Here is a 57,671-nt window from a genome sequence, read left to right as displayed (position 1 = left end):
CCCGGGCCTGCTCGGCGCCCAGGACCCGCACGGCCGCGTTGGCCACCCGCGATGCCCGGTCTGCCTCGCCGTTCAGCACCGCGGACAGCGCCTGCTGCACCTCGGCGTCGTGGGCCCAGTGCTCGGCCAGGGCATCGGCGGCCCAGTGCGGGACATCGCTGTCGTGCAACTCCTTGAGCAGCGCGGACCGCAGCACCGGACCCTGGTCCAGGGTGACGAGGGACGGGAGCTCGAAGTCCAGGAAGGCCCGTGGATCCTGTTGTAGGAGTTTCTCGGCCGCGGCGGCCACGGCCGTATGGCCGGGGTAGGCGCGGGCCAGCGGCCCGATGCCAAGGAACCGGATCTGGTGCGGGTCGTTCACCAGCGTGGTGCAGACGTAGTCGATGACGGCCGCATCCTGGGCCCAGGCCTTCAGCAGCACACTCCAGGCCACGGCTCGGTCACCCTGTCCGGGGCGCTGGCCGGACACGATGGACAGGCAGGTGTCGCGCACCTGCTCGGCCTTGCCGGGAGCCTCACGCAGGGCGGCTGCGATCGCGTCGGCGAGCACAGGCTTCCACACGTCGTCGGTGAAATCCTCGGTGTCGAGCCGGCTGACCAACCAGGCGCGCTCTTCGGCAGTCACGCCCTGCGGCTGCGCCCCGCGGTCCATACGACCGGTGGTCTCCTGGCCGGGCAACACATCCAGGACGGCGGCCAGGGCCGTCAGCCGCAGCCCCAGCACCTGCTGCCGCCGGGCGGCTGCGGCCGCGGCCGTAACCCGGTCATCATCGGGCCAGCCCAGCAGCAGACCGTGCAAGATCACGGCGGCGTGATCGGCACTGGCAGCGTGGCGCAGCGCCGTCAGCATCGTCTCAACCACGTGCTCCTGCCCGTCCCGCGTCCCGTAGCGGGCCGCGAGCGCGCGGGCGGCCGCCCAGGCGACGTGCACGTCCTCCGACCTCAACGCGGCCACCAGCAGCGGCCAGACGGGTTCAGCCAGCTGCCGGTCGTCGGCCACCTGCCCGAGTCGGTAAAACACCTGCCACGGCAGCGGCTGACCGGCCACAACCCAGCGCGACAGGTACGGCACCAGATCACCGCTCACTGCCGGATCGTCCAGCCCGGCCACACACGCCGACAACATCCGCTGTCGGTGCCCGACGAGGGGGTGGCTGTCGACCGCTTCCAGGATCGTGGCGGCGTGACGCCGGGCCTGGGGGAGAGTCAGCCGGATCCCGCCGAACACTGCCTGCGCCACCAGCTCGCGCACCGCCAGTGCTTCCGGTTCCGGCCCGCGGGCCTTCTCGGCGAGCTCCTGGAGCAGCCGACTGCTCTCCTCGGTGGGCTGCAGCTGCCACAGGATGGCCAACAGCACCTCATGCCAGCGTGGGTCCTGGGCGCGCTGGGCGAACAGGCAGCGCAATTCCTCGAAAGACAGCTGCTGCGCGGCCTGTTCGGCGGCCAGCTGTTCCAGCAGGACCCGGTGCAGGAAGCCGATCTCGCGCGGGCCTTGCCGGACCAGCACGCCGAGCTGCCCCTCAGCTATGTCGACAAACCCCCTCGCCTGAGCGGCGGCCCCCGCTGCATCCAGGGCGAGGTGCCGTGGATCGCGAAGCGCGTCGATGATGTCCGCGCGGACCGTCTGTTCGGGCACGGCCTGGACGTCGCCGCGCTGCTGGTGTGCCAGCGCAACGTGGGCCAGGATCTGACGGATGTCGTCCGGGTGGAGTGCGGTGGGCTCCGCGGTGATGCCTGCCGCCGTCCCGCGCCGGGCGGGATGTTCACCCAGCAGATGGTCAACGGCGCCCGCATACACCTCGAACCGCCTGGTCGGCAGCACCGCCCCGGCCAGGCGCATACCGGTGAGCAGGAGAAGGAACAGCGGAATCCGCGCCAGCTGGCGAAGGTCCCGCACGCCGGACAGTTCCTTCACGAACGCCTCGGCCTGCGTGCTGCCCTGCACCTCAGCAGTGCCGAGCCAGTGAGCGGCCAACTCCCGCTGCTGGCGCGGCAAGAGCGGGGCCAGCGAGGCGTACTGCCACGCTCCCGTCGGTTGCAGTCGTGACAGGCCGTAGGGGCGGGTGGCAGCCACCGCAGGCAGCTGGCGCTGGTCCAGGAAGGTCTCCAGCGCGGTGAGAGCCCTGCGCGCAGCACTCTCGCTCACCCATTCGTCCAGGCCGTCGATGACCAGCAGCAGCCGGTCATCGGCCAGTGCTTTCTCCACCAGCGGCCACAGATGCCCGACGTCGTATTGCTCCAGCCAGGCCCGTAGCGTCGCCGCCAGCGAGGCCTCGGCGCCGTCGTAGCGGGCCAGCCGGCGGGTGAAGAACGGGAAGGGAACCCACAGGGGCAGCCGGTCGCCGAACCGTTCGGTCCAGCGCGGCAGGGCAGGGGAGTCGGCGAACAGGTCCAACAGCGCGAAACGCAGCAGACTGCTCTTACCCGAGCCCGGTTCCCCGATCAGGACATGGCGTCGGGTCCCGGCCAGCCAGGCGTCCGCGCTGGTGCGGATCCCGGTGGCTTCCCCGGTCACTGCCGGGGACGCGGTGCTGACGGCCACCATCTGCTCCCCGACCTCGGAGGCAGGCACGGTGAGGGCCTTCCCCAGCTCGTCGGGATGGTGGCCGTAGGCGGACGCCCGCGCCTTGCGGTACCAGGCCGTGGGGGACATGCCGGGGGAGACCGCGTCGGGTGATGACAGCTGGGCAGGCCAGCGGCCCAGCTGGTGCACCGGGAGCACGTCGGGAAGAACGAACCGCTGTCGCAAATCCGGCCGGGCGGGAGCGTGCTGCAGGGCGATCGCACCGGAGTCGGTGTGGGCGAAGAAGGTGGCGTAGAAGGAACCGAGCTGTGCACGCAGATCGGCGACCTGCACGGCATCGAGCCGGGTCGCCAAAGCGGTCACCTGCTCGGACCCGAACAGTTCCTCCACCCACGCGCGGCCGAAGAAGTCGTGGACGACTTGCGGGCGTTGCTTCAGCCAGGCCGACAGATACTCCGCATCCCACACCTCGAAGGTGATGCCCGCACGCGCCAGCCGTTTGCGCTGCGTCACCACCTCGTCGGCGGTCTTTTGCGGGACGGCCGACAGACTGGTGGCGTAGACGAAGACCCGGCTGACCGCAGCCCACGTGCCGTCCAGGAAGTCAGTGACGGCCTCCTCGAGCCGACCGGCGGTCAGCGACTTCACCCGCCGCGACTGCAGACTCAGGTAGACGCGCTCGGGATCCGATTCGCTCTCGGTTGAGCCGTCCGGCAGACGGACATACAGATCGATGCCCTGCTGCTCCTGTCCCCGAGTGCCGTACAGGCTTCCCTGCGCCTGGGCGTCGTAGGTACTCAAGCGCCCGGTGACACTGTCGCCCCCGGCGTGATCGGCGGAGTCCTCGACCGTCCCACGCTCCACCGCCCGCTTCAGGCACAGCCGCTCGAAGTTCTCCCAGGCCAGATGCTCCAGCGGCAGGAGTTGCTCGCTCGTATGGACGGGCAGCGGAACCGCCTGCGGCGATACCAGCGTGTGCAGCCGGGCCGGTGCCTTGGCGTACTGGGACGGGCTCATCGAGAGTGTGTGCCGCATGCACCCCATCATCAATCACAACTCGCGAGCTCACCGCTGGTCGCTGGGCGGCGGGCAGCACGAGGTCGGCGATACGAGGTTTGCGGTGCATGGTCTGCCCAGGGAGAACCGGGCTGTCGTCTCGTCGGCCCTCTGAGGGCAGGCCTGCACCAGGCGGGTTTATGGCCCGCGCAGTGCTTCGCTCTACTGCGCGGCGAGTCTTTCGACGATGCGCCGTTGGTGCTGGATGTCGTAGGCCTGGTCAGGGGTGACTTCGTAGTGATCGAGGCTGTCGAGTTCGGCACGGGCGGCGGCGATGTCTCCGAGGTAGGCCAGTACGACGGCGCGCTGGGAACGCAGCCCGATCATGTCCTCAGGCAGGTTGTAGTCCTCAGCCACGGGGATGAGCTGACGGTTTATCAGGTCCAGGGCTGCTCGGGTTTCGTCGGCTCGCATCAGGGACTCGACGACGTCCTGGCCCAGGTCGATGGCGGAGCGCCAGGCGGCGGTGAACAGATACAGCTTCATCGCGGGGAAGGCCATCGGGCCGTAGTCGAGGCCGAGTCGGCGGCAGGACTTGACGAACAGGGCGAAGCAGTCGGCCAGACGCTTGTAGTCGTCGGGGTTTTCGCTGGTCTCGCAGGCCTCTTGCAACGCCTCGGTGTTGCCGAGGATGTGGGTGACCTCCAGGCCGAGGTGGCGGCGGTAGATATCGGCGAGCGCCATCGCGGCGCTTCCCGCGTCCTGGTAGGCGTCGGCGAGAAACAGGCTCTGCGCGTAGGCGTAGCGCAGGGCTCGTTCGTGGGGCGAGGGAACAGGGATCCCGGCGAGCGCGGTGTGGAAGGCTGAGTCGAGTGCGTCGACGTCGCATGCCTGTCCGTACAGGATGAATTGCCGGGTGGCCAGCAGGACTTTCTCCCGAGGGCCGATCTGGTTGCTGGTCTCGGCGAGGGTCTCCATGGCGTGCACGTGCCGTGCGCAGGTGTCCCAATCGTCATCCCCGTAGGCCCAGGTGGCCAGTGCGTTGTGGGCTTCCAGGCGGCTGATGGCGTCGCGGTCGGTGTCTTGGGCCACCTCGGCGATCACGGCGCTCAGTTCACGGGGGTAGCCACCCTGGAAGAAGCCTTCCTGGCCGGTGAGTTCGAGCAGGATCTCGATCTGTCCGGTGTCGGCCAGCAGGCGCATCCACCGGGCCAGCCGTGCGAGCCCCCGGTGTCCCTCCAGTAGGCCAACCAGGGCTTGCCTGACGGCGTCGGTGGTCTTCGCGGGCAGGTCTTCGGCTGCTTGGGCAGCCAGGGGGCGGATTGCGTCGTGGAGTTGGCAGTGGCCCTCGGCGAAGGCCTGCGTTAGGCCGCGGCCGGCGAGTTCACGTACGGCCCGGGCTGCGGCTGGTCCTGTGCTCCCGGCGGCCGCGGCCAGCTGCTGGAGCTCGGCGGCGGTCAGGGGGACCTCGGCGATCGACAGTAGCCCGGCGGTGATGCGTGCCGGTGCGGAAAGCTGCTTGAAGATCTGCGCCAGGATGACTTCCTGGGTGGTGGGGGTGAGATGGGTCTGTGCCTGTACGGCGTTGCAGAAGGCGGCCCCGTCGCCCGCGTGCGCGGTGCGGGCCAGGTGCGCGGAGTTGAGCACGTACAGGGGCAGGCCGGCCGTCAAGGCCAGGATGCGCTGTGCGGTGGGGTAGTCCAGGGTGCAGTCTTCTGCGGCGAAGACGGCGGCCACGGTGTCGGAGTCCCAGCCGGGCAAGGACTCGGCGGGGACACCCAGATGCGCGGCGAGCGCGGTCTGCTCCGGGTGGGGGTGGCCCAGCAGCGTGATCCGGGCCGTCGGCAGCGCCTGGACAAGCAGTCGTACGTCGTCGGATGGGAGGTCGTGCACGTTGTCGATGACGACCGCGATGGCTGTGCCGTCGTGGGCCAGTCGGCCGTGCACGGCCCGCAGGACGTCGATGCCAGCCCCGCTCGGCAGGCGGAGGGCATCGGGCCCGCTCAGGTGCCGGGCAGCAACCTCCCGGGCCAGCGCACCGGGCACCACCGCGGGCGGCATCTGGCCGGCATCGAAGTAGGTCACCGGGAGTGGGCACCGGGCGGTGGCGTGCGCCGCCCAGGTCGTCTTCCCGGCCCCGGAGAAGCCCGTCACCAGCCGCACACGCTGCTCGCCCATCAACTCCGGTTCGCTGCCATGCGGCCAGTAGACGTCAGGAACCTGGGGAAAGGCCTGCAGCTCCTCGACGAACTGCTCGTACAGGGCGGGCAGTTCACTGGCATGAAAGGCTCGCCCATGGGCTCCGGCACTCGCGTACTGGACACGGGCAGCCAGCTTCCACACCAGCGTCTGCGCTCCCAGGGACCGGAACGGCACCTGGGCGGCCTGCTCGGTGCACCACTGCAGGACACCGGTGAGATCCGCAGCAGCGGGCGGCAGCCACGTCTCCTGCGGATCGGGATGGCCCGGCCACACCAGCGACACGCCCGCCGGCCAGCCCGGCTGCTGGGTCCGTCGCAGCAGATCCGGACCCGGTGCGGTATTGCTGACCACAACCAGCTTGGGCGTGCCGAGGCGCCGCCCTGCCGTGTGCTCCGCGCGTAGCTCGGCGAACTGCTCGACCGACCCCCTGATGTCGCTCCACATCAGATTGCCCTGCCGGGTCTTGACCTGCAGGTAGAGATACCGATCCGGGAGCACGACCTCCAGGTCCTCGTCCAGCTCCATCAGCAGCGTTTGCGCACCGGCCTGACGCAGCCGCAGCAGGCAGCCCACGGCGTACAGGTTCTGGTAGGTGAATCCGCGGTGCAGGAACGTGATCCGCCGCAGCTGTGCCGCATTGAGCGGGGCGGCCGGCCCTGTGGCGGTGTCGCTGGCCGGTGGCGGTTCCTTGTCGTGCACGCCGCCAGGGTAGCGGCCCGCCCGCAACAGCCGTACGTCCCGCATCGCGGTGTCCGGGCCCGCCGCCTCCCGCAACGCGATGCCGGCGGCCGTCAGAGCGCTGGAGCAGGCAATCTCGCCGTCGCCGAGACCGAATTGGTGCGCAGGGCGCTGGTCAGCGCTAGGTCCAAGGGGCCCAAGGGGCCGGGACCCGGAAAAAGCTCGCGGACGTAAACGGCATGCCCTCCCAGGACCCCCCGGCCCGGGGAGCCTTCCAGGCCGCACCCGCCGTGACGCATGTTCGTCTGCCGAGACGGTCGTGGACCGGCCAGGCCGGGCGATGAGAAAGGGCCGAGCCTGCCAGGGCACATGGGGCGTCGAGCAGGACCCACCCCGCAGCGCCGCCGGATTCCTCACTACGGCCTGCAGCGGCCGATCTTGGTGCACGGCATGCCAGGTCAGGCCGCAAAGCAAGCGATGACACAGCACGTGGGTCACACCCTCGTGATGGTCACCCGGCGCCGCCCCTGCTCGCGAAGAGGCCGCGTGCCGGCCGTATCCGGGGCGGGCAAGGACCCCTGACATTGGCCCTGTTGACGCATGAAATGCCTGATGAGGCCGTGTTGTCAGTGGCGCATGGTAGATGTGAAGACAGGGAGAACTTGTGCGGGTTTCCCGTTAGTTGATCAAAGTCGAGTGAAGAGGCAGGACATGGTCGAGACGGAACTTCCCGAGCGTGGGGTGGTGTTCTGGCCGGTCGGCACGGGCGACTCCACCACGATCGTGCTCGGCGGCGACCTGGTCCTCCAGGTCGATCTGCGGGACATGAAGGCCGCCGACGAGAAGGGGGCGGTGGTCGCCGCCGTCATCGACCGGCTGGCGGATACCCTGCCGCGCCCCGACTGGCTGGACGGGGAGACCCCCTACCTCGCGGTGTTCGCCCTGACCCACGCCGACCTGGACCACTGCTGCGGGTTCGGTGACCTGCTGGACAGCGGCATCCTGATCGGGGAGATCTGGGCAACGCCCCGGCTGTGGCGGGAGATCTCCGAGGACACGACCATGTGCCAGGACGCCCAACTCTTCCAGGACGAGGTCGAGCGCCGCGTCGCCGCCACCCTGGAGGCCCTCGAGAACGGTGAGGAGCCAGCCAGCGGCGATCGTGTACGGATCATCGGCTACGACGACGACCGCGACCAGCACTCCTACAACGAGCTGCCCGACGAGTACTTCACCTTCCCCGGCAAGACGATCACGATGATCGACGGCAACGACCTGTCGGAGACGTTCGAGGCGTTCGTCCACGCCCCGTTCAAGGGCGATTGCGCCGGCGAGCGCAACGAGACCTCCCTCGCCCTGCAGATCCGCATGCACACCGGCGACGGCACGACGGGCCGGCTGCTCCTCCTCGGCGACCTCGCCTACCCCACGATCAAGAAGATCTTCGACAACAGCGAGTACTTCGGCAACACCGACCGGGTGGAGTGGGACCTGCTGCTCTCCCCGCACCACTGCTCCAAGAAGGTCATGTACGCCAAAGGCGAGGACGGCGAGGAGGAGCGCAAGCAGGACATCCTCGACCAGTTCGAGACCTACGCCAGTGCGGACGCGCGGGTGATCGCCAGTTCGCGGCCCTTCCGGGACCAGGACGAGAAGGGACACAACCCGCCCCATCTGCTGGCCCGTGACGCCTACGAGGAGATCACCGTGCTGCCGGTGCTGTGCACGGGGGAGTACCCCACCCAGGACGAGCCCCGGCCGGTGGTGTTCGCCCTGGACACCTTCTTCGGGTTCGAACTCGTCGACGTCGCCGAGCTGGAGAGCAAGTCCCTGGTGATGAAGGCCGCCGGCGGTGGCCGCCGGATGCTGGCCGCGCTGGGCACCACCCGCTTCCCGGCTGCCGCCTTCACCGCCACCGCCGCGCTTCCCTCCCCGCGGGCGGCCGCCGCCGCGCGCAGCGCCGTCGAGCAGGCCCGCGGAGACAAGGCCGCACCCGCCACGCCCCTGGGATTCGGTGACGCGTGAGCGACCGCACCACTACGGCAGTCACGGCCGGCCAGCACCTCGCCCTCGACCAGCTCCGGCAGATCACCGGCTCAGCTCGCGGCGGGGTCTTCCTCGCCCATGTGGACACGGCACCCACGGCCCCTAAGGGCTTCGTGGAAGCGCGCATCAGCGTGGGCTGCGCCGGTCTGCCCCGCGCCGAGGGCGGGCTGCGGCTGCGCAGCGAGGAGCCCGTCACGCTCTACATCCCGCCGGACTTCCCCTTCGAGACCCCGATGGTGTACACCCGGCACAGCCGCTTCGCCGGGGCCCCGCACGTCGTCTGGGCCCATTTCCCGTGCCTGTACCGCTCCACGGCGACCGAGTGGAACCCGGCCGACGGCATGTACGGGTTCATCACCCGCCTGCTGGACTGGTTCAGGGCCGGCGCGGCCGGGGAACTGGATGCGCCCGGCGAGCCCCGGCACCCACCCCACGCGGTGGGCGACTACGCGGACGGCCTGCTCGTCGTCCGTCGCAACGCGCCCGCCGCCGAGGACGACGAGCCATGGCTGGGCGCGGCCCTCCTGCACCGCATCAGTGAGGAGCGCAGTGACGTGGTCGGCTGGCTCCCCTTCGGCCAACCGTGGCCCGACACCCTCGCCGATGCCCGCGCCGCAGCCCAACTCCCCAACGACGCCGAGGTGTTCCTCGCCCCGGCCGTGATCACCGCAGACCACCTGACCTTCGAATACCCCGACACCGCACGGGCGCTCATCACCGCCCTCGCCCGCGGCCGCATCACCGCACGCATGGTCCTCGGCCTGGTCGGCGTGGCAGCCGACCACAACCGCCGCCTGCGCACTGCCGCCGAGCAGACCGGACCGGACGGCAAGCCGCACCAGGCCGCCCCGATCCACCTGCTGCTGGGCACCCCCTCCCGGGGGACCAGCGGACACGGCCCCCGCCGGACCCACCTGGTGGCCTGGCACCTGCCCGACTTCGCCGACAAACTCACCCGCCTCGCCGTCACCGCCTACGTCGACCGCCAACTGCCCGAACTCGGCGACGAGATCATGCAGATCGGCGAGGAATGGCTCGACACCCTGACCACCCGGTGGCTCCGCCTGTACGAGGCCCGCCCCGAGGTCACCGTCCGCCGCGACCACCACACCCCGGCGGCCTGGCTGCACGGCAAACGCATCCTCGTCCTGGGCGCCGGGGCACTCGGCGCGCCCGCCGCCGATATCTGCGCCCGAGCCGGCGCCGCCCACATCACCGTCGTCGACCAGTCACTCGTGCATCCCGGCATCCACGCCCGCCAGCCCTACGCCGACGCCGACATCGGCTATCCCAAGGCCGACATCCTGGCCGCCCGCCTCAATGAGATCGACCCGCACACCACCCGCATCGAGCCCGTCGTCGCCGACATCACCCGCCGTTTCTCCGCCCTTGACGTGCACTCCTTCGACCTGATCCTGGACTGCACCGCCAACCGTGTCGTACGGGCCTACCTCGAACGCGCCCGCCGCACCGACCCGACCGCCTGGCCGCACCTGGCCACCGTGATGATCGGCCACCAGGCCACCCGCGGAATCGCCGCGCTCTCACCGCGCTCGGCCAGTGGCGCAGGCACCGACGTGCTGCGCCGTACCGCTCTGACCGCCCGCACGGATCCCACCCGGGCCCTGGTCGACATGGTCGAGGACTTCTTCCCTACCGAGCCCCGCACCGAGCTCTTCCAGCCCGAACCCGGCTGCTCGGACGCCACCTTCACCGGCTCCGCCGCCGACGTCACCGCCCTGGCCGGACAGCTCATGACCGGCATCCTCCACGCCCTCAGCGCCCCCGACGACCGGCACACCATGGCCGCGCTCACCGTCCGCACCCCGAGCGGCCCCACCGACCACCAGCCCGCCGGACCGCGCTGGCTGACATGGCGCAACGACACGATCGTCACCGACGACGCCACCGGCTACGACATCCGCATCGCCCCCGCCGCCTTCGCCGAGATGCGGGCCGAAGCCCGCCGCGGCGCCCGCGTCCGCAGCCCCCGCGTCGAAACCGGCGGCATGCTGCTGGGCGCCATCGACGACTCCACCGGCATCATCTACGTCGACGAGGCCACCGGCCCGCCCCCGGACTCCCTGCTGAGCGAGGCTTACTTCCAGCACGGCCTGGAAGGCGTCACCCGCCACCTCGCCGCCCGCCGCACCGCGACCGGCAACACCAGCCGCTTCCTCGGCCTGTGGCACACCCACCCCCACACCCCGGCACAGCCCAGCGCCACCGACCGCACCGCCATGGAACTGCTGACCCTGCCCCTGGACGACGCCCCCGCCCGCGCCCTCGTCCTCATCGCAGGTGGACCGCAACCCGTCTGGGACAAATGGCTCGCCACCGGCGACGGACCAGACCTCTACGCCCGCCTCGCCACCCGCACCACCGCAGCCACCACCCCACCAGCAGAGACGCTGCCACCCGGCCGCCCCCGCTCGGCCCTCTGGTGGCCCGGCGGCTACGCCACCCGCCCCACCACCGCCGATAGCACCGTGCCCGCCCCTCGCCGATCGGACGACCCCCGCCCATGACCCGAACCCTTGGCCTTGCCCTGTCCGGCGGAGGCTCCCGCGCGGCCGCCTTCCACCTCGGCTGCCTGCGCGCCCTGCACGACCGCGATCTCCTCGACCGCATCCGCGTCGTCTCCGGCATCTCCGGCGGATCCCTGCTCGCCGCCCTATGGGCCTACGGCCCGCCCGACTTCGCCGACTTCGACGCCCGCACCACCGACTTGCTGCGCTCCGGCCTGCAACTCGACATCGCACGACAGGCGTTTGCGCCCTCTGCCGTCATCCGCAACCTCACCGCCGCCGCCCGTGCCGGCACCCGCCAACTGTTCACCCGCGCTACAGACGTCAGCGTCGCCCGTCCCGCCAACCGCACCGACGCGCTCGCCGCCGTCCTGGCCCGCACGGCCTTCGCCACCGCCACCATGGCCGACGTCACCCATCCCGGCCTCGACGTCGTCCTCACCGCCACCGACCTGGCCACCACCAACGCGGTCCGCTTCGGCAGCGCCCGCAGCGGCTGCTCCCGCTACGGCACCATCACCGAGCCCGTCCACGTCGCCACCGCCGTGGCCGCCTCCGCCGCCTATCCCGCCTTCCTGCCGGCTCTGGAGCGCACCTTCACCTTCCAACACCCCGGCGGACACCACGAACAGCACACTGTGCTGCTCACCGACGGCGGCGTCTACGACAACCTTGGCCTGTCCGTCCTGGAACCCGGACGCTCACCGCACCACACCCAGCACGTCTACGACGTGCCCTTCCTCATCGCCTGCGACGCCGGCGTGGGCGAACTCCCCCTGCAAACACCGCACTTCATGACCGGCCGCCTCAGCCGCTCCTTCGTCACCGTCCATCGCAAAGCCCAGGACTCCGCCCGCTCCCGCCTGCACGAATGGGCCGCCAGCGGGCGCATCGACGGCTTCGCCCTGGCCTACCTAGGCATGAAGGACCACCGCCTGCCCGCACCGCCCGCCGACCTCGTCCCGCGCAGCGCGGTCGCCACCTACCCCACCAACTTCCGTGCCATGAACCGCACTCACTTCGACGCCATCACCACCCGCGGCGAACAACTCATGCGCACCGTCCTGCCGATGTACGTGCCCTCCTCCCAGTACTGACACGCGGCAGCACGTCACCCTGGCAACACCTGTCCGGGCCGGCCGACCATCACGTGCGGCACTCGGTACGCTCCAGGCGCCAGGCCGGTCACCTGTCGCCGGAGCATGTAAAAGAAAGCAGAGAAACAGCCCGAGCCCGCAGCCTGCGGCGCTAGCCTGTTACACAGGCCGAGCGCATCGGCCCAAGCCGGGGCCGGCCCATGAACGGCCCCACACGGCAAAGGTGCCCGGGCATCCGGAGCGATCAGCCGCATCAACTGCGCGTACCATCACAGCTGTTCATCAGCCTGACCAACAGGTTTCCGCATGCGCCCGATCCCGCGCACCGGATCATGGGGCCGGAGCGCAGACTCGAGGCCATCGCCATGACCAAAGAACATGCGCGCAAAGACCGGGCCCGGCGCACCGCCCGCCGCACCGGCACCTCCTACACCTCCGCCCGCTCCGGCACCTTGCACACGCACCCGGCTCCCATCCTGCCCCCGGTCAGCGGCAAACCCTTCGGTATCTCCGTCACGGCCGACATGACCGCAGCCGCATCAGCCATCGGCGCCCGGCTCGCCGACTGCGACCCCTGCCTGACCTCTGCGATGGACCGGATGACGGGGGGACTGCCGCTCGTCCCGGCGGCCCTGGCCGCGTCGCTACCGGTCGAACTCGGCGACGGCTTCACCCCCACCACCCTCGCCTTCTGCCAGACCGTCCCCCGGTACGGCCACCACGAGGCGTATCAGTTCGTGATCTATCTCGAGGAGGACGAGCTCCGCGACTTCATCACCGACCTGGTCGACATCTGGGCGTACGCCATCCCGCAACTGATCCACATGCAGACGGCCGGGCCGCTCCATTCCCTGGTCATCGACCTGGCCCCGCCGCGGCCGCCCTTCTACGTGGCTGCCTATACCGGCTTCGTCCCCGTCCCCGGAGGATCCTTCCCGGCGCTCACCCTCAGCTCGCCGGACCTCACCGGAACGATCGACGACCTCGCCGAACGCTGTGGCTTCCCGCTCTACACCTGGAAGACCCTGCCCGGCATCACACCGTGGATCCTGCAACAGCACCCGGACACCCACCGTCCCTGGGGAGTGCGCTGGAACGGCACGGACACCCCCGCTGTCACCATCGGGTCCCCCGAGTATTCAGCCGAAGCTGGCGCTCAGTGGATTCAGGCGGCACGCCGCGCGGGCTCGGTACTGGTCCTGGGGCTGTGGCACCGGGAAGTCTCCTCCACCAGAGGGTCGGCGGAAGACCACGAGATCTTCGCGGTGCGGGCACAGGTACAGCCTTGATCACTGCTCCTGCCACAGGCCCCGGCCTGCGGCAGGAGGCCCTCTGCCGCAGGCCGGCGCGGACAGGCGCCACCGGTGAGCGGGCCGTGCAGCGCCGCACCGATGCGTTCGCCCGGCTCGCGGCCCGCGCCGAGATAGTGCTGCGCCTCGTTGAGCCACAAGACCGTGCGCGGATCCACTCGCCTTCGCCGCGACCCTCACCCTGGCCGCGACGATCACCAGCGCTCTGGCCAACGCCTTCGCCTGACCGATGGCACGCATGCCGTCGGCAGATATGACCTGTTGCACCGCACCCTTGACATAGGATTAGCGATTAGCGAATCATGAATTATGTCTCAAGAGGCCTTGGAACGGTTGCGTGAGGCGTCCGTGCGGGTCTTCGGCAACCGCTACCGGGCGGAGCTGATGGAGGCGCTGGCGGCAGCGGACGAGCAGGGTGTGTGCCTGGGAGACCTTGCCGCCGCCCGCAACGCACCGGCCAGTGTCTACCAGGCGCCGATCCGGGCCCTGGTGGAGGCCGGGCTGGCCGAGCGGCTGCCGCGGACGCCGGGGGAGCGGCGCCGCTGGTACCGGCGCAGCGACAACGACGCGCTCTGGCAGTGTCTCGAAGGCCTGTTGAGCTGTTTGGCAGAACAGTCCGTACCCATGCGGGTTGGATAGTCGGCGGGGCCGCCGCGTGCGGCCGGAGCCCGGTGAGGCAGGGTGGAGGCCATGGTGACCTTGGCGAACTCCGTGATCGGCCGTTCCGTGCGGACGGCGTCTGCCGCCCTGCTGGAGGCTGGCACCCAGACCAAGGTCGCCTCCCTGCAGGGCGCTGAGGCCCTGTTCTTCCACCGGTTGGATGCCGCCGAGCACGCCCGGCGCCAGGACGCCGTCGCAGGACGGCTGGATCGGATGGCGGCGCTGGAGACCCTCCTGACGCTGCCGGTGGGCATCCCCGTTCCCCTCGCCTCGTTCGAGGCCAGCCAGCGGCGGGCCGTACGCGCCCTGCCTGCGGGCGCCGCGGACCGTGACCGCACGACGGTGACCCGGCGCGCGGTCCGGCCGGTGCGCGTGGACCTGGCCGTGGTGCGCGCCGCCGGGTGGCGCCAGGGACTGCGGGACGCGGGCCGGTTCGCGCCGTTCTGCCGCCGCGCCATGCTGCTCACCCGCCGCCCCTCACACCTGGAAGAGCTGCTGGCCGAGGCCGACTTCTACGGCATCGGCGTGTTCCTCGCCGCCGAGCACGGTGTGGAGATGCTGCTCGCGCCGGAGGAGTACCGGCCGCAGCGGCACACCGCCGCCGCGTGGTGCTTCGTCGAGGAGCTGTATCAGCTCCTGCGCTGATGGTTGGCCGCCGCCTGCCCGTTCGCTCCGTCCCCCTCCGACGCCGGGGCGGCCAGCGCCCACCGCTTCAGCTGCTGGGGCACCTTGAAGGCGTCCGGCTGCCGCAGTTGCGCGTTGACCAGTGGATACCGCTCTACCGCCGTGCGGCAGTGCTCGTGCCACCACTGTTGGCGCGCCAGCCCGGGAGTGATCGCGGTCAGCGTGCGCAGCCACTCCATCAGCACGGCCACATTGTGTGCGGCGGCCCGTGCCGGCCGTTCGTCGGCATTGCTGGCGAATTCGTCCAGTGCCCACACCCCCTCGCACACTGCGCAGCCGCAGATGGGGGCCGGGGCACCGGCGAAGCGGTCGGCCAGGGTCTTGCCGAGGAAGAAGTCCATCAGCTCGGCGAACAGCACGTGCGGCGACGTCGAAAAGCCCTTGCTGGTCTTGGCCTTCTCGCCCGGAGCGACAATGTGCCGCAGCCGGCTGCCGACACCGAACGCTGTGAAAGAGGCTCCCGCGGCCAGCGCGCCGAAGGCCGCCAGATCGGTGCGCAGCAACGCCGCTCCCGGCACTTCCTCGATCACTCGCCGCAGGTGGTCGACGGCTCGTGCATGACGCGCGAGAGGGTCCATCTGACCGCCCAGCATGATCGCCTTGGGCCCCTTCACCAGCCGCAGACAGGCGATCAGCTGCCGCACCGCGTCCTCTTCCCGCAGCCAGCCCACGTCGACCGGCGCCGCGAAGACGACCTGCGCATCGTCCAGGTCGGCCACCCGCCGCACCGCCGCCTTGAGGGCGTCGGAGTCCTCGGCGTGGATGTAGCCGGTCGGGGTCAACGGCGCGGTAACGCCGACCGCCCGCTGCTCCGCCAGCGACACCTCGAGCGGATCGTCGAAGGCGAAGGTGTCCTCCGACGCGGGCGGGAATGGCTCCTCCTCGCTGGCCGCCCGCACCTCGTACACGGCCGGATCGACCAGCAGCGGCCCGCTGAACTGTTCCTCCTTGCGCAGTCTTTTCGCCTTCCGCAGCGCGTTCTTCCCGCACAGCACCAGCCCGCTGCGACCCGCATCAAGCTGTCCGCGCAGATAACCGACACGGGCAGGAGACACCTGCAGCAGCATGCGCCCCTGCAGAACGCTCAGCGCACCGGGCAGGGCCTGCGGCACGTCGGGAGGCTCGGTGAGATCGGAGCGCGGACGCGGCAGCGGAGCAGACGGGTCGATCATGGCCTCACCTTCGAAGCGGCTCAGGGGATAACGAGCGGTCGCCTGCCACATACAGGCGCTTGAAGTCCTCGGGAAGAAGGCGGGCGCACGCGGCCGCCTCGTCGATCGCCAGGCCCCGGTCGGACAACAGGACGTCCACCAGCGCCGGCACGCGCATGGGCCGCTCCGGCTCCACCTCGACCGGTTCGGCCGTGCGGTAGCCGAGCGCCGACATCTCCACCATCACCGTGCGGTACTGCCATTCGGTGATGGCGTTCAGGGTGAGCGCGCGCCGCAGCAGCGCGCTCATCGACACCCGCCAGACGCGCTTGAGCTCCGCCAGCCGCGCCAAGTCCACACCGTCGGCGAACGCCCGCCGTATGTCGGCCGCCGGCATCAGGAACTCCGCGGCGAACGCGTCGGCCTGCTTCTCCTGCTCGCTCGACGTGCCGGGCGCGGGATGCATCACCAGATGGCCCAGCTCGTGCGCGACACTGAAGCGGCAACGATCGCCCGGCGCATGGTCGTTGACCAGGACCAGCGGGACCTGGAGGTCGTCCCACTGACTGACCGCGTCCAGCAGCTCACTGCCGAGACTCCGCATCACGACCAAGCCGCCGGCCTCCTCGATCGCGGCGATCACATCCGCCACCGGCCCCCTGGGCAGGCCCCAGGCGCGGCGCACCTGGCGGGCCGCATCCTTGGCCGTCGTGAAGTCGTCCAGGAGCATGCGGGAGAAGCGGTGCGGCACGTCCGCTGCCGCGGCGGCCTGCACGAGGCCTGTCACCTGCAGCCGCACCAGGGCGAGTTGGGCGTGGATGCGGCGCAGCGCCGAGGACGACAGAGAGGCTCTCTTGCGGTGATGGATCAGTCCCACCCCCACCCCGCTCACCCGGGGATCCAGGCACAGCAGATCTACCGGGTAGCCCAGGGCGGCGGCATACAGCTGGAGACGGTCGTCGGCGACCACAAGGCGCCCCGATTCCGCGCGGCTGACGTATCCCTGGGACACCACCGTGGCACCGGCAGGCGCGGCCTTGGTCATGGCGGCGGCCACGTCGACCTGCGTCATGCCCCGCGACTCGCGCGCGAGCGCGAGCATGCCGGGATGCGCCTGCAGGTCAACGGACGCCACCACACCCCACCGCCTCAGATCAGACCTCAAAACATTAACACGGAATATTCCGGGGCTGATTCGGCTTCCTGGTGGGCTCCGTCACAGCCAACAGCCCTCTGCTGACAGGGCCATGCGGCAGACCGGGGACCGCGCAGCCGCCCCCGCCGTCACCCGGTGATCCGGTCAAGGCAGGACTCAGCAGGACCGGACGGGATCCGGGCCGGTCAGTGACGGCGTCGTCTGCGCAGCCGACCTGCATGCAGCAGGCCGACACGTGCAGGATGGTCCCGGACCAACGGCATGATGTGAAGGCCCCGACGGCGCAGGGGAGTTGCGCACCACATCATGTCCAGGGCCACGGACGGGCGCGCGGTGCGACGCAAACGAGAAGAGGAATGTGCAAGTGAACACGGTACGAGCCCGGGTGTGGCAGTTCCAGGTGCAGGAGCCGGTGGTGACCGTCACGGAGGTTGGGCAGGGCGAGCTGCCGGTCGGGCTGGCCCGGCTCATCCACATCAACGCGCTCGCCTGCGACCACAACCGCGTCCTCGACTACCGGACCAAGCAGCTCGAGGTCCGTCTCCTTGCCAGCTACCTCCATACCGCTGGGGCCGGCGGCCCCCTTCGGGTCGATCACCGCGCGTTCACGGCGAGCTCGCGGCACATCCGCGGCTTCGTCGCCGAAAGCTCAGGCCTGGGCATGCTGACGGCGGCCGGCGAAGCGCTCTTCGCCTGGGACAACACGGCGCATCCGCTGCACAGCTTCGACGCACTGCCGGGCAGCATGACGGACTATCAGAAGGGCGGAATCCGGCCCGATTTGCTGTTCCACCTGCCCGGCGGCCGGGTTGCGGGAGAGGCCCGCGGCCGACACCGCCGCACCAAGACACTCGTGCCGAAACGACCCCTTGCCGAGCAGAAGAACCGGCTGCAGGACCTGGCGCGCTGGTCCGCCGCCCACCGGGACCACGCCTACTTCATGAGCTGGGTCTGGATCGGCCGCTCCGGCGTCGCCGTGGACGTCTTCCTCCCCCAGGACGAACGCTGGGACGGTGCACTCGACGTCCGCTGGAAGCGGCAGAGCGAAGGCCACCAGTGGCGCTTTCCCGTGCACGAGCGACGGCGCAGACCACCAGAGGGCCCCTTCGGGCAGATGCCGACTGATGAACCTGAACCGCCGCTCGACCCGCCATCCGCCACGGACACACTGCGGACCATGTTGCCGGTGCCTGCTGCTGCTCGCACACAGCCCACGGCCGACCCGCTCTCACGGACCGGCCGCCTGGTGCAGCGGCTGTACGACACCGCCCCCGAACTCGATGCGGAACTCGCCGGCAATCCCGTCCGCGGCACCTGGGTGCCCGCCGACGCGCTGGGACCTGCCCAGCACGAGGTGCTGCTGGCTGTCCTGGCCGAACAGCCCCCACCCCAGGCCGGCGTCCGAGAGCGCCTCGCACGGGCCGAAGGCCGTTTCGACGCCTGCCTCGACGGACGTCTGCTGACTGTCGTGCGTTCTGCAGCCGAGCCGCCGCCAAGCTGGCAAGACCTGGAAGAGGTGCTGCTGAGCCCGGCGTGACACACCGACACCCAAGCCTGCCTAGTAACCGGTAGGGGTGCCCGATGGCCGAGGCGTCCAACGGGCGCTTGCCTGAGGCCCGCTGGACGCCGGGCAGCCTTCCCGCCGGGTGTCGGAGCCCTGTCCTCGGTCATGCCGATCCGGGCAGCTCACCCAGCAGAGCGTTCACGGTCTGCTGCCACCTGCGGGCTTCCTTCCGCAACAGGAACCATGCCTGGGCAGTCTCCCGGTCCAGATCAGTGAACTCCTGCAACTTCGCTGCCAGTTCAGCGCCGCCGGTGCTGTTGTTGCGGGCTGTTGCGGAATGCACCTGGTGGGTGAGGCTGTGCAGCCGGTGTGCGGCACGGTAGTAGGCGACCTGGTCCTGGCTGAGACGGCGGACGGCGTACCCGCCGCACTTGCTGCACGGGTCGAAGCCCTTGTTGCCCAGCAACTCCTTGATGGTCACCAGGTCATCGTCGCGGCTGACTCCGCGCTCCGGACGCCGGTGCTTGCAATCGGGGGAGTGGGCCCGGCCCTGATACCGACCGTCCGCGTCCGAGGTGTAGGCCTGTACTCCGGCGAGTATGCCCAACGGCAGCTCGGAGCCACTCTGCCATCCGGTATCGGTGACGGGTTCGAAGGGTTCCAGGTCCAGTTGCTCCATGGCCAGCAGACCGTGCCAGACCGCCGACGCGAAGGGACGGTGCGGAAAATCCCGGTCGTTGTACCCGACAGCCTCCAACTGGCGCAGGTCGGCTACGCCGCGGGCCAGGGCCAGGGAACGCAGTGCATGATCGGTGTCGCGTCGCCCCTCGCACAGCCGTACCAGCACCCGTTCGCCCTCCGCCGTGCTCAGATGGCTGCCGAACGCCTCGTGATGCGGATCGTGGATACGCGCGGGCCAGACGGATTCCTCCTGGTCGGGAGACGGCCGGCGGGGCGCGAAGAGGGCATCAGGCAGGTCACTTGCACCGGCGATGATGGAACCCTGCCATCCTGCAGCGCACCGTTCTTCCAGGACGCTCAGCGCCACGACCTCAAGCCCGCTGCCAACGGAGAACACCACGTACAGCTGCTCGGCATCCCGCGTAGCGGCGCGCAGCGCGCGCAGGTGCTCGCCGGTGACCAGACGCCTGCTGTGGACCGGCGTGTCGTCGAACACCCCCGGCCCGACACCCGATCCGGCCGCGGGCCGGGGGTCCGCCGGGGATTGTGCCGCCAGCTGTTCGGCCTCGGCGGTCTCCGGCTCGCTGTAGGACAGAGTGTGATGCTGTGTCAGCAGCCGCACGGCCACCGGCTCCGGCACCCGCACGGTGATGACGGACTGCGGCTCCCAGACAGCGTCGGCCGTGTACGAGGCGAGCACCCCCAGCTCCCACTCACCCAGCCGGTCAACAAGCGACCTGCCAGAGCCGCGCTCCGCCGCATCACGGGGAAGACGAGCGACCACAATCCGCTCGTCGTGCTTTTCTCCGGCCGCTGCTCGGACGTCGGCCTCCCAGCCTGCCACCACCGCCCGGGCCCGCTCCAGCATCTGGTCGCGCCCCTTGCGGCGGCTGCCCATCGTGTCGGTCAGATGATGCACCACGTAGGTCTGCTGCTGCGGGTCGTCCCAGCTGTCCTCGACCGCGCTGCGCCACCGCCGCCACAGCGACAGCAGCTGCCGGCGAGCCTCGCCGGGGTCGCCCAGCGGTGCGAAGGCTGGCTCGTCGGCGGGAACATCAGGCTCCGTCATGGCGGCCGCCGCGGTCGCCGCCAACAGCGCCCTTTCGGCGACCAACAGCTGGGCCTGCTCCTGCAGGACGTGCAGATACCCGGCCTTCGCTTCGAGCGCCGCCCCGGCCCAGGCCCGCAGCCAGGGGAACAGCGCCAACTGCCGGTGCGTGCGGTGCATGCTCGCCAGCGCGCCGCCCCACTGCCGCAGCACCGACTCACGTACACGCTGGGCCTCTTGCCGCTCCTCCCACGTGTCGTCCTCGTCGTGCTCCGCGTTGTCCTGTTCGGCAGGGACCGCCGGATTGTCGGCCACGGGTTTGTACAGCACGGCGGCCGCGTGCCGGACCTCTTCGTCCTCGAAGGCGTCCTCGTCCGGATCGCGGAAGCTGTCCAGTTCGTACAGCAGACCCAGCCCGGTCAACGTGTCCAGGAACACCGCCAGACCCGTACCCGGACGTGCCCAGGACCCGTAGGTGCCGCACTGTGGGCACATCCGCCCGACCACGGCGGCATTCAGATATACCGTCCGTTCGACACCGCGAGCCGAGCGCAGATACGAGCACGACGGTGTGGCATGCAGTTTCGCCTGCTTGCCCTGACCCGACCATACGGTGATCGTCGTGCCCTCGAACGGGCCGAGTGGCACGTCCGACGTCAGCTGACCGTACATCCCGCAGACTCCCCCTGTGAATGAAATCCGTCACCGCCTCAAACCGCTGCGACCAGGCGGAAGTTGACCCTAACGCGCGGCAGGCCGACGATGGGCCGGTTGATCTCATAAGGCCCTAAGCGGACAGACCCGTCCACGGGCGGTGGCCTCGTGCCGGCGCTGATGCCGACAGCGTGGGCACGCCGAGCAGCAGGCTGCCGCGAGGCTCGTGGTGTCTGCCCCCGGCGGTGTGCGGGGACAGACAACACGAAGGGTCATGCGACGCGGACCGGTACCTGCCGCTCGGTCAGCAGCCGGGCCAGCTGGTCGCTCTCCTCGTCGGGCAGGGCGACGGCGGCCAGGCGGCGGGCGCGGGTGACGGCGACATACCAGACACGCAGGACCTCGTCGGTGGCCGGGTCTGCGGTGGCCCAGCGCTGGACGCTTCCGGCATCGGGCAGCAACAGCAGGACGCCGTCTGCTTCATCGCCCTTGAGCTGGTGGACGATGTTGGTGCGGATACCGGTGGCCGCCTGGAGGCGCGACACGGTGGGTCTTCCGGCGGGGCGGCCTTTGCCGCCTTGCGGAGCAGCCCCGGGCAGAGCGGGCCAGGCCTTCATGGCCTGCCAGACCTGCGGCCCCCATTCCCGGTGGGGCGCAGGCAGGCTGTGCAGGAAGGCGAACGCCGTGCGGTTGACCTGTCCGGCCGAGAGACGGTGGTCGGCCATGATGCGGTCGGGGCCGCCGGTCTCGCCCGGGTACCAGTAGCCGAACAGGACGCGCACGGCGACCGCGCAGGCCCGGGCGAGGTCATCGCCGCTGGCGCCCGGGGTGTGGGTGACGGTGCGGGCCCAGGCCAGGCTGGTGATGGCTTTGGTGTTGGGCTTCTCCCGGGTGATGCCCGGCAAGGTGGCGTACTTGTAGGCGGTCACCAGGCAGTCCTTGGCCGGGACGGCGTACTCCTGGGCCAGCGTGCGGAAGGCGTCGACGATGCCGGCACCGGTCGGGGCGTGCAGGTGCCGGCTGCCGGAGTCGGCGAACCGGGTGGGCAGCACGAGGACGGGGATGTCGTCGTCGCGCACCACGGAGGTGTCCGGTGGGCGCTGCCCCGTGCGCAGGGTGGACGCGAGCCGGCAGATGACGGGGGAGCTGCGCCAGTTGCCGGTCAAGCGGTGCGGGGCGGGGGAGAGCTGAGCGGCGAAGGACTGGAGAGCTTGGGGTTCGGCGCCGCGCCAGGCGTAGATGGCCTGGTCCGGGTCGCCGACGAGGACCAGCGGCAGGCCGGCGTCGTGCAGCAGCTGAAGGATCGCCAGGTCGGCGGCGGAGCAGTCCTGTGCCTCATCGACGACGACTTCCGCGAACCGGGAGAGCAGAGGGGGCAGCAGAGCGGCGGCGGTCTTGGCGTGGCGCAGGTTCCACAGGGCCAGGACCCGCGCCTCGTGCCCGGTCAAATAGCCTTCGTCGCACCACGCCTTGCGGGTCTCGAAGATCTTCTTCTCCCACTGCGCGCGGCTGTAGGAGGTGTCCTTGAGGAGCTGGCGGGTGTCGTAGTCGAGCTTGTCCCAGGCAACCGCCTCGCGCGCCTCGCTGTAGGAGGGATCTACCGTCATGGGGAAGCGGTGCAGGTTGATCTCCCGGTCCGTGCCCTCCACCGGGGCCTTGATGCTCGCCCAGGATTCCAGCAGACGGGGCGCCGGCCGGGCCGCCCGCCGCGGCTTGACCAGGAACTCCCACAGGAACGAGTCGAGCGTGCCGATGAAGTGCGGCGCCTGGACCAGATCGGCGCGGCCCGCCGAGCGGCAGCGCCGGGCCATCTGGTCCCGCGCCACCCGCGTGAACGAGATCAGTGCCCGCCCCTTCCGCAGCCGCTGCCAGGGCGACTGCAGATGCCGGTTGGTGATCACATGCGTCTTGCCCGCACCTGGGCAAGCGGCCACATAGGCAGGCGCGGCCACGGCCATGGCGGCCTGCTGCTGCTTCTCGGCGTCGGCCCGCACCGGATCCGTCTGCTGAGGCGTCGTCATGGCGCGCCCACTGCAGGCGTGCTCGTGTCCTGGGCGGTGATGAAACGGATGGCACCCGCCAGGTACTCGGGCACCGTGAACGGCACCACCCGGTCGGCCAGCACGTCGGCGAGTTCCTGCGCGAACCGGCCCTTGGAGATCTCGGTGCCCTTCAGGATTTCTCCGTCCGTGCCTGTGACGGTCCGGCTGGTCTTCGGGACGAACAGCTCCCCGAACGCCAGGGCGGGATCCGTCGCCTCAACGACCTGCCCCCAGCGGTCCTGCGAGTGCGGCGCACAGAGCAGGAACGCCGCCCGCAAGGCGGTGATGTTGTTCTGCGACCACAGGGCCGGCTCCAGCGTCCTCGGCGCCGCGGCCAGGTGCAGCTCGCCAGGAGAATGCCAGCCGCGCGGCAGCTTCCGCAGCGACTGCAGCCGGGGTGGTTCCGGCTGATCGGGCGCCACGTCCGTGTCGGTGATCAAGGCAACCCGCCGGCCCAGACAGATGCCGTCAACGGGCGCCAGCAGCACCCGCAGATAGACCTCGAACCCGACCCCGTCCACGATCACCCGGGTGGTGCCGAAGAACCGTTCCACCGCCTCGAACGCCTCCCGCTTCGCCGACGCATCGGCGCCCTCGTCTGCGGCGAGGACCCGCTCGGCCAGAGCCGGCAGCAGCAGAAGCTCGGAAATACCCTCCACGAGGATCGCCCGCGACGCGAACAGCAGAGCACTCTTGGTGGCATCGAGATAGCGGTCCAGATGCCGCACCCGCTCCGGGCTCAACCCCAGTCGGGGAATGGGCAAAGGCCGCGCCTGCCAGCCGTCCGACAACTCACCCGGGCAGCGCGCCATAACCACCAGGTCCTGAACGCTCGCCGCTGCCGACAGGATGGGGGAGTGAGTGGTGACCACCACCTGCAGATGCCCGGCCGGCTCAGCCGGGTCTCCCGACGGCTGCCGGCGCGAGGCGCGCGCCCGCCGCTGCAGGTAACGCAGCAGCAGGGTCTGCAGCTGCGGATGCAGGTGCGCCTCGGGCTCCTCGACCAGCAGCACGGTCAGATCCGCCTCCGCCGCCGCGTCCAGCTCGGCCATCACCGTGGCGATGAACAGAGTGTTGGCGTAACCCAGCCCCGAGGCCGACAACGGGAACGGCTCGGCGGAGACATCACCCAGCAGCATGCGCAGCGACCGGGCGATCGACGCGAACGTCGGCTCGGCCAGAGCCAGTTCACTCGCCTGGGGATGCGCGCCGACCGTCAGATCCCGCAGCGGCTCGTTGATCTTCTCGCTGACCTGGACCACGTCCGGGTCAGCAGCCACCGTCTTCAGCTCGGTGCCGATCCGTTCCACGAAGGCATCGACCTGCTCGTCATCGCCCAGCAGCCCGCGAAGGATCATCCGCACCCGATCCCCGCCCGCCGAGGCCAGTTCCCGCTCGGCATCGCGCAGCGCCGGCAGATAGACATGCCGCACACCGCCCCGCGCCGGAGGGTCCCCCGTGACCGGAAGGCCCGCGCCCTGCGCCCAGACGGTGCTTCCACGCCGCCCGCCCGTTTGCGGCGGCGTCCAGGACACCTGCCACCGGCCGGTACGGCTGTCAGGAGCGCCCTGGGGCAGCAGCGCCTCCAGATACGCGCCGCTTTCCCGCGGGCCGATGCCGGCCACGTCCAGCTGCAGGCTGGGGCCGCCCTGCGTGGCCGTGGTGGTGAGGACATCGGACTCCTCGAAATATCGCACGCGCCGCCCGTCCAGGGGGTCCGTGAGCAGCCGGAGCGCGTCGATCACGGACGACTTGCCCGCGTTGTTCTCCCCGACCAACACCGTCACTTCCGGCCGCAGCGGAATCCGTACCCGCTCGCACGACCGGAACCGCTCCACCAGCACCTCGGCCACGTACACCGCCCGCCCCCATCCCCCGAACGTCACTGTGAGTAATAGCGATCATCGGATAATAGTGGGCATTGTCTGGCGCGGCGTTCAGAACTCGTCGTAAACCAAAGCGGTCAGCGCAGATGACGGCCCGCGCCACAGGAGCGCCGGCTGTCGGGGCCCAGTTCCACGTGAGCCGCGAATCGGGCATTCAGGGAGGAACGTCACGTACAGCACCAGGCGCTGCAGGTAGTCGTCCCCGAAGTTCATCCGCAACAGCGCTGGGCCTGGTGATGCCCGTCGGCAAGACCGCCCTCGCTTGCGGCAGTGGGGAAGGGCCCGGCCCGGTAGCTGCCCGAGACAGCGGTCAGGGGTGCCGTGGGTGTCCTGTGCGGTCAGAACTCGTCATCGTCGGGATCGGTGAGGAGCCCGAGTTCTGGATCGTAGTGCAGCGGGGACCGCACATAGCCGTTGTGGAACTGCCAGCCCTGGCGCAGCACCGCCCTGACCGGTGCGAACGCGAGGTTGCCGACCCTCCTTCCGGCGCCGAGCGTGGGAACCGCGGTCTGCCCGGGCTCAAGGGAAGGGATCTCCACGATCAGGCGGTGCCCGAGCCCCGGCACATAGGCGTGCCACGGGGCCAACCGCGCCGGCAGGTGCCCCGGGTAGGGCCGCTCCTCGATGACCCTTCCGTCCAGCTGGAGCTGGCGGCGCAGGATCTGCGCCAGCCCCGGCCGGTCGATGCCGCTGGCCGGGATCACACGGTGCACCGCCCGGGACTCCACACCCGTGCGGCGCAGATGCCCGCAGATGTCCTGGCTGGGGCCCACGGATTCGCGGTACACCAGCAGACCGCAGGAGATCGCCATCCACGTGAACAGCAGGGCACGGAACTGCAGGTGTTCCGGCAGGGCGGCGTCATCGGCCTGCACCGGCCAGAAGTCGGGCTCGGTGTGGACCTCCTCGTGGAAGGTCAGCCCTCCATGGATCATCAGCATGGTCGGCTCGGCGATGCCGGCCCGCACAGAGGCGGCCGTATCCGTCCACCAGGACCACCAGGTGCCGCCGTCATAGGAAGGCCCCCAGGAGACGGCTCGCAGCACAACGCCCCTCTCGATGCGCACTGGCGGCTCCTCCCACACCATCAGCCCGGATGGTGAGGGCACAATGCTGGCGATCTGGGCGATGCACGGGACGTCTGTCAGCCCCATGACGCTCTCGGCGGCTTCCCGCGTGATGTAGAACAAGTCCGCTTTGCGCAGTCGGCGCCTTTCCGCGTTGGCCAGGGCAGCCGCCTGATCCTGCGCCCGCTCAAGCGACGCCACGGCGGGCGGCATCAAGAACGTCACTCCCTCCTGCTGCAGCATGTCCGCCCACGTCTGGGGCGCGTTGTAGCGCAGGAAGTCCAGTGCCTGCAGCCACAGGGCATGCACGTCCTGGATGCCGGTCCGGTCCACGCTCATAGCGGGCTCGATCCTCGAAAGGGGTACAGGCGAAACGGTGCTGGCGGAGGGCCTGTGCCGCCCGGCGCCACGGGTGGTCAGTGCCTGGGCAGGATCTCTTCCCGGCCGGCGCGGATGGCCTGAAGGTGCTCGAGGGTGATGTCCTCGGTGCCGTCGAGGATCGCATTGACGGCGGCGCCGCAGATGAGCTGGGACAGGTAGAGGAAGTAGCCGCCGGTCCGGTCGTACAGGTACTGGGCGTGCTGGGTGAGCACGTCCTTGCTCAGCTTGCGCATGCGCAGGTTCTTCTCGTAACCCTTGAGCACGGCCAGGAAGGGGGCCTGGCCCTCGGCACCGTCGCTCCAGGGAAGCGGGTCCACCCAGGTGACCGGCAGCAGGCTGCGCACGTTCTGCTCCTTGGCCAAGGCCGCTCTCAGCTCGGCGGCGGTGGCTTTGGGCCGCAGCCGCTGTTGGGCGGTCCACAGCGCCTCGTCGCGGCGGTCGCAGCCTTTGCGGGCGGCATGGACGATGTCGGTCGCGCCGGTACCGCAGAAGATGGTGGTGATGCCCAGCCGGGTGCGCAGGTAGTCGAAGTAGTGCAGGATCGGTCCGAGTTGGCCGGGCAAGACCCGCTGGATGTCGTCGACCAGCAGCAGGCGCGTCTGCTTGCGCTCCATGACGGTGTGCACGGGCAGGGACAGGTCGGGGATGCGGCGCAGCTGACGGGCTTCCGCCTCGTTCTTAGGCTCGGGGGTCAGAGCGAGGAAGGAAGCGATCTCCCAGATCCAGTTGAGTTTGTTCTCCGGGTCGTGCGGGACGGTGATGTGCACGACCGGGACCCGGTCGTCGAAGTGCTTTTCGACCCTGCGCTGCAGCTCCCGGCCGATGAGCCGCAGCAGGTACGTCTTGCCGGTGCCGGCCGGTCCGTCGATCACCATGTCCAGCAGGCCCTCGTACCGGTTGCCGTTGACACCGAAGGTGCCTCGGGCCTGCAGCAGACAGTCCTTCAGGAACGCGGTGTCGATCATCAGCAGATGGCGGTGGTAGTCCACTCGCGGGTCGTCCTCGTCGACGTCCATGTCCGCGGGTGCGCAGTCCGCCAGGTCGGGCGGTGTGAACTCGGTGCGCACATAGCGGTCCCAGCCTTCCCAGGAGAAGATCCAGGCGGGCAGGGGCGGCGTGGTGCGCACCAGGTGGGCGATCTCGGCCCGGGCATCGGATGCGGCTGGCACGGTGGCCTTCATTCAGCTCTCCTCGGTGGGGTGAAGCGAGAGGCGGGGTCATGCGGGCGCAGTGGTGCCGGCCGGCGGCGGGTCGTCCTCGGAGCCGGCCGGGGCAAATGAGGGCAGGGTGTAGCGGCCGTTGTCGACGTCCCGGGCCGGAACGGGCAGCGAGGGGGCGGCGGGAACGGTGTCAGGGTCCAGCGGCGTGACCGGCGCCGCGGAGTCGGCCGTGTCGCCGGTCTCGGGGCGGATCACACCGCGGAACGGCAGGCGGGGCTCGGCCGCCTGCCGGGCGGTCGGCCCGCGGCGGGTGCGGCGATGGCGTTCCTTCACGGCCAGGGTGATGGCCACCTCGTCCTCGCGGCTGCCTCCGCCCAGCGCCCATTCCTCGGCCGCGTCCTGCCAGTGGTAGTGCGTCCACGGCAGGTCGGCCAGCATGTGCCGGTAGAGGAACTCCACCGGGATCCACCTGCCGCCCAGCCGGTGGTCATACAGCCAGGCGACGTCGGGATAGTAGGGGTTGTAGCGGGCCTCCCACCGGCCGTTCTTGTGCGCGATCCCGGAGTCGAGGCCCTCCAGGTCCCGCAGCCGCCCATCAAGGGACCGGTAGGTGCGGTTGTCGATCTGGACGCCCTTGTCGGTGACCGTGACCCAGGCCGGCACCAGCAGCTTCCGGTTGTCCTCGGCCGTCAGCTGCCTCGGCCGGTAGCCGTAGCTCGCCACGAGCAGGTCGTACATCTGGTTCGGGGACAGCACCATTCCCGGATACAGGAGGCTGCGCAGCCCCTCGTGCGGCTGCTGCTGGTAGTCGAGCGCCACCCATTCCTCGGCCGCCGCCTGCATCTGGTTGATGCTGAACAGGCGCTGGCGTTCGACCCCGTAGCCGCGCTGCTCGAAGCTGCGGCCTGTCCAGCCCTTCACGTACTGGGCGCAGGTGTCGGCGAAGCCGTGGAAGAAGGCCTCGACCAGCGGCTTGTCGGTGGGCGTGTCCTTGCGGGCGTATTCGATGCTGATGCCCAGGAAGCTGCACACCCTCTTGAAGTGGTCGCTCAGATACGGGCTGCCCTGGTCGATGACGATGGTCCGCGGGTGGATGACCGGGCGGGCTGCGACGGCCTCGGCGAAGCGGGCGTCGGCCGCACACAGCTGGCCGTAGGGCAGGGCCGAGTTGCGGGCAGCGGTGAGCGGGTCCCAGCCGGGCCGCATGGGCAGCGGAGCGAAGCACTGCGCCAGCAGCAGCACCAGATCGAACGCTTTGGTGGCGCGGCCGCCGATACGCCTGCCGGGCGGCCCCTCTCCGGTCACCGTGGGAACGATCATGAGGGCTATGCAGGAGCGGGAGGCGACATCGATCGCGGCGGTCAGCTCGGCCGAGATGGCGCGGCCTTCGTCTCCGATCATTTTGATCTTCAGGGGAGAGGTGTCGATCTGCACCAGCTGCCCCGGCCGCAGCGCCACCGACGGCGTGTACGGGCGCTGCGGTTTGCTGTCCTGGCGTGAGCGCCGGCGCGTGGTCTTCTGGAGCTGCTCGGTCAGTCCGAGTTCCTGCATCCGGGTGTAGAACGTCGAGCGGGGCAGCAGCAGCCGCTCCGCCTCCCGGGGATCCTGCAACTCCCGGCTGTAGCGCTGACGGATGAGGATTTCCACATCCTCATATACGCGGTTGACCCGGCCGCCGGACTCGCGGGCGTGGCGGGCGGTGATCTCGTGCATCAGCGCGATGACCCGCTTGTCGGTGCGGCCGCCCGGGTCAGGGGTGCGGGTCTTGCGGCCGTCGTACAGCAGCACCAGCGGGTTCTCGTCGGCGTCCTTCCAGGCGCGGCGCCGGTCGTCCAGGGCCCGCCAGCTGAACTCGATTCCGGCGGCGGCGAGTTCGGCCGACTTGGTCTGGCAGCGCTGCTTGAAGGTGGTGGTGTCCGGGTCGTAGCCGGGCCGGGCCGTCGCGCAGCCGGGCCGCAGCCCGGTGTGGAGTTCCTTCATGTGCTCGTGCCACCACAGGGCCTTTTCCCGCTCTGCGGGGGTGGCGGCTTCCAGCAGCTCGCCCAGCGCAGGCAGCCGCCTGCGGGCGACGTCCTGCCCGTTCTCATCGAGGACGGCGAAGTCCGGGGCGCTTTCGACCTCCCGCCACAGGGTGTCCGCCGGCGCCACATCGCCCGACAGCGGCCGCAGGCTGATCTGCCGCCCCTGGAAGGCAGTGACCTCCCACAGGGCACCGCGCCAGCGCACCAGATCCCCCAGGCGGACCCGGTCGGTCTCGAACCAGCCCGACACCGTGCCCATCATCGCCGCCTCCCCACCGCCCAGACCGGGGAGAAGGGCAGCAGCGGCCGGCCCCAGTCGATGTCCAGAAGGCGACGCCAGATCAGCCGGTACACATGGTCGCGGCCGAGGTACTCAGGTACCCCGCTGGCCGTGACACCCTCCGTCAGCGGACGCGGCCGCCGGAACGCCGCCAGCAGGGCCCGCTCATGCGGCTCCTCGCAGACGGCTGGCTGCCGGTAGTCCGCCACCAGCAGCAGATTCTCTCGCCGCACCCCGTGCGGCACCGCTCGCACGCACACGCTCCAGCCAGCCTGAGCGGCGACCTCGCGCAGCGCCGCCAGACGTTCGCGCCACTGCGGGCCCATCCGGTGCGGTGCGAGCACCACTGCCTGCCGCGCCCCCTCGCGCGTCAGAGCGATGAAGTCCGGCCGCCACCGGTGCCGGATGCGGCCCTGCTCCCAGTGCAGTTCGACCGGCTCCCCGGCGAACCGGCTGATAGCGGAATCGAAGTCCAACTCGGTGGCCACGTAGGTGCGCCGCTTGGACCCGCACACCACCAGCGTGCCCGTCGTCGCCGACCACCAGTCGGTGAGCTTGCCCTGCCGGCCGTGGTAGGCGACCGGGTCTGTGGGCGGCTGGCGCTCTTCCAGCGTCACGCCCCACAGTGCCTCGGGTGCGACACACACCAAGCGGCCCTCGTCGTCGAGATGCCACGCCTTCACCTCACGCACCCAGAGCCTCCCTCCGCGTCTCCCGGCCGGAGCCGGTGCCCCGAACCAGGTCGTGGCGCCAGCCTGGCCGTCTCCCGCCCGCAGCGGTCAGCGCACCGAAGCAGACGTCACTCGAACGGGTGACGCCTGCTTGACGAACCCCCCACTCCCGCTTCGGATCAACTCGCCCTTAGTGAAGGCCAGTTCTCACACCATGCAGGAGCGCTCGCGCAACGAGCTGGACGGCTCGGCAAGTCGGCTGTGCCCCACGGCCAGCACCCGCCGACGGCGCCGACGGGCACCAGCGGCCCCGTCGGCGAACGTGGCCGCAGCGGGCTGAGCATGGTGATCCAGCCACTGCGCCAGCTCGCCCCAGCCGTCCACGTCCTCCAGTCCCCAGCCAGCCGTCAGCTGCTGCACTTCCTCCATCCACACCCCCCGCGCCGCATGCGTGCGCTCACCACACTGCTCGTAGCGCAGCATCTCCCGTGCCAGCTGTACGGCCTCCGGATAGACCACCAATGGGCCGGTGCGCAGCTCCCGCGCCTCCAGCTCCGCCCTCCAGGCCCGCTGCGTCCAGCTCCACACATCCGGAGCACGTTCCCACCAGCGCGACACAATCTGGAAGCCGTCGGCGAACAGCTCCGCGCCCGCCGCACCGAAGCGGCCCTCCAGCCGCACCCGATCGGCGTGCGCACGCACCACCTCCGGCAGCCCCTCCAGCCGCACCACGTGCGGATCCTGGCCGCGGTGGTCGTCCGTGAATCGCCGGTGCCGCAGGCACACCCGCCACGGGTCCGGCCACACCAGCCACGCCGCCTCACGCACGCCCCGGGCAAGGGCACACAGGTCGCAGCAGCGCACCACATGCCCCTCTCGCACCTCGAACGGCCACTGCCAGCGCGCAGGATCATCTCCCGGCAGCAGGAAATGGTCCTGGAGGTTGGTCAGGGCCAGCTGCAACCGGTGCGGCGTCCGGCCGGACAGCACCGCCAGATGATCCAGTGCCGCCCGGTTGACATACAGCTCCGCCAGGGCCGGCAGACGGGGATTGACCGGTTGGAGGCCTGTACCCACCCGGTCCAAAAGATCTCCGAGCTCCAACTCGTGGGCGTGCGCCAGACGATTAACGAACGAGCCGGTCGACTCGCCGGCCAGGCGCGGCACTGGGACCCGCAGCCGCAGGCGCGGTCCCCATACGCCGGCCCTGTCTGCCATCACACCTCCCACACCACCCACCAGAACCGCATGCGCCGCAGGCAGGCCGCACGTGGCCCGGCCGGGCCACGCGTGCAACGCAACCTCCGCATCCCAGTCCCGGCCGCGCACGGCCGCAAGACCCCTTCACCCGTTCGAGTGAAGTGCGGGCGCCTGTGCACCGCAGAGCGCCAGGCCCCCCTTCCACCCTCGAAGGGGCCGGACCGCCTCAAAAACCCGAAAGGAGCACGGCCATGGCCGAGTTACTCCGGTTGCGCACCCCGCTGCGCCCGTTCCAGCAGCAGGCGGTCGACAACTGCGTCACCGAGTTCCTCCTCGGTGCGCCCCGCTGCCGCGTCGACTCTCCGTGCGGCAGCGGCAAGACCTTCATCGCCCTCAACGTCGTGCACCACATGGCGCCCACGGGCACCTCCGTGAACGTCGTGCCCACGCTGGAACTGCTCGAGCAGACCGCGCGCGAGTGGCACAAAGAAGGCCGCCCCGGCCGCTACCTCGCCCTCAGCGGAGATCCGGACCTGCCCAAGGACCCGGCCCTGCGCGGCATCCTGACCGCCGTCACCACCCCTGCCGCACTCGCCGCGGAGATCTCCCAGGCCGACGGCCCGGTCAGCGTCTTCGCGACCTACCACTCGCTGGGAAAGATTGCCGAAGCCCACCGGCTGTTCCACATGCCGCCCTGGGACGTGCTCGTCAGCGACGAGGCCCACCGCACGGCCGGCAACCTCGCCAAACCATGGGCGCTGCTGCTGAACAGCCAGCAGATCTTCGCCCACCACCGGCTCTTCGTCACCGCCACCCCCCGTAACTTCGAGTCCAACACGGGCCAAGACCTCCCGGTCGACATCGAAGTCGCCTCGATGGACGACCTGAACCTCTACGGCCCGGTCGTCTTCCGGCTCTCCCTGGCCGATGCCATCGACCAGGGGCTGCTGGCCGACTACCGCATCGTCGCCATCGAGGTGGAAGACGCCGACCTGCGCGCCATCCTCAACCGCAACCCGATGCTCGCCGCCAACTCCGAAGGCCTGCGCATGGCGGCCGCCGAGGTCGCCCTGCTGCGCGCCATGCACGACTACGACCTACGACGCGTCCTGGTCTTCTCCCCTCGGATCAAGGCCGCCGAGGTCTTCGCGGAAACCCTCCCCGAGACGGCGGCCCTGATGCCCAAGCGGATGCAGGGCCCGCTCCAGGTCGGCACCGTCAACTGCGAGCAGAGCCGCTATGAGAGGCTCACCCAGGTCAGCGCCTTCAAAGAAGCCTCCCTGACCTCCAGCGACAAAAAGCCGCTGCGGGCCGTCCTGACCAACTGCATGATCTTCGCCGAGGGAGTCGACGTCCCCGCCATCGACTCCGTCCTGTTCACCAGCGCCAAGACCAGCACCTACCAGATCGTCCAGGCCGTCGGCCGGGCCCTGCGCCCGCTGCCCGGCCAGACCAAAGTCGCCCACATCATCATCCCCGTCTACAAGGCCCCCGGCCAAGACCTCGCCGACGCCGCCAAGGGCACCCGCTTCTACCTGCTGCAACAGGTTCTGTCCGCCCTCAAGCTCTACGACGAGCATGTCTTCCACCGCGTCCACTACCTGCGCCACCCCAAGCCCGCCGACCCCCTGCACCCGGTGGCGCGCCCCGAACGCGCCGACGAACTCATCCCCCTGCTCCGCATGTACGCCGAAGACCCCCACAACAGCATCTGGGAACTCGGCCTCGAAAGCGCACGGCGCTACCGCGAACAAAACGGCCACTTGAAGGTCCCCAGCAGCTACTGCGGCCCCGACCGCTTCTACCTCGGCTGGTGGCTGGGCAACCAGCGCTCCCTGCGCATGAATCACAGCCTCAAACCCGAACGCATCGACGCCCTCGACGCGCTGGGCATGATCTGGGAACACTCCCGCACCAGCATCGAGCACCGCTTGGACATCGCCCGCGCCTACCATGCCCAGCACGGCCACCTCACGCCCGTCCCCGGGGAACGCTTCCGGGGCATGGACTTCGGCCGCTGGATCAACACCTGCCGCAGCAAGGTCCGCCGGGGTCAACTGCCCTACTGCTACCAGCGGGCCCTAACCGACATCTACCCCTGGTGGGACGCTGGCTGGGACAAACACGGCCACTGGCGGCGCATCTACGCACGCGCTCTCGCAGCCGCCCGCCGCGGCGAACTGACATTTCCCGACCTCGCCCCCGACAGCGACGACCGACCGCTGGAGCACTGGCTCGACAAGCAACTCCACGTCCTGCCCAGCCTCAGCTCCGCCCAGCACAACCTCCTGGGAGCCCTGCCGCTTCACCACCCGCTCGCCCTGCTGCTGCGCCCGCCTCGTAGCCAGAGCGAACGCGCCTTCGCCCACGGCCTGCGCCATGCCCACGCCTACTGGCGCGCCCATCAGCACCTCAACGTCCCCTACGACCACGTCGTCTGGGACCGGGGCAGCTCCTTTCGCCTCGGGGAATGGATTTCTGACAAGCGCTTGCGGCCCTACCGTCTGACCCGCGAACAGCTCGACGCTCTCGAAGCACTCGACATGCGATGGACACGAACGCTGGCATAAACCAGTCGACCCCCAGCCGAACCGCGGACCCGGTGGGGGTGCGGTAGCGTACGGGTGACCACACTCGCTTCATCTGCGTCGATCGCGCACAGCACCGTGAATGATCATGAGGTAGTGGGCGGACCACGCACCGTAGCCGGGGTCGCACACGGTCTTGCGCCAGCCTCCCGGCGCGTCATTGCGGGTACGGACGCCGCCGGGTGCGCCGCAGAACTCGCAGGGACGCACCGACTCCGCCTCTGCCGCAGCTGCTGCGCCACGCAGCGCGGAACGGTCGGCCCCCTCGGCCTCCACCTGAACTCGCAGCCCGCCGAGCTTCTCCTTGAGGCCGGTGAGCACATAACCGGGGGCAAGCGTGCACAACTGCTGGTGCAGGCGGGTCAGGAGCTCCTGCCAGCCCGGCCCCACCGCATGGGCGCGGGCAGGGATCTGCACCGCCACCGCGCTCTGTTCGTCCATCCCGCCATCGTCCTGCACTTCGCCGGGGACCAAGCCTGGGGCACACCCCGTGGGGATGCCTCCCGTCGCAAAACGAGAGGGCTTCCCGCTATGCCGGGCTGGCGTCGCGATGGACCAACCCCGGGCCGTAGAACGTTGGTGGCCCGGAAGGCGCCCAGCGCGTCGAGTAGCTGAGGACGGCGCTGCGCGTGCAGGAGATGGCCCGCGCGAGGAAGGAGGGCCTCGCGCGAGCTGTCGCGGCCACCCTCTACGTCAGTGAGCGCACCGCCCACCGCGCTTCGGCAGGCCCCGGAACTGGGGCTGGGGCCGGCGGACCCGCCGATGGCGGCCACTGCCACCGGCAAGGAGCCCGCGGCCGCAGCGGAACCGCCGGGCCTGCCGCCGATGCTGTGGCGATGATCGCGGCTACAGCGTGGTCCGAAAGGCCGGCGGCGGCGACCGTGCCGCGCCCGCGAAGGCGATCAAACCTCGCCGAGAACTGCAGGCTTCGTCGAGAGGGGACACGGAGTGTCCGGACGCCGGTGCAACGTCCTCAACTCCACACACTCGATGTGTGTTTGACGTGCGATCTGATGTGCGTTTCATGTAAGGTTGGGGGTGGAGGTGGCTCTTGATGTCCGACGAGCAGAACGGGCTCTTCGCATCGGTCGATGCCCTGCTGGAGCAGGCGGCGGCACCGGATGCCCTGCCGGTCCCCGCCGAACGCAAACGGCTGCGCGAGGCCGCAGGCTTGAGCCAGGACCAGGTCGCGAAGGCGCTGGATGTGCGACGCGAGACGGTGACCGGCTGGGAGGCGGGCCGTACTGAGCCACGCCCTCCCGCGCGAGCCGCCTATATCCGTCTCCTCGACGGCCTGGCTGACCGCTTCCCCGCTCCCCAGCCGCCCTCCGACTCGGCGCTAGGACCTCGTACCGGCCCATCCGTCATCTCGCAGCCGCATGCGCCCGCATCGCCCGTCCTGCCCGCGGTAAGCCCGGCGACCCCGGTCCGGGCGGTGAGCGCGCGCCCGCCGGTGGCCAGGAAGACAGCGGCCACGCCTGCAGCGGACGCGCGCTTCGCCCACGGGCCGCTCGCCGTCGTGGACGGTGACAGCGCGGCCTACTGCGCGGATGGCCTGGTGCTCGACTGCCCGCTCACCGACCTTCCGGCACTGGTCAACTGGGCACTGGGCGAGGCGAAGCTGGGTGCTGCGCGCCTGCACCGCTCGGGCAAGGACGCTGACCCGCTGATCGTGCTGACCGCCTCCGCCGTTCAACGCCTTGGTCTGCCGACCGTGTTGGAGGACCGGCGCGGCCTGCGCCTGCCCGACGACCACCCAGTAATCAAACAACTCACCACGTCTCGGTGGAAGTTGACGAAGCGGGGCTTCGGCCCGTGGGCGAGGGTCTACCGCACGGCCGACGGTGCGCGCCGCCAGTGCGTGCAGTTCGCCGTCGTGCCCTGGGGCGCCCTCGACACCCGTTCTTGGGGGACGGCCGACCAGCAGGAGCCGGCCGAACTCGCCCGCCTGCTGGGCACCTACGCCACCCGCGTGCTCACCCCCTGCGGCTCCACCGCCGTCACCGGACTGGAACTGATGACCGCGCTGCGCCCGCCCACCCGCGCAGTGAAGGACCCGGCCACCGGCAGCTGGGTTTCCGGCCCGATGCCCGGCTCGCTGACCGAACCGGTCCAGTGCGCCCCGCCCGAGGCCCCCGACGGGCATCCGGCCGTCGCCGCCCTGTATCCCCGCTTCCACCAGCGCACCCCCGACCAGGTGCTGGACGAGGAGGCCTACCAGTGGGCGAGGCCGCTGACGGACGAGGAATGCATGAAGCCCTACGTCGTCGGCATTGACGTCAACATGGCCTTCGCCGCGGCCGCCAACCGGCTGACCGTCGGCCTGTCCGCCCCCGTCCACGTCCACCGCCCGGTCTTCGACGCGAAACTGCCCGGCTCGTGGCTGGTCGACCTCTCCCACATCCGCCTCGACGAGCGACTGCCCAGCCCGTTCACCCCCCACGGCGAGCCACCCCAGGGCCCGGCCTGGTACGCGACCCCCACCGTTGCCTACGCCGTCGAACTCGGCTACTCCGTCACCCCTCTTGAGGCCTACCTGCGCTACGAACACGGCCCCTACCTGGACGCCTGGTACACCCGGCTACGGGACGCCTACGTCGCCACGATGGCCGACCTCGGCGTCACCCCGGGCATGCCCGAGACGCAGTTCCTGGACGCGATGGCCGGCTACCAGCAGACCGATCCCGTCCTTGCCGCGGTGCTCAGCGCCGTCAAGGCCACCGTCAAGGGCGGTATCGGCAAACTGCGCGAGCGGGCCCGCAGCGGCGGATGGCGCCCGGGCGAGCCCTGGCCCGCCCTCGCCCGCCCGACCTGGCGCCCCGACATCCGCGCCGCCGTCATCGCCAGCGCCCGCGTCAACATGCATCGCAAGATGCTCAAGCTCGCCCACCACGCCAGCCTGTACCCGGTCGCGATCCTCTCCGACTGTGCCGTCTACGCCTCCGACGGCCCCAGCCCCCTCGACTTCCTGCCCCATCAGGACGGCAAGCCGCTGCCCGGAAGCTTCCGGCTCGGCGTTTCACCCGGGATGGTCAAGCACGAGGGCACCCAGAACGTGCTGTGGGCCGAGGGCTTGCTCGAGGAATACGGCCCGGATGTGAACATCGCCCGGCACATCAAGACCGGCATCGTCTCCGGCCAGGACGAAGGGGAGTAGGCACCGATGGGCATCCTCGCCGACAGCCTCGACAAGGCCGACGCCGCACACTTCACCCGCCCCCTGCCGAAGTCGGCTCAGAAGCAGATGCAGTACCTGGTCAAGCAGACCAAGGGCACCCAGGCCGCAGCCGACCTGCTCGGCGTCACCCAGCGCACCGTCGAGCGCTACCTCACCGGACAGTTCAAGCAGCCCCGCCGCGACCTCGCGGAACGGCTCGCCGGCGAGGTCCGCAAACGGTGGCAGCCCCGGGTGCGCGAGAGGGCAAAAAAGCAGGCCGCCACGACCGGCGGCATCGTCATCGACACCCGGGCACGCTTCGGGTTCACCGCAGCCCCAGGCACCACCGACGACCCGCGGCTGCGGCCCATCACTCAAGGTCTGCCGCCCGCCTACGCCGCACGGCTCTTCGACGCACATGCCGCCGGAGCCGCCGAGCAACAGCTCCAGGAAATCGTGGCCGAAGGACTCCAGGAGATCTACTTCAAGGACCGCAGCCGACGCGCGCACGGACTGCTGGTGGACTTCACCGACATCGACTACCTCGACGTCGACTACTGACCGGGGCGGTGCTCCTTCCGCGCGCTCCGGCATCTGCGCCTGAGTGCTCGAGCAACTGGGCGTAGCCGGCCGGTACGCCCCGCTGGCCGGCTCAGGGGAGTTCCTCCCCGTACCGGGCGAGCAGTGCGCGGAGCGCGTTGGCCCTGGCGTCGTCGCGCCCCTGCAGGCGGTTTTTCTGGTTGCGCTTCCATCGGGCGAGCGTCTTCTCCTGCTCGTTGCCGAGGCTCAGGCTCGGCCGTAGGTGGCCGTGGTCTGTGGCGAAGTCCGTGAGCTGCTGGAACATCGCCTCCCACTGATCGCCGCGCTGGTCCCATGTCCATCCCGCCAGGGCCTCCAGGTCCGCCTTCTGCGACTCCAGGAGCCTGCCACGGTTGGTGCGCCAGGAATTCAGCCAGACTCCGATGGGGTGGCCGTTCCACTCTTCGCGTTGCTTGATGGAGGCGACGGGCCGGCCGGTGGTGGTGACGAATTGCTGCATCACCTGAACCTTCGCCGTGTGGCTGTCGCCGAAGGGAGTCCAGGACCAACCGGGTATCTCCTGCACGGCCTTGAGCTGGTCGTCCGGCAGGTCGCGGCCGTGCGCGACCAGGTCTTCGCGTCGGCTGCGGAGGTTGTTCGCCCACACGGTGGCCTCGCGGCTCGGCATTGCGTTCTCGCGCTCGTCCGGATCCGTGGCCTCGGCACGCTGAAGGTAGGCACGGTATCGGGACCAGAAGCCGGCTTCGTGCGCGGTGCCGCTGGACCAGGTGGGGATGGTGGCCAGCCGCTCGGCCCGATCCGGCCGCAGGCGTCCCTGGCGCTGCAAGCTCCTCTGCTTGCGGCTCCATCTGTCCAGACTCCGGCCGTCGACAGCCACATCATCGGTGGGGTAGCAGTGGCCGGCATCGGCGGCATAGGCCACCAGGGCCTCGAACATGGAGTCCCAGGCATCGTTGTGCGCCGTGTACTCGATCTTCAGCGCCTGCTCGCCGATCCGTTCGCGGATCCATTCACGCGCCGTCGCGGCACCTTGCGGAGCGCCAAGGGCCCGGTAGCGCTCGGCTGCAGCGGTATCGACCAGGCCGAGCTGCGCCAGGTGGTCGAGGACGTCGGCTGCGGCCTCCTCGGGCTCGGCGACGAAGCCGACCACGACGTCATAGGCGCTGTCGAGGAGGCTGAGGGGGTCCTCACGGATACGCACCACGGTCCAGCCGGCGGAGCGCAGCCGCTGGGACTTCATACTGTCCTTGCGCCGTGAGTCGACGGTCCCGTGGAAGTAGGAGCCGTCGAACTCCAGGACGAGACGCAGGCTGTCGGCCTCGACGACCATGTCGACATGCTCGACGCGGGTGGTACGTATGGCGCCACGGCTGGGGTCGATGGGAAGGACGGTGCTGAGTTCCGCCTTCAGGCGCAGCTCCTGCGCGGATGTTTTGACCAGTCGGCAGTCCGGGCAGCCAGTGCCATAGCGCTTGCGGAAGCCTCCCGTGCGGTTGCCCACGACGGCTTCCCACCCGTCGTGATCGTCAGGGAAGTTCGGGCAGCGCCACCAGACCTTCCGGCTGGCTCCTACCGTGAGTTCATCCGCCGTGATTCCCGACTTCTCGGCGTCCAGTGTTGCGGCCAAGTCCGGCTTCACCGTCGACAACCGGTTCTTGTCCGTGATCTGCACGCTGGCCAACGCCCTTTGCCCCTCCGCACGAGCGGTCTCTTTGCGGGCCGCACCGCGGCCACCATATGTGCTGCCCTTGACGAGGGGCGGCGCGATCTTCCTGTCCTCTGCCCGGAGCCGGACTCAACATCGCGGTGCCTGGTGGCGGCGGGGCCGTACCGCAGGGCGGGCTCGTGCAGGCTGGGGCAGGTGCCAAAGCGCCTCGTCGGTCTCCCGGTTATGGTGCCAGGCTCCCAGCGTGCGGGTGGTCACCAGCCGGTCGAGAAGCTCTCCGGTCTGCTGCGGGTTGTGCCCGCACAGGCGGGCGAGGACGTCCATATCGGCGCTGTGTTCGGCATCGACGGACGTGTGTGCGGCCAGCACCAGAGCGGTCAGCCGCAGGGCGGGCGGCGCGGCCGGCAAGGCCAACGGGGCGGGGCGCAGCGCCCAGTGGGCGGCGCGGCAGCGGGCACGGCGACCGGGCGCCTGGTCCAGGACCGCGGCATCGAGCAGTCGCACCTGCACGGGTACCGACCTGACGGCCGGCGGCTCCAGCCAGCCGGCGTGGGCCAGCTCCTGCCACAGCTCCCGGTGCCCGCCCAGGCGCATGCCGCGCAGCAGACCCGTCGGCAGCCGGGCATGCCCGCGGCTGTTGGTGCGCAGGGCACATTGCAGGCCCAGCAGCCGGGAGGCGGGGGAGGTGAACCGGGGCAGCGCGGCGCCGAGGTAGGTGAGCATCTCCCGCACCCGCAGCCGCTGGTCGGACTCCACCCGGAGCCCGACCAGCGGCTGCGGCGGCGCGCAGGTAGAGGGAAGCGGCCGGGGAGAGTTGACCAGCGTGTCCGGCACCACGGCGGTATGGCTGGTCGCCGCCGCGCAGGCCGCGCAGGTGTCGGCCAGTCGCCAGTTGCGGCCGCTGGGGTCGCGGGTGAGGGCCAGCAGCACCGGCCCGCCGCATCCCCGGCGACGCGGATGCCACAAACAGCCCTGCACCCGGCACTGGCAGCTGCGCAGATACGCCGGCAGTGCGTCGGCGCGGGCGTGGCAGGCCAGATGCGCCAGGGCGGCGGACCGCGCGGAGGAGGCCGTAAGGGGAGAGGTGTGGGCGGTGCAGGAGGGGCAGACGAGCGTGGGGCCGCCCGCCCGCGGACGCAGCTCCACTGTCCAGATGCGCCGCACTGCGGCATGCGCGCCACCGAGCCTCATGGGCTGGTCGTCCTCCTGTCCGTTCGCGCCGTGGCGGGGGCTCACCGTGACAGGCCCCCCGAGACGGACGCACCGTAGTGCAGTTTCCCGCACTGCGAAGCTCGCTTCACCCGCTCCGCCCCGGCGAAAGTGCAGAAACCCGCACTGACGGGGCAGGGGTCTGCACCGTCGGATGGTGGGGTGACGATCTTGCCGCCCGACCCCGACCTCACTGCGCTGCGCGTTGTGCTCGCGCGCCTGCGGGCCGAGCGCGGCTGGACCTTCGACGAACTCGCCGACCATAGCGGTCTGGCCCGGCGCACCCTCATCGACCTCGAACACGGCCGCACCACCGGCAGTGTTACCACCTGGCACGCCCTCGCCCACACCTTCGATGTGCCCATCGAGCACTTCCTGGGCACCCTGTGCGAGGACCACACTCCGCCTGGCGCGGCCCGTTCCTGAGCCCTCACTCCGTCCCGGCGTGCACCACGTCATGAATCACCCGATCAGGCATCAGGCATAGAACAACCATCCGCAATAACGCTCATGCGTGCGGGATCGTTGGGCTGGCCGTGCGAAATCCCTCCGACACGTTGCTCGCGCCTGCGTGTCGCCTGGCACGGTCCCTGACATGTGCCCCACTCCAGCCCCCGCCAGCCGCCACTGGGACGGCAGCCTCCGCGTCACCCGACACCCCCGCCCCCTGCGGGTGACCGCCACCAGCCCCAGCCGCCTGCTGCGCGCCGGCCAACACAGCCGCTGCCGTCACTGCGGCAACCGCATCGACCTCTACCCGCGTACCGACCAGCGGCCCATCGCCCTGCACCCCGCCGAACTGACCGCCGCCCACGTCCCCGAATCGTGTCGCTGGCACCTGAGCGGCGGCATGGCCCACCCGCACGGCGACGGCAGCGTCTGGTGCCGCATCCCGCACGCCGTGCTCTGCCCGCGCCGCACCCCCACCTGCCGGATGAGCCCCTGCCTCGAGGCGGCCCGCCGCCAACTCGCCGTCCGTACCCGCCGTCTGACCGACACCGGCGCCTTCACCCCTGCCCCACCCCCCGGCGGCAGCGCACCCGGCGCCGACACCGACGGACCTGACCGTCCCGTCGTGCAGATGCTGCTGTGCCGCTACGTTGCCGAGCGTCCCGTCCGGGGACTGCGCTGCGTGGCCCAGACCCGCCACCGCCACCGCTGCACGAATCCGGTCCTTGCCCCCACCGGCCCGGCCGGGACCTGGAGACTGCTGCCCACCGGCCCCCAGCGAGGCCAACTCACCCTGCCCGACACCCTGATGGCTGTCTACGACCTGGGCCACCTCCCCTACAGCGAGCAACTACGCTGGCGCGCCCAGCACTGCCCCGCACACGCCGCCGCCCCCGGCGTCGCCGACCTCGCCCTGGCCGGATGGCAGCCCTTCGACCCCCTCCTGCACGCGGTGCACATCCACCCCCGCCTGGCCCACCCCCGGGCCCGCCGGCACGGCAGGGGATGACGATGCCGCATCACGCCCTGGAAATCATGCTCACCCACCCCCTGTCCCCGGCGGCCCTGCTCCGCGCCGCCCGCGTGCTGCCGCTCGCCGCCAACCACGACGCCACCCGTCTGATGGCCCTCGTACCTGCCAAGACCCCCCACCGGGCAGCCCGCCGTCTACGCCACCGGCTCGGCGCACGGCTGCCGATCGACGTGATCACCACGCACTACCCGGACGCAGACCACAGGGTGCTGCTCAATGTCGCCTTCCCGCCGACCACGCACGCCGTCCTCAAGGCCGCCGCCCGCCGTGCGCAGCAGACCCCGGAGCGCTTCGTGGAACTGGCCCTGCACCGGGCCCTGGCCGAGCACGCCGACCAGGAGACCGACCGCCTCGACCGGGCGGTAGGCCAGCTGCTGGCCCACACCACCCCCGCCTACCTGCTGTCCGCCGTCGGGCGCGCGCTCACCCGGCTTCCCGAAAGGCCCACGCCATGAAACCGACCGACGAACAGGCGGCAGCAGCCGACGCCTTCCAATCCGGAAACCACCTCGCCCTGCAGGCAGGCGCCGGCACCGGGAAGACCACCACCCTCGCCCTCCTCGCCCGCACCACCTCCCGCCGCGGCCGCTACCTCGCCTTCAACCGGGCCATCGCCCAGGACGCCGGCGCACGTTTCCCGGCAACCGTGCAGTGCAAGACCGCCCACTCCCTCGCCTACGCCGCCGTCGGCCACCGCTACACCCGCCGCCTGAGTGCCCCCCGCCGCCCGGCCTGGCAGACCGGACAGGCCCTCGGCATCACCAAGCCGATCCGCATCGGCGAATGCGATCTCTCGCCAAAGGCCCTCTCCAACGCCACGCTGCGCACCGTGGCCAGCTTCTGCCACACAGCCGATGAGACGATCACCCGCCGCCACGTACCCCGCCTGCGGGGCCTGGAGGACAAGGACCTGCACACCCAACTCGCCCGGTACGTGGTGTCGTTCGCCCGCAAGGCCTGGTCCGATCTGCAACACCCCGAGGAGGGCGCGGTCCGCTTCGACCACGATCACTACCTGAAGATCTGGGCTCTCACCGGGCCCAGGATCGACGCCGACTTCCTCCTGCTGGACGAAGCCCAGGACACCAACCCCGTCGTCGAGCAGATCTTCCTCGACCAGCGTAGTCACGCCCAGCTGGTGATGGTCGGCGACTCCGCCCAGGCCATCTATCAGTGGCGGGGCGCCAAGGACATCATGACCGGCTTCGACGGCACCCAGCTTGCCCTGTCGCAGTCCTTCCGCTTCGGCCCGCTGCTGGCCGAAGAGGCCAACCGCTGGCTGCACATCGCCAGCGCTCCGATCCGCCTCAGCGGAACCCAGACGGTGCCCACCGAACTCGGCCCCCTCACCCGGCCCGACGCGGTGCTGTGCCGCACCAACGTCGGCGCCATGGCCCAGGCGATGGACCTGCTGGCCGCCGGACACCGAGTGGGATTGGCCGGGGGAGGAGACAGCCTGCGCGCTCTGGCCCAGGCCGCCCGTGACCTCAAAGAAGGCCGCCGCACCACCCACCCCGAACTGCTCCTGTTCCCCTCCTGGGGCGAGCTGCAGGACTACGCCGCCCACGACCCGGCCGGACGCGACCTGCAGCCGTTCGTCGACCTGGTCGACACCCACGGCACAGACGCCATCCTGGCCGCGGTCAACCAACTCGTCCCCGAACAGCAGGCCGAAGTAACCGTCTCCACCGCCCACAAGGCCAAGGGACGCGAATGGGCCAGAGTGAAAATCGCCGACGACTTCACTCCGCCCAAAGACAGCGACCAACAGGACGCCACCGGCCGCCCGGTGCCCGGTCCCATCGACGACGGCGAGGCCCGCCTCGCCTACGTCGCCGTCACCCGGACCCGCCACCGGCTCGACATCGGCGGCCTGTCCTGGATTCATGACCACCCGGACGGATCCCCCGGGGCATCCGTCCGGATCGAGCCGCGTGCGTATCCCGCCCCCGCGGATGCGGCGGAACGAGCACCAGCCACGTCTGCCGCGCCCGGGTAGGCCCTGCGTCGCACCGGGGTGACGAGCGCTGGGCAGGCACGTCGCGATGTCGGTATCTGTGGACAAGGCCCGACGGACGCAGCGGGCGTCCCGCCTCCGCCGGGCGCTGGCCGCACAGATGAAGGGAGCAGCCGCAGGCGAGCCCAGTGCCCGTACTGGGCGTCGGAAAGGTCCGGCCCGGCCAGTGCTTGCTCGTCCCCGGTCGCCACGGCGGGCACTGCGGTAGGTTCGGGTGTTCTTCCGAAGGAGCACCGCGTGCATCTGGAGCGATTCTGCGTTCCCGTCGGTGAGGCTCTGCCTCTCGACTCCGACGGCTTCCTGCAGGAGCCGACCGCATGGAACCAGCTGGCCCGCGAGACGCCCTCTCTCGTGACGGTGACGCAGGCCTGCGCTCGATCGGCTGTTCTGCTCGGTGAAGCCGGCATCGGCAAGTCATACGCCCTGGCCGCAGTTCTTGACCCGAAGCAGACCTTCTTGGCTTGGGAGACAGAGGCGAGGGTCGATCTCGGTCAGGTACGCACCTGGGAAGATCTGGCCAGGAAGGCCCGGCCCGTTCTGGAGCGGCTCACCATCCTCCCGCTCCCGGCGGCGAACAGGCTCCAAAACGACGAACAGACGCCGCGGTTCCTCCTGGTCCTGGACGGGGTTGATGAGTGCCAGGCGACGAACAAGGAAATCGCGGGCTGGTTCACCGACCTGGCCGCCACCTACGACTGCCGCCCCCTGCACGTACTGATCGCCTGCCGCAGCATGGCCTACACCGACGCTCTGCGGCAGGCCGCCGCCCGCGCGTTCGCCATCACCGACAGCGACACCTACACCCTGGCGCCTCTGCGGAGATCTGACCTGATCACCGCAGCAAGCGGCCGGAACCTCTCTCCCGACCGGTTCCTGCACGCCGTCACCACCTCCGGTGCCCAGGCACTCGCCCGCACACCACTGACGCTCAAGCTGCTGCTGGACACCTTCGCCGCCGATGATGCCCTGCCGGCCAGCCGCAATGCCCTGTACGGATTCGCCCTCCCACGCGCAGTCATGAACCAAGGCAAAGACCGCGATCCGGCTGAGCTCGCAGGCACTCAGGAACAGCGATTCGCCACGGCGGCTCGCCTCGCCTGCTACTGCCTGCTCACCGGGGCTGAAGCGTCACCACCCTCCGCCCGGACCATACAGACCGCAATCTGCTGCCCCTGGACGCCTTCCTCGACGCAGAAGAAGGCGCCCCGTCCGGGCAGTTCGTCATCGAACGGCCCATCCTGGAAAGCGTCCTGCACAGCCCGCTGTTCGCCAGCCGGGGCCACGCAGCCGCAGGCCCCGCCCACGCCTCCATCGCTTCCTATCTCACGGCCCGCTACCTCGCCGATCACCAGCTCGGCCGCGAGCAACTAAAGGGACTTCTCGTACACCGCGGCGAGATCGGCGAGGCGGGCATCCCCGGCGACCTCCATGAACTGGCCGCCTGGCTTGTCGCCTTGCGCCCCGATCTCGGTCCCTGGCTGATCCGAACCGACCCGGAAGCCATCGCGTCCTACAGCTCCTACATCGACGATGCCCACTGCCGGAAACTGATCGTCGACGGCCTGCTCCGCCAGAGCCGGCAGCACACTTCCCGCAATGGCCCCTGGTGGCGTACTGGCCGCCTTCAACACCCCGATCTCATCCAGCAGTTGCGCAAAGCGCTCCCCGATGCCACGACCCGCTCCCGGCCCGGGGACACCCAGGAACTGGAGCTGGTCCTGGCTCTGATCGCAGACAACGAGGCAGTCGAGCTCCTGCCCGACGTGGCAGCCGTCGCGCTCGACTCACAACAGTCGCACCTCCTGCGCCGTCTCGCGGCGCAGATCACCGTCGGCCTCGACCGCGATGCCGCAGCAGGACTGCTGAAGCCGATCTTGACCGAACTGGCCCAGCACCCCGACCACGACCCCCTCGACGGTCTGCGCGGCACCGTCCTCGAAGCGTGCCGACCCAAGCTCGCCACGGCGGAACTCCTTGCGGCCCTGACACCCCCACACGCTGAATACAGCCTCTACACCCGCTTCTGCCGCGGCCTGCCGACCAGCCTCGGTCCCGACGAGATCACACCGTTCTTGTCCTGGGCCGCCGGCCAGCTCACCCCCGCCGATTCACCCTGGAGCGCATGCGCCGACACCGAGACCATGGTGCAGGCACTCCTCGACCGTGCCCTGGCCGGCCCCGCAGCCGAGAACCACATCCCCGACGTGGCCGCGCTGCTGCGCCCATACCTGCGCACCTATCCCCGGCTTGCCGTTCCCGCGCCCTTGCGCGCGCCGGTGAATGACCCCGACAACCTTCAAGCCCGACGATTGCGGCGCCTGTTGGTCCAGCAGCTCATTACCCTCGCGGCAGACACCGAGGACGCCCTCCTCCTCGCAGAGGGCTGGGACTCCAATCCGCCGTCCCGCACCATGGCCCGGCCTGACGCGGGCCTCCCGGCCGGTGCGGAACGAGAGGAACGAAGCAGCCTGCTCGACGCGGCTGATCTTGCCTGGCTGGTCGAGCTTGAGCACGCCCTCAGTGACGCCAAGGCCCCTCATGCCCTGCCCGCTCTGCAATACGTGTGGTCCCTCACGCGAATGACGGATGCCGGGCAGGACATCGCCTGGGCCACCCGAGGCACCAGAGTCTGGGACCAGGCATTCGCCGTCTGGTTCGCCGCCGTACCCACCGAGGGCGAGAGCGCCGACCGGCTCAGGGCCAGAGAAACCAGGCAGCGGGAGCCCAGGCAATGGGAGGGCCGTGCCGAGTACGCCGAATACACTCCGATCCTCCTTGCCCGAGCAGAAGCGGGTGACACCGACAGCTTCGTTGGCCTCTGCCGCAACCTGCTCCACGACCCGGAGACCGGCACCCTCACCGCCATCTCCACCGACCTGCTCACCACCCCCGGCACATCGGTCCTGCCCGCCGATCACACTCCCCGCCTACGCGCAGCAGCGCAACACTTCGTCACGGAAAGCCAGCCGACGGACGACGACTGGATCGGCACAACCAACCTTCCCTGGCGGCCCTGGGCTGCCGTCCTCGCCTTCACCCTCCTCCTCGACGACCCGGCGGCACTGTCTGCCCTTGCCCCCGCCCAATGGCGCGCCTGGGCACCTACGCTCGTGGCATTTCCCATGGAAGCCACCGGCGCCGCAGGCAGAGCCGGCCGCCAACGCCTGCTGGAGACAGCTCTGCCGCATGCCCCGCAGGAACTGCAGACCACACTCGAAACCCTGGCCCGCGCTTCCTATGCGGCAGAACGAACCTTCCCCGAACTCCAGTTGGCCGCCAGCATCAGGACCCCAGCACTCGAAGACCAGCTCATGCGGCTGCTGACGGAACTCACGGAGCAGGCACACCGCAACGCCCCCGACCTAGCCACCGGACCCGACGGCCACGCCGTCCTCGCCGCACTGCTGTCCTGGCTGCTGCAGCACGCCTCCCCCACGACCCGGCGACAGGCACTGGACCAGTTCGGCATGCCTCTGCGCGAGCCCCGCCCCACGCAGGACGCCCGCCTCGACGCCGCATACCTGAGTGTCTTCCTCGTCGACGTACCCGAGGAGATCTGGCCGACCGCAGAGCACCGCCTGCGAAGCGACCACACCGTTCTGGACGCCGTCACCCAGCGAATTCTGCACCCCCGCAGCACAGCGCCCTGGGTCATCGCCCTGCCCACCCCGGCCGTTGCCGACCTCGCCCGCATCCTCCTCACCCGCTATCTCCCCACCGACACGTCCGACGGCCCATCACCTGCCCACGGACCAGGATGCCGTGACGCAGTACTCGCCCACCTCGCCTCCCGGGGAACGGCCGAGGCCGTCACCCGTCTGCGCACCCTCCGCGATGCCTGGCCGCAGGCAGGCATCCTGCGCCCTTTGGTGAGGGAAGCCGAGCACACACACCGGGAGATCTCCTGGATCCGCCCCATGGCCGCCGAACTCACCGAGCTGATCCGCAACCCCAATGGACGGCTGATCAAGGATGGAACCGACCTGCTGGACCTGGTCGTCGCGCTCCTGAACACCGTCCAGCACGAACTCACCACGGGCACGCTCCCTGCAACGATCCTGTGGAACGAGACAAGCCTGGAAACCCGCCCGGACGGCACGCAGGGTAAGCAACGGCTGCGCTTCGCCAAGGACGAGAACCTCATCTCCGACTACCTCGCCCACACCCTCAGGCGCGACCTCACCCAGGGCGGCATCCTCATCAACCGCGAGGTCCAGGTCAACCGCAACACCAAAGGCGCCGGCGACCGCATCGACCTCCTCCTCCAAGCCCCCGCCGCATCAGATCCTGCACGCGCCCCACGCCTGCCCCAGACTCTCCTTGCCCAGGTAGCCATCGAGGTCAAAGGCAACTGGCACGATCACCTCAAAACCGCCATGGAAACCCAGCTCGTCGACGACTACCTGCCCACACTCGGCACCCGCCAAGGCCTCTACCTCATCGCCTACTTCCCCCGAGACCAGTGGACGGATCCAGAGCGCAAGCGCCCTCCCGCCTCACAGACACTGGCCACCTTGCAGGCCACCTACAACAGCCAAGCCATCCAACTCAGCGAGAGAAGAAGCCTCGACGTCCGGGCCATCGTGCTGGACTGCAGCATCCCCACCCCGGCCCAACGCAACGCCTGACCACCGGCTTTCGCCCTGCCACATGCATTGACGACGTCCTCACCACTACGTGAGGCACGCAGGCCGCGAGGACGGGACCGTGGGATGTGATTGTCCTCCCGGCCAGGTGGGTACCGCTTGGCGCGACAGCCACCAGCACTGTGTCCACTGGCCAGCGACCGCGCCTCAGTCGATCGATCCAGCGGCCAGAGCCCCGTCGTGACCGGCGAGAACGCGGCCGAAGCGGCCGACGATCCTCTGCCCCCGCAGGACCGGCTTCGCCAGAGTTTCGCCCCCAGTGATCGTCAGGCGACAGGATCGGCGCCTTGCGCTCCCCTTGGGCTCGGATCTCAACGTGAGATTCGTGAGCTGTGACACGGAACGCCTCCTCACACGAGGCCAAGGCTGCACTCATAGCCCCGCCCGCGACACCGCGCCACTCGATCACGAAAAGGGTGGCGTCGTCGCTGGACGGCCGCCCCGTTTGCTCTTCAGCACGTGGGAGAGCAGGCGCAGGCCCGCCCTCACTCCCTGGGAGGGTTCCTGGCCCAAGCGGTTGACGCAGTGGATGAGCCGTTCCTCGCCGAACAGGTCCCTGCCGTCGAGGTGTTGCTCGATGATGCCGTCGGTGTAGCACAGCACGCGGTCGCCCGGCTGGAGTGTGTGCTCTTTGATCCGGGGCTCCTCACCGCCGAAGCCGACGGGCAGTGTCGTCGCGCTTTCCAGCTGGCGCACGACCTGGCCGTCGCGGATCAGTAGGGGCGCGGGGTGGCCGGCGTTGACCAGCTCCATCTCGCCGGTGGCGATGTTGATGTGCATCAGTTGCGCTGTGACGAGGTGGTCGGGTCCGAACTGCCGGGAGATGGCGTCGTTTGAACACACGCCGGGCGTGCCGGTAGGCGCCGACGGCCACGGTCGCCATGGTGGCGGAGTCCAGGTCGTGGCCCATCGCGTCCAGATTCATCACCACATCACGGGGAGCCGGGAAGCGCGAAGAGAAGATCCGCGAATAGTCCGGGCATGCAGAAAACAGTCCGGCCTTCCGGGGCTATATTCGCAAGGCTGACAGGTGGACAGACGCCGCATCGGAGGACATCGGGCTGTGAGAGAACCTTGGGTACGCCGCGGTTACGACCAGACGCGCCTTTGGATGCGGATGCCATTCGGCGCCACCAATCGAGCATGGCTGCACGACGAGCTGGGCGATCGTATCCGTCCCGAGTGGAACAACACGGTGCGCCCCGGCCGGTGGGAGATAGCGAAGCCGCACCTGAGGATGCTCACGACAGCTCTCGCCAACCGGTTCGGAGAGGTACACGTCTACCTTGAGTTCTCCACGACAGAGCGATGCGACCGCAACTGCCAGACAGCAGCCGGTGACGACTGCACCTGCTCCTGCCGTGGCGAACACCACGGCGGCGGAACCTACTGGATGGACTGGCAACTCGTCGGCGAGGACACTCTCATCGGCCCGGTCGGTCGCGTGGAACGGCACTACATCGTGAGGCGCGGCGACGCCGGCCTGTAGGCCGGCGCCGCCGCGCGGTGGTCAGAGAAAGGTGCTTCTCGGGTTACCGTCGATGCAGGCGCGGTGGCCACCTCCTCCGCGATCAGCGGGGCGATCAGCTGCGGCGGCAGATGCCGTGCCCGTTCCAGCAGCAGGCCCAGCAGCCGCTCGCCGAACTCCTCCGACCGGTCCTCCCAAATCTCCTCGCTGGCGTACGGCTGGCAGGTGGGACGTCGGCACCCATGAGCACAGTGTGGCGGTCCGCCGCCACCAGCGCAGACAGACTCCCTGCGCCGCGGGCGGCCCTACTCCAGGCGGGCCTGGCCAGAACCTTCCCCGCCGGCTTCGTGAGTGGCCACGGCGGGTTCATGGTCGAGCCAGTACTGGCACACGGTCCAGCGGATGCGAGGGCTGCCCGCATCGCGGAGGAAGACCTCGGCGACGAGGTCCCGGGCGCAGCTCCTGGTTCCGTGTGCGCTGCATACGGTGCCGTCGCGTTGCGGCTGCGGGGCGCTCCACCGCACGATCTGCATGATGTGCGACTTCATGCCCGACACCGTAGCCGGGCTCGGTCCGTGCCGGACGGCCAGTCCGCCTGCGCTCGGGCGGTCATGGGCCGGGCGGAGGGTCCTTGTAGGCCGCCTCGATCGCACCGGCATTGATCAGCGCGAGCCGCAGCTGTTCATGCTCGGCTGTGCCCTGCGCAGTGCTCTGGGCAAAGAGCCGGGCCGCATGTCGCTGGATCTCCTGCCGGTCGAAGGAGTCCACTTGGGCACCGAGCATGGCCGCGGCGATCAGCAGGGCATCGGCCGAGTCGGGGTGGCGCGCTGCCCGTTCGGCGATCGCGTAGGGCGCCTCCAGATCCGGCTGACGGACCACGGTGAGGGCGGTCAACTCCAGCCATGCGGCATCGTCGAGATGGTCGGCGTAGGCGAACCTGCCCGCGCCGGTCAAAGCAGCGGGCCCCAACCGGGCCTCGAGCGCGGAGCGCCACAGCGCTGCCGCGCGCTCGGTCCATGGGCTTGCTTGATCACAGCGAATCACAGCCTGGGCGAGATGGGACAGCAGCTCGGAGACCGCCTGCAACCCGCCGTCCCGCGCGGCGAGCTCGGCCAGCAAGGCCGGGGCCGGGCCCAGCACCTCGGAGCCGTCGAGGAACGACAGGATGATCTTACCGAGGACAGGGGCGCTGTCCGGGCCGGCCGCCGCTTGCAGTAGCGCCGTACGATCCAGGCACGCCAAGACGCTGGCGTGCGGCCGCGGCTGATGCAGCCAGGTAGCGGCGGGCCGCCAGGGGGCGTCGAGTGCGTAGAGCGGCTCGGCGTGCTCCTCGACCCACGCCGCATCGACGTCCGCCAGCTGGCCCAGACACATGCCGATGACGGCCAGGGCCTGGTCGTCGGGCTCGTCCGCCAGCAGGCGGGCCAGCACACCGCGGGTTGGGTCGGGCAGAGCCTGGCCGGTGCGGTGAGCCTGCTGGAGGGCCCAGGCGATCAGCGAAATCAGCGCCGTCCCGCCCGGCTGGTCGAGGGCCGTCCACAGCGGCTGCGGGGTGTCCGTACGAGGCCGTGTCCAACCGGTGACCAGGTCCTGAAGCCACTCGACGGCGCCCGCTGCGTCCCCCGACGCCATATCCAGCAGCAGGCCGCTCTCCCACGCCCGGTGCAGCAAGTTGCAGATCACCCGCCGCAACTGCTCCGTGCCCGGGCCGTCCTGTCCGGCTGCCGGACGGGCGGCGAAAGCGGCCAGGGCGATCGCAGCGACTTCGTTCTGGCTGAGTCTTTCTTCACGGGCGGCCCGGTGCAGGGAGTTGAAGTAAGCGGCCAGCACGATCGGGGCGCCGGCCGCGGCCTCCGCCACACCGTCCGGGTCGCGGGCCCACAGCTGCGGATCCTGGGACACCAGGTCACCGAGCAGACCGGCGCGAGCACCCTCGGCGTCGACGTCGCTGCGCGCGACGGGCGCGGCGACCAGCTGGCCGGCCGCCGCGGCGGGCCCGTCCTCCGCCGCCCGGGCGGCGAACACGTCCGCGGCCAGACCGCCGTGCCTCTCGACCCAGGACGTGACCTGCAGGCGCGGGACGGGACGCGCGGGCGCGGGCCGCCCCGTCAAGCCGGTGAGCATCTCCAGCATCGGCCCCCACGGCTCAAGCACCTGCGGGGCAAGAACCGCCGACAGGTCCCAGACGGTCCGCCAAGCAGGCGGCAGCGGCTCGGACGCCGTTTCGTAGGCGTTCTTCCATGCAGAGATCTCCGGCGCGGACGGTGCCTCTCCCAGGCCCTGGGCCAACACACTGTGCAAATCGGCACGGTGCTCGTCGGGACAGGCGTCCTCGAGCAGGGCGAGGAAGTCCGCGACATCCGCACGCGCAGATCCGGCAGCCGCCAGCCGGCTCGCCAGCGGCAGGGCCCGCACCCACCAGGCTGCGGACGAGACCGGATCGGCCCGGTCGTCGTCATACGACTCCAAAAGGACGACGGCGCGCAGCCGGTTGGCCGCAGCACCGGCTGGCAACTTGCTGTCCAGTACCCGCCAGCGCTCCGACAGCGGGACCCCGAGCCGGGCGTCCTGCCGGGCCAGGTCGAGCACGGCCCGCATCAGGGCGAACAGCACGTCGCGCGGCGGATCGGCGAAGGAAATCTCCCGCAGGTCATTGACCATGCTGATCCGCCACGTGTCGGCCTCCGCCAGAGGCACGGCGAGCACAGATGCCAGCGCGGACCGAATAATGACCCCCAACCGGTCCCTGGCCGGACGCAGTTGGCCCCCCGGATGGGCTGTGTGGGTCAGCGCCCGTGCCAGCTGTGCCGCCTCCCAGGACTCCTCGGTGCCGAAGGACGGCGTGCGCAACACCTCCTCGACGACGGAGACCCACTGCCCGTTGCGGTCGGACATCGGGACGTCCCGAGCCCAGAAACTGATCCGCAGCAGCACATGGCGATCCTGCTGTTCCCTGGCGATCTGCTGCAGCAGTGCACATGCCGTCATGCCGGCCCCGGCCACCAGACTCACCGTGGTGCCGACCGCGCCTGGGCCGCGCTTCTCGATCGCGGCGAGATGCTGCTGAACCCACCCGCACATCTGCGGTGCGTCGGCATCCAGCAGCCGCCGCAGATAGGGCAGGGCCGGCCAGCGGGAGGTCTCCGGCAGCAGTCGCTCCAGCGGCAGCAGGTCAAGCCAGCGCCGGCTCACGGCCGCACGGAAGAAGTAGCTGCCAGCGCGCGGATCCGACATCGACGCGACCTCGGCAGCATCCTCCCGCAAGGGCTGCTCACTGAGCGCCAGTTGCCTCAGCCGTTCGGCACGCTCCGGCAGCCCCAAAAAGAGCTGCTCGAAGGCGGCCACCACGCCCTCGAACCGCTCGCGGGACTGTTCTGGCGTGGCGCCCGAACCGTGCACGACGCCGGAGGTGTCCCGGTAGAACCGGGTCCAGGAGTTGCGCACGGCCTCCACCTCGGCCAGGCCCATCTCCTGCCGCGTCAGTTCCTGCACCAGGTGCCCGATCTGGCGGATACGCCGCCCGCCCGGATTGGCCTCCTCCGCGCGCAGTGCATCGACCGCAGCAGCAAGTTCATCCAGCAGCCCTTGCGGGACGGAGCCGTCGGCACGGCAGGCTTCGACGGCGGACTTGGCTGCATCCGTGACCGCGGCCCTGGCTGCCTCGATGCCCTCGATGTCCTTCGGCGCCAGGTTGAGGATGCTGTCGATCGCGCCCCGGCAGCAGGACTGGGCGACCTCGTACGGAGCGTTCCACCGGGCGGGATCGGACAGGACCGCCGCCGCATCCCGCAGGAGGTTCAACGCCCGCTCACCGTGTGGCCCTTGAGCGGTCAGCACCATGGATAGTTCGGCGGAGATGGTGAAACCCGCGGGGCTGGCCGCGCCGCCCGCCGAGTCGTTCACGACAGTCACCTGGCCACCGTAGCGGCCCTGGTCGCGGCAACAGCCCCGTCCAGCGGGCGGAACCCTGCGCCAGCGTCTCTCGGCACCCCAGCCGCGGGACGAAGCCATGGCGCTCGCGTCGGACAAGCTGCTGCAGCCCGCCAGCGAGGCTCATCGTGTCGCTGATGCGCAACTTGATGCCGGTGGTCTGGCGGCTTGGGAATGATCCATGTATCCGACAGGGCCAGGGACATTGCTGTACCGCTCGCATGCGGATGGCCCGCCCTCAGCTTGGGCGGGCTGACACATTCGGTTAGTGAGGGCGACGGGCCGTACGCCGACGGAAGTGGACAACGGCCGCGCACGTCGGCGGCCCTTGCACCCGATTCTTCAAGCCCACTTCATTCCGACGGCACTGAGCTCTTGCACGCGCTTAGGCGCCAGACGCTGCTTGCGCACCCGGCAGTTGGCGATGAACACTCCCAGCGCACGGTCGTCGCCGTCTACGGTTTCCACGTGCTGGCGAGGGACGTTCAGGTGTCCTTCCCGCTGGTGGTACTGGCGGGCAGCAGCGAGGTTATCGGCCCACATCTGCGCCCGTGTCCGACCCACGGTCCTCTGCCTGCCTGACGCAGACCCTGCCTGAGACTGCTCCCGGTCCGGCGTCAGGTGGAGCACCTCTGCGAGCAGCCACTGCTGCGCGGGCATCAAGCCGTCCCACACGGCCGCGGTGTGCTGGGCGCCGACCCACCGTCCGAGGTCCTCACCCTGGACGACGAGCTTCCCGGGTACAGCGGGCAGCTCCCCACCGCCGTTGACATGGGTGCGGGCGAGGTGGAAGCACCGCTGCCAGGCGATGTCCCAGACCGGGCACCACGCGGGATCGATCTTCTCCAGTTCCCGCCACCGCCGCGCACTGTTGGTCTTCCCCGATGTCCGGCCCCCGTCAGGCTTGTTCTGCGCCGTTCGTTCTCGTCGCGCGGCGGCGCGCTGGTCACGCAGCCAGATCCCCACGGGATAACCCTGCCAGGTTGCCTCGGTAGGGGCGAGGAGGTGCCCGTGTTCCCCTGCCCAGCCGCGCGCGGCGGCCAGACCCTCGGAGAAGGCCACCTCGAGATGGGACCACACCATCCCGGCCGCATCCAGCTCCGTCACCCGTTCCTCGGCCAGGCTGCCCTGACGGTAGGCGACGCGCTGCTTGGCGATCCACACCCCCAGCGCGAAAGCATCGGGAGCGGTATACCCATAGGGGACCCGCAGGTGCCCGTGATCGGCGGCGTAAGCGATCGCGGCCCGCAGGCCCCGCCGCCAGTACTCGCCCTCGGGCCGCAGCACGCGCGCCCTGATGAACGCCGCCAACTGCACCGGATCCCGGGCCGTGGAGAACCGCAGGAGCCCCTGCGCCGCCCCGCTGACCACCCCACCCGCCGTCCCGCCCGCAGCCGAGACAGCCTGCCGACTGGGGGACTGGGGGACGGCGAGCTGCTCGACAGCCTCGGCGTCGTGCGCCCGCAGCGCGGTCAGCACCTTCACCAGATGCGTGTACGACCGTGAGGCCAGCATCTCGTCCGGCTCCTCACCCGGCTCCAGGAACACCGGAACCACCAGCGAGGCCACTTTGCCCTCCCCGGGCTGCATCCGCAGCGCCCGGCCCACCGCCTGCACCACATCGGGCGTCGAGCCCCGCGCATCCACGAACACCACCGCATCACACGCTGCGGTATCGACCCCCTCGCCGAGCACACGCGCCGACGACAGCACACACAACTCCATCACGGCATCCTGGACCACCCCCGCGGAAAAAGTCTCCAGCACCTGCCGCCGGTGTATCGCCCGATGCTCCCCGCACAGCCAGTCCGCCCACACCGCATCCGGCTCCGCGAACGATCCCGCATCGGCCTCCCACAGCGCCGCCGCCACCTGCCCCAGCCCGCCGGCGAAAGCCTCCGCCTCACTCGTACGGTGATGAAACGTCAACACCCGCCGCAGCCGATGCTCCGCAGCAGTCTTCAAAACCGCCGTCTGCAAGGCGGCCAACCGCACCCCCCGCACCTCATCCGTGAACGCCTCCGCACCCACCAACCGCACCGCCGACAACTGCGGATCAGCAATATCCACGCAGACCACCTGGTACTGCGCGATCAGCCCCCGCTCGATCGCCTCCGACATCGTCAGCCGGTACACCACCGGCCCGAAGATCTCCTCATCGTCCATCGACGCCACCAGCCGCTCCGCCCCATCGGCCACCCCCTCCAGCCCAGCTACCTCCCACAACCGCGGAGTCGCCGTCATATACAACCGCCGCACCGCCGGCAGCCGCCGATCGTCATGCACCACAGCCCACGGCTTCCCCAACACCCCCGCCGTCCGGTGCGCCTCATCCACCACCATCAGATCCCAACGCCCCGCACCGGCAGCATGAGCACGCTCCAGCACACCCAGACCCGCCGCCGCATACGTGGCGAACACCATCACCCGGCCCCCACCCGCAAGCCACCCCGCCAACTCACCCGCATCCGTAGTGCACCGCACCCCCACAGCAGCCTTCTCCCGCTCAGAGCAGACCCCGAACAACCGGCCACCACGCCCACCAGCACGCCATACACCCACCATCTGACCCAGCAGATCGATAGTGGGCACCAGAACCAACACCCGTTCGGCACGCAGCCCCTGCGCCGCATAGACCGCGATCAGGCTCTTGCCGGCCCCGGGAGGCGCAATCACCTGCGCACGCACCGCCGCGTCCGCGAGCTCTCCGCTCACCGAAGACCCGAGCGCGCGGACCACGGCGTCAACTGCCTCGACCTGATGAGGACGGAGCCGCTGCTTCCTCGGCATGAGATCCCGCCTTTCGATCTACGGGGGCAGTGAGCCCTCAAGGTAGAGTCTCTACAGAGAAATTATGATGCAAGACCTCAAGATACGAGGCCATCACACGCTTACAATCGAGCGTGCCTCATACATGACAGCCCCTGCACCTGAACCCCGAAGACCCCCATCCCGCCACCAGCAGTATGGGACAATAGACCCTCAAAAGTGACGGGCAGTCAGGAATTCGTGATGGCGTGTCAAGTGGCCCAGGAAGGAAAGGAGACAGACATTGCAAGTGCCGTTTCTGCAGCCAGCCAGCCAGGCTCGCGGTAGCGAGCCTTTTAGCAGGCTCGAAGAGCCTGCTAAAAGCAGGGGAGCGAAGCGGACCTGCGTCGAGGCGCGAAGCAGCTCGACCGGCGGCTTGCCGCCGGAACAGGACCGCAACGCGGGCCTGCTACGTGTCAGTTGAAGCGAAGCGGAAACTGACAGGCGTGGCAAGCCACGCCTGCGCCCGCGGAGCGGGCGCTCAGCCGGCGCAACGCGTAGCAGCTTTCGCTGTCCAGCGCGCAGCGCTGGG

At 70.0% G+C, this 57,671-nt stretch carries 36 protein-coding genes and 2 pseudogenes (1 of these 38 running past the window's edge); 18 read left to right on the top strand and 20 right to left on the bottom strand.

Going from position 1 to position 57,671, the window contains the following annotated elements; all coding sequences use genetic code 11:
• Window positions 1-3,559: the 5' portion of an NACHT domain-containing protein gene (locus tag OHA11_RS48245; protein WP_266509207.1), read on the bottom strand. Its footprint begins 1,676 nt before the window's first position; the window shows 3,559 of its 5,235 coding nt (coding positions 1-3,559); it begins with the start codon at window positions 3,557-3,559; its stop codon lies off the left edge, out of view.
• A gap of 183 nt (window positions 3,560-3,742) precedes the next feature.
• Window positions 3,743-6,421 (bottom strand): hypothetical protein, encoded by a 2,679-nt coding sequence (locus tag OHA11_RS48240; RefSeq protein ID WP_266509204.1) that lies wholly within the window; start codon window positions 6,419-6,421, stop codon window positions 3,743-3,745.
• A gap of 690 nt (window positions 6,422-7,111) precedes the next feature.
• On the opposite strand from OHA11_RS48240, the gene OHA11_RS48235 reads away from it, so the two are divergent.
• The 6 genes from OHA11_RS48235 (at window position 7,112) to OHA11_RS48210 (ending at window position 14,686) form a co-directional block, all read left to right on the top strand.
• Window positions 7,112-8,425, top strand: a complete 1,314-nt coding sequence (locus OHA11_RS48235; protein WP_266509201.1) for a hypothetical protein — start codon at window positions 7,112-7,114, stop codon at window positions 8,423-8,425.
• On the top strand, window positions 8,422-10,974 hold the full coding sequence (locus OHA11_RS48230) for a ThiF family adenylyltransferase (protein WP_266509198.1): 2,553 nt from the start codon (window positions 8,422-8,424) through the stop codon (window positions 10,972-10,974). The genes OHA11_RS48235 and OHA11_RS48230 overlap by 4 nt, the downstream gene beginning before the upstream one ends.
• Window positions 10,971-12,071 (top strand): patatin-like phospholipase family protein, encoded by a 1,101-nt coding sequence (locus OHA11_RS48225; protein ID WP_266509195.1) that lies wholly within the window; start codon window positions 10,971-10,973, stop codon window positions 12,069-12,071. Before OHA11_RS48230 ends, OHA11_RS48225 begins: the two co-directional genes overlap by 4 nt.
• 365 nt (window positions 12,072-12,436) lie before the next feature.
• On the top strand, window positions 12,437-13,360 hold the full coding sequence (locus OHA11_RS48220; protein ID WP_266509192.1) for a hypothetical protein: 924 nt from the start codon (window positions 12,437-12,439) through the stop codon (window positions 13,358-13,360).
• A gap of 345 nt (window positions 13,361-13,705) precedes the next feature.
• Window positions 13,706-14,020, top strand: coding sequence for a hypothetical protein (locus OHA11_RS48215; RefSeq protein WP_266509189.1), 315 nt, complete (start codon window positions 13,706-13,708; stop codon window positions 14,018-14,020).
• A gap of 51 nt (window positions 14,021-14,071) precedes the next feature.
• Window positions 14,072-14,686 carry a hypothetical protein gene (locus tag OHA11_RS48210; RefSeq protein ID WP_266509186.1) on the top strand — a complete coding sequence of 205 codons (615 nt, stop codon included), beginning with the start codon at window positions 14,072-14,074 and terminating at the stop codon, window positions 14,684-14,686.
• On the opposite strand, the gene OHA11_RS48205 is transcribed toward OHA11_RS48210, so the two are convergent.
• Both OHA11_RS48205 and OHA11_RS48200 read right to left on the bottom strand, forming a co-directional pair.
• Complete coding sequence (locus tag OHA11_RS48205; RefSeq protein WP_266509183.1) at window positions 14,671-15,948, bottom strand: hypothetical protein; 1,278 nt, start codon at window positions 15,946-15,948, stop codon at window positions 14,671-14,673. The two genes, OHA11_RS48210 and OHA11_RS48205, sit on opposite strands and share 16 nt — an antisense overlap.
• Complete coding sequence (locus OHA11_RS48200; RefSeq protein ID WP_266509180.1) at window positions 15,902-16,978, bottom strand: ImmA/IrrE family metallo-endopeptidase; 1,077 nt, start codon at window positions 16,976-16,978, stop codon at window positions 15,902-15,904. The genes OHA11_RS48205 and OHA11_RS48200 overlap by 47 nt, the downstream gene beginning before the upstream one ends.
• A gap of 418 nt (window positions 16,979-17,396) precedes the next feature.
• On the opposite strand from OHA11_RS48200, the gene OHA11_RS48195 reads away from it, so the two are divergent.
• Complete coding sequence (locus OHA11_RS48195; protein WP_266509177.1) at window positions 17,397-18,569, top strand: hypothetical protein; 1,173 nt, start codon at window positions 17,397-17,399, stop codon at window positions 18,567-18,569.
• Window positions 18,570-18,699: 130 nt separating this feature from the next.
• On the opposite strand, the gene OHA11_RS48190 is transcribed toward OHA11_RS48195, so the two are convergent.
• The 8 genes from OHA11_RS48190 to OHA11_RS48155 form a co-directional block, all read right to left on the bottom strand.
• Window positions 18,700-20,937, bottom strand: coding sequence for a hypothetical protein (locus OHA11_RS48190; RefSeq protein ID WP_266509174.1), 2,238 nt, complete (start codon window positions 20,935-20,937; stop codon window positions 18,700-18,702).
• Window positions 20,938-21,191: 254 nt separating this feature from the next.
• Complete coding sequence (locus tag OHA11_RS48185) at window positions 21,192-22,940, bottom strand: UvrD-helicase domain-containing protein (RefSeq protein ID WP_266509163.1); 1,749 nt, start codon at window positions 22,938-22,940, stop codon at window positions 21,192-21,194.
• Window positions 22,937-24,814 (bottom strand): ATP-dependent endonuclease, encoded by a 1,878-nt coding sequence (locus OHA11_RS48180; RefSeq protein ID WP_266509160.1) that lies wholly within the window; start codon window positions 24,812-24,814, stop codon window positions 22,937-22,939. Before OHA11_RS48180 ends, OHA11_RS48185 begins: the two co-directional genes overlap by 4 nt.
• A gap of 371 nt (window positions 24,815-25,185) precedes the next feature.
• Window positions 25,186-26,253, bottom strand: coding sequence for a hypothetical protein (locus OHA11_RS48175; RefSeq protein ID WP_266509157.1), 1,068 nt, complete (start codon window positions 26,251-26,253; stop codon window positions 25,186-25,188).
• A gap of 77 nt (window positions 26,254-26,330) precedes the next feature.
• Window positions 26,331-27,476 (bottom strand): ATP-binding protein, encoded by a 1,146-nt coding sequence (locus OHA11_RS48170; RefSeq protein ID WP_266509154.1) that lies wholly within the window; start codon window positions 27,474-27,476, stop codon window positions 26,331-26,333.
• Between the two features lie 36 nt (window positions 27,477-27,512).
• On the bottom strand, window positions 27,513-29,738 hold the full coding sequence (locus OHA11_RS48165) for a transposase (protein WP_266509151.1): 2,226 nt from the start codon (window positions 29,736-29,738) through the stop codon (window positions 27,513-27,515).
• The gene (locus tag OHA11_RS48160; RefSeq protein ID WP_266509148.1) at window positions 29,735-30,448 is read right to left on the bottom strand and encodes a TnsA-like heteromeric transposase endonuclease subunit; all 714 of its coding nucleotides are present in this window, start codon (window positions 30,446-30,448) and stop codon (window positions 29,735-29,737) included. The genes OHA11_RS48165 and OHA11_RS48160 overlap by 4 nt, the downstream gene beginning before the upstream one ends.
• A gap of 186 nt (window positions 30,449-30,634) precedes the next feature.
• Entirely contained in the window at window positions 30,635-31,645 is a 1,011-nt protein-coding gene (locus OHA11_RS48155) for a TniQ family protein (protein ID WP_266509146.1), read from the bottom strand.
• Between the two features lie 233 nt (window positions 31,646-31,878).
• Between OHA11_RS48155 and OHA11_RS48150 the strand changes: the two genes are divergently transcribed.
• Window positions 31,879-34,197: a DEAD/DEAH box helicase gene (locus tag OHA11_RS48150; RefSeq protein WP_266509143.1), complete on the top strand. Its 2,319-nt coding sequence runs from the start codon at window positions 31,879-31,881 to the stop codon at window positions 34,195-34,197.
• Between the two features lie 69 nt (window positions 34,198-34,266).
• Here the strand turns inward: OHA11_RS48150 and OHA11_RS48145 are convergent, their stop codons facing one another.
• Entirely contained in the window at window positions 34,267-34,656 is a 390-nt protein-coding gene (locus OHA11_RS48145; RefSeq protein WP_266509140.1) for a hypothetical protein, read from the bottom strand.
• A 255-nt stretch (window positions 34,657-34,911) separates the two neighbouring features.
• Here OHA11_RS48145 and OHA11_RS48140 point away from each other — a divergent pair, with 255 nt between their 5' ends.
• The 3 genes from OHA11_RS48140 (at window position 34,912) to OHA11_RS48130 (ending at window position 37,933) form a co-directional block, all read left to right on the top strand.
• Window positions 34,912-35,055: a hypothetical protein gene (locus tag OHA11_RS48140; protein WP_266509137.1), complete on the top strand. Its 144-nt coding sequence runs from the start codon at window positions 34,912-34,914 to the stop codon at window positions 35,053-35,055.
• A 214-nt stretch (window positions 35,056-35,269) separates the two neighbouring features.
• A complete protein-coding gene (locus OHA11_RS48135; protein ID WP_266509134.1) occupies window positions 35,270-37,372 on the top strand; it encodes a helix-turn-helix domain-containing protein in 2,103 nt (700 codons plus the stop codon).
• Between the two features lie 6 nt (window positions 37,373-37,378).
• The gene (locus tag OHA11_RS48130) at window positions 37,379-37,933 is read left to right on the top strand and encodes an XRE family transcriptional regulator (protein WP_266509131.1); all 555 of its coding nucleotides are present in this window, start codon (window positions 37,379-37,381) and stop codon (window positions 37,931-37,933) included.
• A 91-nt stretch (window positions 37,934-38,024) separates the two neighbouring features.
• Here the strand turns inward: OHA11_RS48130 and OHA11_RS48125 are convergent, their stop codons facing one another.
• Both OHA11_RS48125 and OHA11_RS48120 read right to left on the bottom strand, forming a co-directional pair.
• The gene (locus OHA11_RS48125) at window positions 38,025-39,584 is read right to left on the bottom strand and encodes a Helicase associated domain protein (RefSeq protein ID WP_266509215.1); all 1,560 of its coding nucleotides are present in this window, start codon (window positions 39,582-39,584) and stop codon (window positions 38,025-38,027) included.
• A gap of 123 nt (window positions 39,585-39,707) precedes the next feature.
• On the bottom strand, window positions 39,708-40,769 hold the full coding sequence (locus tag OHA11_RS48120; protein WP_266509128.1) for a hypothetical protein: 1,062 nt from the start codon (window positions 40,767-40,769) through the stop codon (window positions 39,708-39,710).
• Window positions 40,770-40,949: 180 nt separating this feature from the next.
• Here OHA11_RS48120 and OHA11_RS48115 point away from each other — a divergent pair, with 180 nt between their 5' ends.
• The 6 genes from OHA11_RS48115 (at window position 40,950) to OHA11_RS48090 (ending at window position 48,915) form a co-directional block, all read left to right on the top strand.
• The gene (locus tag OHA11_RS48115) at window positions 40,950-41,213 is read left to right on the top strand and encodes a helix-turn-helix transcriptional regulator (RefSeq protein WP_266509126.1); all 264 of its coding nucleotides are present in this window, start codon (window positions 40,950-40,952) and stop codon (window positions 41,211-41,213) included.
• Between the two features lie 169 nt (window positions 41,214-41,382).
• On the top strand, window positions 41,383-42,246 hold the full coding sequence (locus OHA11_RS48110) for a DUF6083 domain-containing protein (RefSeq protein WP_266509123.1): 864 nt from the start codon (window positions 41,383-41,385) through the stop codon (window positions 42,244-42,246).
• Window positions 42,243-42,725: a hypothetical protein gene (locus tag OHA11_RS48105; RefSeq protein WP_266509121.1), complete on the top strand. Its 483-nt coding sequence runs from the start codon at window positions 42,243-42,245 to the stop codon at window positions 42,723-42,725. The genes OHA11_RS48110 and OHA11_RS48105 overlap by 4 nt, the downstream gene beginning before the upstream one ends.
• Window positions 42,722-44,269 carry a UvrD-helicase domain-containing protein gene (locus tag OHA11_RS48100; RefSeq protein WP_266509118.1) on the top strand — a complete coding sequence of 516 codons (1,548 nt, stop codon included), beginning with the start codon at window positions 42,722-42,724 and terminating at the stop codon, window positions 44,267-44,269. The genes OHA11_RS48105 and OHA11_RS48100 overlap by 4 nt, the downstream gene beginning before the upstream one ends.
• A 369-nt stretch (window positions 44,270-44,638) precedes the next feature.
• A complete protein-coding gene (locus tag OHA11_RS48095; protein WP_266509115.1) occupies window positions 44,639-45,658 on the top strand; it encodes an NACHT domain-containing NTPase in 1,020 nt (339 codons plus the stop codon).
• A gap of 83 nt (window positions 45,659-45,741) precedes the next feature.
• The gene (locus OHA11_RS48090) at window positions 45,742-48,915 is read left to right on the top strand and encodes a hypothetical protein (protein ID WP_266509112.1); all 3,174 of its coding nucleotides are present in this window, start codon (window positions 45,742-45,744) and stop codon (window positions 48,913-48,915) included.
• 409 nt (window positions 48,916-49,324) lie between these two features.
• On the opposite strand, the pseudogene OHA11_RS48085 reads toward OHA11_RS48090, so the two are convergent.
• A pseudogene (locus OHA11_RS48085) lies at window positions 49,325-49,867 on the bottom strand (PP2C family protein-serine/threonine phosphatase); the annotation flags it as partial.
• Window positions 49,868-50,044: 177 nt separating this feature from the next.
• Here OHA11_RS48085 and OHA11_RS48080 point away from each other — a divergent pair.
• Window positions 50,045-50,422, top strand: a complete 378-nt coding sequence (locus OHA11_RS48080; RefSeq protein ID WP_266509109.1) for a hypothetical protein — start codon at window positions 50,045-50,047, stop codon at window positions 50,420-50,422.
• A gap of 65 nt (window positions 50,423-50,487) precedes the next feature.
• Here OHA11_RS48080 and OHA11_RS48075 read toward each other — a convergent pair.
• The 4 genes and pseudogenes from OHA11_RS48075 to OHA11_RS48060 form a co-directional block, all read right to left on the bottom strand.
• A pseudogene (locus OHA11_RS48075) lies at window positions 50,488-50,601 on the bottom strand (serine/threonine-protein phosphatase); the annotation flags it as partial.
• A 105-nt stretch (window positions 50,602-50,706) separates the two neighbouring features.
• Window positions 50,707-50,949, bottom strand: coding sequence for a hypothetical protein (locus OHA11_RS48070; protein ID WP_266509106.1), 243 nt, complete (start codon window positions 50,947-50,949; stop codon window positions 50,707-50,709).
• Between the two features lie 61 nt (window positions 50,950-51,010).
• Window positions 51,011-54,313 (bottom strand): hypothetical protein, encoded by a 3,303-nt coding sequence (locus OHA11_RS48065; protein WP_266509103.1) that lies wholly within the window; start codon window positions 54,311-54,313, stop codon window positions 51,011-51,013.
• Window positions 54,314-54,673: 360 nt separating this feature from the next.
• Window positions 54,674-57,121: a DEAD/DEAH box helicase gene (locus OHA11_RS48060; RefSeq protein ID WP_266509100.1), complete on the bottom strand. Its 2,448-nt coding sequence runs from the start codon at window positions 57,119-57,121 to the stop codon at window positions 54,674-54,676.
• Between the last annotated feature and the right edge of the window lie 550 nt (window positions 57,122-57,671).

It is taken from the genome of Streptomyces sp. NBC_00878 (genome assembly GCF_026341515.1).
Classification (GTDB): Bacteria; Actinomycetota; Actinomycetes; order Streptomycetales; family Streptomycetaceae; genus Streptomyces.
This window is presented reverse-complemented; position numbering and strand designations above follow the sequence as displayed.

Bases quoted from the DNA above. Each gene is read 5' to 3' on its own strand.
- OHA11_RS48100 (WP_266509118.1), top strand. From the start codon at position 42,722: ATGAAACCGACCGACGAACAGGCGGCAGCAGCCGACGCCTTCCAATCC.
- OHA11_RS48130 (WP_266509131.1), top strand. From the start codon at position 37,379: ATGGGCATCCTCGCCGACAGCCTCGACAAGGCCGACGCCGCACACTTC.
- OHA11_RS48060 (WP_266509100.1), bottom strand. From the start codon at position 57,121: ATGCCGAGGAAGCAGCGGCTCCGTCCTCATCAGGTCGAGGCAGTTGAC.
- OHA11_RS48105 (WP_266509121.1), top strand. From the start codon at position 42,243: ATGACGATGCCGCATCACGCCCTGGAAATCATGCTCACCCACCCCCTG.
- OHA11_RS48190 (WP_266509174.1), bottom strand. From the start codon at position 20,937: ATGTACGGTCAGCTGACGTCGGACGTGCCACTCGGCCCGTTCGAGGGC.
- OHA11_RS48205 (WP_266509183.1), bottom strand. From the start codon at position 15,948: ATGTGGCAGGCGACCGCTCGTTATCCCCTGAGCCGCTTCGAAGGTGAG.
- OHA11_RS48225 (WP_266509195.1), top strand. From the start codon at position 10,971: ATGACCCGAACCCTTGGCCTTGCCCTGTCCGGCGGAGGCTCCCGCGCG.
- OHA11_RS48170 (WP_266509154.1), bottom strand. From the start codon at position 27,476: ATGAAGGCCACCGTGCCAGCCGCATCCGATGCCCGGGCCGAGATCGCC.
- OHA11_RS48070 (WP_266509106.1), bottom strand. From the start codon at position 50,949: ATGAAGTCGCACATCATGCAGATCGTGCGGTGGAGCGCCCCGCAGCCG.
- OHA11_RS48175 (WP_266509157.1), bottom strand. From the start codon at position 26,253: ATGAGCGTGGACCGGACCGGCATCCAGGACGTGCATGCCCTGTGGCTG.
- OHA11_RS48200 (WP_266509180.1), bottom strand. From the start codon at position 16,978: ATGCTCGCGCTCGCGCGCGAGTCGCGGGGCATGACGCAGGTCGACGTG.
- OHA11_RS48185 (WP_266509163.1), bottom strand. From the start codon at position 22,940: ATGACGACGCCTCAGCAGACGGATCCGGTGCGGGCCGACGCCGAGAAG.
- OHA11_RS48220 (WP_266509192.1), top strand. From the start codon at position 12,437: ATGACCAAAGAACATGCGCGCAAAGACCGGGCCCGGCGCACCGCCCGC.
- OHA11_RS48110 (WP_266509123.1), top strand. From the start codon at position 41,383: ATGTGCCCCACTCCAGCCCCCGCCAGCCGCCACTGGGACGGCAGCCTC.
- OHA11_RS48080 (WP_266509109.1), top strand. From the start codon at position 50,045: ATGCGGATGCCATTCGGCGCCACCAATCGAGCATGGCTGCACGACGAG.
- OHA11_RS48155 (WP_266509146.1), bottom strand. From the start codon at position 31,645: ATGGCAGACAGGGCCGGCGTATGGGGACCGCGCCTGCGGCTGCGGGTC.
- OHA11_RS48145 (WP_266509140.1), bottom strand. From the start codon at position 34,656: ATGGACGAACAGAGCGCGGTGGCGGTGCAGATCCCTGCCCGCGCCCAT.
- OHA11_RS48135 (WP_266509134.1), top strand. From the start codon at position 35,270: ATGTCCGACGAGCAGAACGGGCTCTTCGCATCGGTCGATGCCCTGCTG.
- OHA11_RS48235 (WP_266509201.1), top strand. From the start codon at position 7,112: ATGGTCGAGACGGAACTTCCCGAGCGTGGGGTGGTGTTCTGGCCGGTC.
- OHA11_RS48210 (WP_266509186.1), top strand. From the start codon at position 14,072: ATGGTGACCTTGGCGAACTCCGTGATCGGCCGTTCCGTGCGGACGGCG.
- OHA11_RS48150 (WP_266509143.1), top strand. From the start codon at position 31,879: ATGGCCGAGTTACTCCGGTTGCGCACCCCGCTGCGCCCGTTCCAGCAG.
- OHA11_RS48120 (WP_266509128.1), bottom strand. From the start codon at position 40,769: ATGAGGCTCGGTGGCGCGCATGCCGCAGTGCGGCGCATCTGGACAGTG.
- OHA11_RS48165 (WP_266509151.1), bottom strand. From the start codon at position 29,738: ATGATGGGCACGGTGTCGGGCTGGTTCGAGACCGACCGGGTCCGCCTG.